Genomic DNA, 57,671 nt, shown 5'->3' with positions numbered 1-57,671 from the left:
TGAATTCACCCATAGGAGCTAATTTTGAAAGTGCAATAGAGGCTAAAAATGGATTTTTAAGTCAGCCGCAATTAGATTGGGAAAAGCTGTATGCAGCAAATACTAGTATAGGTCAGAACGGTGAGGCCGCATATGTTCTTTATGATGATGTAACCAAAGATGATCAATTAACAGCTAGAATGACTTCGAATTTGGAGTTGAACGCTCATTTTAAATTAGATATGGGCTTGACATACAGATCGCTCAATTCAAGAAATTATGCTCAAATTTTTGATTTGCTTGGAGCGGAATATCATAACGATATAGACGTATTCTCTGAGACTAAAAACGATTTGTTTTCAGCATTAAATAAGAATAATGGAGATATTTTCAACTACAACTATAATGTAAAGGGAAATGAAATAGATGGGTTTATACAGTTAAATACTGAATTCAAAAGTTTGAGGTCGTTTATTTCTGGCAGGTATACTATTGTTGACTATCAACGAGAAGGTCTGTTTAAAAATGAACGCTTTATTAATAACTCTTTAGGTAACAGTGATAAAATCAGATTTTCCAACTGGGCGTTTAAAAGTGGTGCGTCTTATAGTATAACCGGTAGGCACTGGGTAGCGGCAAATGCAGCATATATAAATAAGGCACCTGTACTTCAAAATGTCTTTATAAACCCTAGGGAAAGTAATGAATCGGTTCCTAATATTCAAAATGAAAAAATCACAAGTATAGATGCTAACTACTTTCTACGTTTACCAAAACTAACTGGCAGGTTAACAGGTTTTTATACCCGTTTTCAAAATACTACAGATGTTAATTTTTTCTTTGTTGATTCTGGCTTGGGATCAGATTTTGTGCAAGAGGTATTGACAGATTTGGATAAATTACATTTAGGTGTAGAATTAGGTCTAGAGTATCAATTATCAAGTGCGGTTAAACTATCATTGGTAGGATCTGTCGCTAAGCATTTGTATGCTAGTGACCCATTTGTAACTATAAATTTCGATACGGCCGGGGCAAGGGAAGACCTTATAGATATATCTGGTACAAAGTTCCTGGGGCAGTCAAAAATAAAAGGATATAAATTGGCTCAAGGTCCACAAAAAGCAATGGCTGCAGGTATTGAGTATAGAGATCCAAAATATTGGTGGGTGGCTATGACCGCTAATTACTTGGCTAACAATTATGCAAATATTTCTACGATTACCAGAACACAAAGTTTTCTAATAGACCCAGAAACACAGGTTAGGTTTCCTGATGCAGCAGACGAGAATGTACAACAGTTATTAAAACAAAAATCTTTAGATGATTTTTATTTGTTGAACTTGGTAGGTGGCAAGTCGTGGTTAAAAAATGGAAAATATGTAAGTGTTTTTGCCAGTGTGAACAATGTTTTTGACACCAGTTTTAGAACTGGTGGTTATGAACAAAGTAGAAATGGAAATTTTGGTCAGTTAAAGCAAGATAATTTAAGTGGTAGTCCGTCTTTTGCGCCAAAATATTGGTACGGATTCGGTAGAACTTATTTTTTAAATTTTGCTTTTAGTTTTTAATAAAGGGTTATAGATGATTATTAAACACCGATTTTTTATAATAATAAGTTGCAGTTGTTTGCTGGTAATTATGTCTTGTGTAAAAGATAGAAATTTTGAAATACTTGATACTAATTGTTTGGATACGCAAATTGAAACTATTGAAATAAGCGATCTAAAAAGTCTTTATGCCGGGGAAACTGTTCAAATTCATGAAGATTTGGCAATATATGGCTATGTAGTTTCTTCAGATAAAAAAGGTAATTTCTTTAATGTAATACATTTTCAAGATAAACCTGCCGAGCCTACAGAGGGGTTGCAAATTGAATTAGAATTAAGGGATTCACATTTGTTCTTTGATGTAGGGCAAAAAATAGTCATCAAATTAAAAAACCTGTATCTAGGTGAATCTAATGGTGTTTACAAAGTAGGTGGTGTATTTACTTCTTTTGGGAATAGAAGTGTAGGTAGATTACCTAAAAATCAAGTTTTTGAACACGTTCTAACTACATGTGATAATAATTTTGGTATTCAGCCTTTAAAAACAACGATACAAGATCTAAATATGACGATGATTAATACATTAATTATGATTGATGATGTTGAATTTGAAGAAAATGAATTAGGGAAGCCATTCGCTATTGAAGAAGAGGAAACCATAAGAACCCTAATTGATTGCAATGATAATGAATTGTCTTTGAACAATAGTGGTTATGCAGATTTTCAGCCCGAAATACTTTCAGATAGAATGGGATCGGTAACTGGGGTTTTAACTTATAATGACAATGAGTTTCAGCTTATAATTAGAGATTTAAATGATGTAAAATTCGACAAAGACCGTTGTGAAGATTTTGTTGATGAATTTACTTCAGAATTTTTACTTATATCGGAAATTGCCGATCCTGATAATAATTCTGGAGCCCGTTTTATTGAACTCTATAATTCCTCTAGTGAAAGTTTATCATTAAAAGGTTGGACTTTACAACGGTACACGAACAATAGTTTGGAGGTTAGCTCAACAACAGACTTGTCAGGTTTAACTATAGAAGGCAACAATTTTCTGGTTATCTCGCCAAACGCAGACGAGTTTGAAAACGTTTACGGTTTTGCTCCGGATCTTGCGGTAGGTACCAACTCTCCTGCAGATTCAAATGGTGATGATAATATGGTACTTGTGGATCCATTTGGAAGTATAATAGATATATTTGGTATTATAGGTGAAGATGGTAGTAATACCGATCATGAATTTGAAGACGGTAGAGCCCTAAGAAAAGAAGAAGTTATAATGGGTAATACGGTTTTTAATGTAAATGAGTGGATGATTTATAATGACACCGGTTTAAATGGCACAATAAATGAACCTCAAAATGCTCCAATGAATTTTACACCTGGTGCAAGATAAATTTAAACGTCATCATTAGAGGCTATGATTTTTTTAATAGCATCTTCTGTTAAGGGCTTAACTAGGTAATCTTTTACTAATTTATATTTCTTGGCCTTTTCCATAAAACTTGGGCTAATAAAAGAGCTGGTAATATATATTTTGATATGGCCGATTTTATCCATTGGTAGTGCCTCAAATTCTTCTAAAAACGACCAGCCGTCTCTATTTGGCATGTTTAAATCTAAAAAAATAACATCGGGCAAAGTTATATTTTCCACTAATAAGCCAACCAAACCATCAATAGCTTCTTGACCTTCTGAGTAGTATAAAATATTATCACAGAAATCATAGTGCTTTAAAGTAGTCTTTGTGCTTACGGAGAAAAACTCGTCGTCATCAATAATACAACAACTTGAAAATACGCTCATTTAAAATGGTTCAATAAAAAATCTAATATTAGATTTAAGGTTTTAAATATAAATAATTGTTAATGACTAAGTTATGTAAATAACTGGGTGAATTTTCTTTGGAGAAATTAAAGTTCACCCAACTTATTAACAATTAAATTTAAATAAAATAATTAGTACAAATTAGCTCTCCACTGTTGCACCTAAAATTTTAGAAAGATCATCTGGCGTAATTGGTTTTAATATGTATGTATCTACTTGTTCATAGTCTTTTACTCTTTCAAGGTCTCTAGGGTCTACTGATGAACTAATGATGTAAATCAAGATTTTCTTTGATCTTTTACTTTTACAGAGTTTAAACTCATCTAAAAATTCCCATCCATTCAAAACAGGCATATTTAAATCTAAAAAGATTACATCTGGCAAAGGTTCGTCTGCCAAACATGTTTTCTTTAAACCATCAAGAGCGTCTTGACCGTTGGAGTAGACTATTACGTTTTCTGCGAAATCTACTTCTTTTATGATTCTTTTAGTGCCGTATACAAATATAGGATCATCATCTATAATACAGCATAACTCAACTTTTTTCATAATATCTTAATTATCCTTGGTTCAGTTCAATGAACATGGTTGTACCTTTGTCTACAACACTTTCAATATTTATAGTACCGTTCATAGATTCAATTTGGTTTTTGGTAATGAACAAACCAATTCCTTTTGCATCTTTATGCTTATGAAAGGTTTTGTACATACCAAAAATTTTATCTCCATGTCTATTTAAATCTATTCCTTGACCGTTATCGGCAAAGGTAATGAGTACTTTGTCTTTTTTAATTCTTGATTTAATTTCAATAACAGGTGTGCGTTCCGCAGACCTGTATTTAAGGGCATTTGTAAGAATGTTTAAAAATATACTTTCTAGGTAGGCAGGTACGGCACTTACAAAATGGGTCTTTGAAACATCTATTTTTAATATAGCACTATGTTCTTCAAGTATACCGTTTATGCTTTTTGTAATTTGGTTAATGGTGTTGAGAACACTAATGCTTTGTAATTTTTCAAGCGCCCCGGTCTTCACCTGTACCACGTCGTTTAGATGGGCAATGGTTTCAGATAGGCTTTCTGTGGCGCTGGTAATCATTCTATTCAAGTTTTTACGCTCGTCTTCATCTTCTTCTTCATTTAAGAACTTGGTAAGCATGGTCATATTTGTTGAATGTGACCTTAAATTGTGTGAAACGATATGGGCAAAATTGGTAAGACTTTCGTTTTGACTTTTAGTAACTTCAACAAGGCTTTCAAGTTTCTTTTGCGATTCAATTCTTTTGGTAATATCCAAAAATTGGACTATGGCATGACTTGGTTTATCATCGTAGTCAAAAACAGGTGTAACACCTATAATGGCGTGTACTATATTTCCATTTTTGTGAAAATATCTTTTTTGTAGGTGTAGATTCTTATTAGATCCATTAAATACCTTGGTTTTGAACAGTTGGCTGTCAGTCAAATCTTCTGGGTGCGTAATATCTGTGGCTTTCATTTTTAAAAGCTCATTTTCAGAGTATCCTAAGCTATAAGATAAACTCTTATTTATTTTTAACCATCTAAGATCTGGGTTAACTAAAGCCATACCAATTGCAGAGTGTTCAAAGGTTTCTGAAAATGACTTAGTACTTCTGGCAAGTTTTAACTCTGCACTCCTTAGCTCTGAAATGTCCCAATTTGCACCAGTCATTTTAATAGGCTTTCCATTAATGTCTTTTATGGTTTTAGATAAGCCTTTTATATATCGTAACGAGCCATCATTAAGCTTAATTCTAAATTCTTCATCAAAGTCTTTAGTACCTTCTATGGCTTTTTGTGTGGCTATTAATATTCTTTTCTTATCTTCTAGGTGAATAGTATTGGACCAAGCTTCAAATACGCCAGAAAATTCATTCTCGTTGACATCAAAAATGCGGTACATCTCCTTGTCCCAGGTTAACTCATTATTTACTAAATCATAATCCCATATACCAATTTGGGCAGTTTCCGTTGTTATCTTAAGTCTTTCCGTTATTTCTTCATGTGCCAACTGCATTTTTTTACGCTCATCAATATCTTGAAATGTACCTACAAGTTTTACAGCCTTTCCATTTAGCATTTCCACCTCACCTTTTGCGCAGACCCAAACTTCTTTGCCGGTAGCTGTTACAATTATCAACTCTGTATCAAAAGATTTGCCTTCGGCTATAGCGGTGCTGACTAAATTGGTAATATTTTCTCTATGAATTCCTTTTTTGTAAAAGTTGATACCGTCTTCAAGGTTAGGTTCAAAATCTTCACTAACCTCATGAATATCTTTAGTTGCTTTGGTCCAATAAACCATACTGGTTTTAAGATCAAGCTCCCAACAACCAATACGGGCAACCTCTTCTGCTTTATGCAATAATTCTACTTCTTTCTTATAGATGGTTATATCATCTAGAAATATAACCACACAGTCAATCTTGCCCACATCATTCTCAATAGGCAGAATTTTCCATTTTAACCATTTAATTTCACCGTTGGGTAAAACAAATCTCTCTTCTTCATTGATATTTTCTTCCCCCTTTAAAGCGTTTTTAAGAGCTGCTTTAAAAGATTGGGGAGTTTCTAGGGTGACTTCAAAAATATGTTTATTGGTCAAATTGGATTCATGTAAACTAAAATCACTTAGCCATTGGTTAGAATAGCTAATATAGTTTAACTTAGTATCCACGATAGCAATTGCATTGGGGGACTCTTTTACAAGAAAGTCAACGGCTAATGTTTTCAAAAGATGTTAATTTAGATTTAAAGGTACGTATTTCCATTAAAGTAGGAAAAAATAGTTGTTCGGTAAGAAATTACATCAAATTTTGATGAACTATTGTTTTAATGAATTGAAAAAAATTAAAAGTTATGAACGAGTTTTTTTTTAAGGCCATAAGGGAAGGAAGTATTAATGAGGTGAGGTCAATGTTGGATAAAAACCCGGTGCTAGTAAATAGTAAAGATACAAGAGGTTCTACGCCTTTAATTTTGGCTACCTATTATGATGAAATGGAGATAGCTAAGTTGCTATTGGAAAAGGGAGCGAAAATAGATGCTGTAGATGCTTCTGGTAATACGGCATTAATGGGTGTTTGTTTTAAAGGTTTTACTGATATTGCAAAATTATTAATTGAAAAGAAAGCAGAATTGAATGGACGAAATGCAATGGGCGCAACATGTCTTATTTACGCTGCACAATTTAATAGGTTAGAGATTGCAAAACTGTTAATAGCCAATGGAGCAGATAAAACAATTAAGGACAATAGGGGTAATACTGCATTAGATCATGCTAAAACACAAGGATTGACCGCCTTTGTTGATATGCTGGAATAATTTATGGAGGATAAAAAAGATAGTTTGAAAATCGCATTGATTCAATCATTGCTACATTGGGAAAATCCTGCTGCAAATAGACAAATGTTCAGTGATAAATTAAAACAAATTACCGAGCAAGTAGATCTTATAGTCCTCCCAGAAATGTTTTCAACGGGCTTTACCATGTCTCCGGGTAATATTAGAAAAGAAGAAGGTTCAATAACAGTGCGTTGGATGCAAGAAATGGCATCAATTAAAAATAGCGCCATTGTAGGAAGTATTGTTTTTGAGGAAGATGGCAGCTATTACAACAGGCTTTTCTTTGTAAAACCAGAGGGTAATTTGGAGTCTTATGACAAAAGGCACACGTTTACATTGGCTGGTGAAAATGAAAAATATTCAGCGGGTACCGAAAGGTTGATTGTTGAGTACAAGGGTTTTTCCATTTGTCCATTAATATGTTATGATCTTCGTTTTCCTGTTTGGAGCAGAAATACCCAAAACTTTGATATGCTATTGTATACAGCAAATTGGCCGGGTAAACGAATTGCAGCTTGGGATGCACTATTAAAAGCAAGAGCTATAGAGAATATGGTGTATTGTATAGGGGTTAACCGTATTGGTACTGATAGTTTGGGGCACCAATACCCTGGTCACTCTAGTATTTATGATCCATTAGGTGAACTTCAAGTTTTTACTAAAGAAGAGGAAATCAAAATAGTAAAAGTTGAAAAATCCAAAGTTGATAGGATCAAGAATAAGCTAAGGTTTTTAGATGATAGAGATGAGTTTAGTCTATTAAATTAAAAGTCTCAATTTTCTCCCAATTTGCCCTTAGCTCAATTAATGCAGGGTAATAACTAATTTTTTCTGGCTGTATTTTTTTCAATAGATTTCCCGTATCCCATTTGCCATTACCGTTTAAATCGAAAATAACACGGGCTTGATATTTACCAGGGTTTAAGTTGTCAAAAGTATAAACTTGTGGTTCTGTAGCATAAATCTCTCGCTGTAATTCGCCCTTTTCATTGGTAAGCTGCACAATTATGGGGTAAACAATTGAATTGCCGTTTAAATTAAGGGTTAGATTACCATAATCGGCAGGACTCTTTGTTTTAAATGAAAATGCGACAGAGTCATTTGTGGTTTCAAAGAAATCTGTAACTGCCCCGGGTATCAATTCCATTCTATAGTTTTGATCTGGATCAATTTTAAAATCAAAGTTCAACAAATTTCTTAATGAGTCCAGTTTTACATTAACGGCAATTTCAATGGAGTCTTTATCCATTAATTTTATTTTGGTACTATCAAAACGTATTAATGGCGTATTGCTTAAAAGGTTAATAGGTTTGTCAAATTCTATATTACCATTCTGGCTCAAGGAAATTTTCAAAGAATCGAATGCTACTTTTCTACTCTTTACCTTAAAAGTGTCTCTAACCTTTAATTTTTCATTTGTTAAAGTAAAAATTAGGGAGTCCATCTCGTAAGGGGTAAACCAAAAATTTAAAGTGTCTTTATCCCTTTCTTTGGTTATTATGGTCTTAACGGTATCTGGTATTTCCGTTAAAGTGTTAATACTAATATCAGAGCCTTCACCATAATACCCGAAACTAATTTTATTACTTGCTTCCATTGTAGGTACTGCAACACTATAATCAGGTATTTCCTTAAATAACGTTAGTAAATAAATAGAATCTGTAGGTAAATTGATCGTATCCTTTACAAACGCTATTTTATCTGTTTTTTGATCAAATAGATTGTTGTTGGCAGCATCTTTTACTCCAAATAAGGCATACTTTCCTTCCTTTAAATTATTGAGCTTAAAAATAATAGCGCTATCAAGTGTATTGGTAATGTAGTTTGGAGGTCTCTTATAAATGGTAGAGTCAGTATAACTAGTGTCAATTTTGTATAGCATTACGCTAATAAAGTCATCAGGTTTTTTGTTGAAAGCGTCTTTTACTACTCCTTTAAGCTCTAATGAATCAATGTAGTCACCAGTTGAGAAAACATAGGTAAAAAAAGATTTAGGGTTTTCTTCGTTATTGTCCACAATACCTTGACCAAAATTTAACGTATAGGTGGTATTTGGGGCAAGGGTATCTTTTATGGTAATTTCTACATATTTATTCGCATTACCTATAGGGGAGAGTACTGGTGAGTTTTTTAACGGAGGCGATATAATAAGTTGTTTTTGAATATCTTTCAACTTCACCAATTCATTAAAATAAAGTCTAATTTTTTGACCCTTGAAATTGGTGGTCATGTTAGGCGGTTCTGCTCTAGTAAGTTCAGGGGCTGTAATATCTTTTGGTCCTCCGGTAGGGTTTCCGCGTTGCGCACATTGGTAGGACACCAATATGATGATGAAAACAAATATGAAACCTAAAATTTTTCTGCTCATTAGTGTATTTATCGACCGCAAAGAAACAACATATTTTATAGAAAACTAGTTCTAAGGAACAACTGCCATACTTGTGACATAAATGTTTACTCCTTCTATATCTTTAAACGTATTGGCACAAATTTCCATGGTTGCGCCCGTTGTAATTACATCGTCAACCAATAATATATTTTTATTGATTAAAAGCTCATGATTTTTTATCTCGTATAAAGATCTGTTGTCATACCATCTGCTTAATCTGTTTTTCTTTGTCTGTGTTTTAGTATTTGCCGTTTTTATCAGCATGTCGTCAGTATAATCAGCGCCAATATGAGTAGCAATTTGTTTGGCAAAAAGTGCTACTTGATTATAACCCCGTTTTTTTAGTTTTTTACGGTGCAACGGTACCGGAATTACATAATCTATTTGTAATAAATCTCCTTGTTCTTTTAAAATTTGGCCATGCCAATCACCTAAAAATCTGCCAATACCCTCTTGATTTTTATATTTCAACAGATGTATTAGGTTTTTAACAATTCCAATTTCGGTAAAGAATAAGAATGAATTTGCTTTTTTTATGTTAATTCGTCCATAAAAAATACGGTCAACGGCATTTTCTTCGTTAAAAGTATACTCGGTAAGCGGTAATTGATGTCGGCAAGATGTACAGAGAAGAACCTCTCCTCTATATAATCGTGCATTACATCCAAAACATGATGTGGGTAACAGTATGTTGGTAACATCCTTTAGTATATTTGAAATTCTGTTTTGCATCAAACCTTACAGATTACTTAACCTACAGCCCACTTTTTAAATGGACACTCAAGATAACAAATTCAATTATAAAATAATGCTTGCTGCATTTGCTGCCGTAATTATAGCATTGTTAATTGCATTCTACTATAGTTACGCCCAGTCTAACGCCCAAATAGACTTTTTAGAGCAGGAAAAAGCAATTTTGGTAAGAGATCTTACCATTATGAAAGCAGATGTGGATCGTTTGTCCGCAAAGAGTGAAATGAATGAAATAGAGTTGCAAGATTCTAAATTCAAGGTTCAAGAACTTTTAGATTCTGTGGGAAGATTAAATTTTACGGTGCAAAGATTAAGAGAATTCAAAACAGAGCTACGTAGACTAGAGTCTAAGAATGATAGTTTAATTTTAAAGAACAATTTTCTTCGTTACAATAACATGTTGCTTACAGATAAATATGATGAGTCTCGCAAGCAAATTGAAAACTTAAGGGCGAACAGTAATTCATTGGCAGAGGCAGAAGCTTTGCAAAGAAGAAAGATATTGGAGCTGAATCAAAAATTAAAAACCAAGAGTTACCTAAAAATGGCAAATGCTGAAGGTAGTGGTTTTAGATTGATAAGAGGTACAAGGCCAACCAAAACAAACAAGGCTTCGATCATAGAAAAATTAAGAGGTTGTGTTACTGTATTGGCAGATGAAAGCGAAGCTGGAAATGAAAAAATTATCTATTTACAATTTTTAGATCCTAATAAACAGATCATAGAAGACAATGCCAATACAATTACAGTAAACGGTAATGTATATAGTAAGAGGGTAGAGTTTGTTTTTCAAGGTATAGACCAGGCGTTATGTGAATCTATAACCATACCCGAAGGCTCTTTAATGGAGGGTAATTATACCTTAAATGTCTTCGAGGATGAACGATTGATCACTTCTTCAGAATTTCAATTGAAATAACTATTTTTTTTTTAGGTAATATTCTATTTTTACAGAATGGCAAAGCAAGAAGATGATTTTAAGCGTGTAATATCTCACGCAAAGGAATATGGTTATGTATTCCAATCTAGTGAAATTTATGATGGTTTAAGCGCTGTTTACGATTATGGTCAAAACGGTGTAGAGCTTAAGAAAAATATACGTGACTATTGGTGGAAAGCCATGGTACAGCTCAATGACAATATAGTTGGGCTAGATGCTGCGATTTTTATGCATCCGTTAACTTGGAAAGCATCTGGACATATAGATGCCTTTAATGATCCATTGATAGATAATAAAGATTCTAAAAAGAGATATAGAGCAGATGTTTTAGTTGAGGATTATGTAGCTAAAATTGATGCCAAAATTGAAAAAGAAGTCAAAAAAGCAGAAAAACGTTTTGGAGAATCTTTTGATAAAGATCAATTTTTAAAGACTAATCAGCGCGTTGTTGACTATCAAGAGCAAGGAAAAACAATTCTAAGTAGATTGGGTAGGTCTTTGCAGAACGAAGATTTAGCCGATGTTAAAGCTCTTATTGAAGAATTGGATATTGCTTGTCCAATGTCTGGGTCAAAGAACTGGACAGATGTAAAGCAATTCAATTTAATGTTCGGCACAAAGTTAGGAGCCAATGCAGAAAGTGCAATGGATCTATTTCTTAGACCGGAAACTGCCCAAGGTATCTTTGTTAATTTCTTGAATGTTCAAAAATCGGGTCGTATGAAATTGCCTTTTGGTATTGCTCAGACCGGTAAAGCGTTTAGAAATGAAATAGTCGCAAGACAATTCATTTTTAGAATGCGTGAATTTGAACAGATGGAAATGCAATTTTTCATTCAGCCAGGCACTCAGAAAGAATGGTATGAAACTTGGAAAGAAAAAAGAATGAAATGGCATTTATCTCTTGGTATGGGGCAAGATAATTACCGTTTTCATGATCATGAGAAATTGGCTCATTATGCAGATGCAGCTTCAGATATAGAGTTCCGTTTTCCTTTCGGATTTAAAGAGCTTGAGGGTATACACTCTAGAACAGATTTTGATTTAGGCAGTCATGAGAAATTCTCAGGCAAGAAATTGCAGTACTTTGATCATGAGGTTAATAAAAATTACGTTCCTTATGTGTTAGAAACTTCTATTGGTCTTGACAGAATGTTCTTGGCTGTATTTTCAAATTCATTACAGGAAGAAGAATTAGAAAATAATACTACTAGGACTGTTCTTAAATTACCTGCTGTTTTGGCACCTGTTAAAGCTGCAATTTTACCATTGGTCAAAAAAGATGGTTTGCCAGAAGTAGCACAAAAAATTGTAGATGACCTTAAATGGGACTTTAATGTAACCTATGATGAAAAAGATGCGGTAGGTAGACGTTATAGAAGACAAGATGCAAATGGTACTCCATTTTGTATAACAGTAGATCATCAAACTTTAGAAGATCAAACGGTTACCATTAGGCATAGAGATTCTATGGAACAAGAGCGTGTTGCCATATCTTCATTGAACGGTATTATTCATGATGCTGTAGACATGAAAACCTGGTTAAAAAAGATGGAATAGTCTATAAGGTGTAGTTTAATTTTAAACCACCAAAGTAATTGATATTGTTCCCAGGGTAGAAATACCTTGGGGCATTTCCTCCAAATCCACTAGCATTTATCAATACTGATTGTGCGTATTTAGTATCGGTTAAATTATTGATACCAAAATCTAAACCTATTCTCAGTTGTTCTGATATTTGATTTTTGTATCCTAGTTTTAAGTTCAATAAGTTAAAAGAATCGCTATACAAGGTATTTGCGTCCGTCAACGGAATTTCATCTACATATTGATGCGTGATATTAAAGAATAGTCCATTTCCAAAATTGGTTTGTATTCCTGAATTGATTTTGTTTTTTGGTACACCTGTTAAAGCATTATCTGAATAATCTTCATTTGCTTCTTCATCTATAAAGTCTAAGAATTTATGATTGCTGTAAGTGTAGCTGATAAATGGCGATATGGTTATTTTATTGGTGACATTAAATCTGTAACTCCAGTCAAGATCAATTCCTTGATGTTTGGTTTTCCCGGCATTTCTACCAATATATTGATTGTCGCCAACACGTTTGGCTACTAATAAATTGTTTATCGGCATTATATAAAAGGCAATTTCAAATCTATTCCTGTCATCTTCACTCTTGTGCTCTATGCCTAATTCATAGTTTGTGCCGGTTTCTTGTACGATGTCCGGATTGATTATTCCATCAGGTGTTAATGTTTCCTCTAAACTAGGATTGGAAAATCCGCGACTAATGTTACCATATAATTGGTAGGTAGGTGTAAATGCGTAGTTAACATCTATACTTGGTAGCAACAGAGCTTTAAAGTTTCTATTTGCGCTGGTATTTAGCTCTCCTGTATTGAACAAGTCCCTAAAATCATATTGGGTTTTGTTGATATTCAGCCCTAACTGTGTGGTAAGTTTGGGTGTAATCGAATAAGAGGCAGTTGCGAAAATGTTTATTTGGTTTCTGAATTCTTTATTTTTTGACTGTTGATCTCCTTGAAGGCTTCCATTGCCTTCATTTTCCTGATATAGATTTTCAAAAGTTTGCCAATTGTATTCGTCTTTGTAAAGCTCACCACCTAAAGTGTAAAAGAGAGCGTTTTTAGATATGTCCAAGTTCCCAGAAAATAATGTCCTAACACCATAACCGTTGGTGAATTCGTCTAAAATATTGAAGGGTGCAGGTTCGTAATGATCTAAGTATGTGTAAAATAAACTGGTTGTATTCTTAAGGTTAGGGCTAGCGTAGTAAGTATGCGATAATCCTATAAGACTATAATTGTTGTCTTCATAACCTTGTGAGGCTCTCCATGTAAATGCAGCTTGGGTAGGGTCTTCGTTAAAATCTTCTTGACTTATAGAGCTTGCTATTTGGGCAGAATAATCTATATGGTTAACTAATAATCCTAGTTCACTCTTTTTAGAAAGTTTAAAGATGGTGTTTAATAAATATCCGTCACGTTCAAATCTGTTATTTTCACGATATCCATCAACTTCCATATGTCCGTATTGAAATGTCATATAGAAATTATCTTCTGCATGGGTAAATCCTAAGCTGTTTTTAAAAAGTCCGTAAGAACCAATAGTTGTATTGTTTGTAAACTTTGTAGGTTGGTCGCTTAATTGTTTTGTGTTCAATATTATTGCGCCACCGAGGTTGGTTCCAAATCCCGTTCCTTTAGGTCCTTTAATAACTTCAACAGAGGTCAGGTTTTCTAAATCAAAAGCTTCTATTGTAGAAGATCCCGTACCATTTGTAATCGGGATATTGTTGTAGTATAATCTTAATTTATCTGTGCCGTATAAGGTTCTGGATCCAACTCCCCTTATGGTGATTCTATTGGTGTTTAAAGCACCTGAGAGGGCATATAGACCGGACACTTGATTTAAAGAACTTATAAAGTCAACAGGGCTGTAATTGGAAAATGTAGTTTCCCCTATAATTTGAGATGGCACAATGCCAATAGCATTTTTAGCTGTTAGGGTGTCAATTACAATAACTTCGTTTAAACGGGTAATACTATCATTTTCTGTTGTTACCTGTGCTAAAAGAACTGAGGAGGTTGTAAGAATAAATAGTAGGCTAAAAAGAGTTTTTTTCATAAAAAGATTAAAACTCAAAAGTACCCATTAAAACCTAAAACCTAAAGATAATCCTGCTCTAAACATAAAGTCATCTTGAAAATCTTCTGGGTTAATATTTCTGCCCAAACCTCCGTTTAATTCAATGGTAAATTTTTGACTTCTGGTAGCCCATTTATAACCACCACCCAGACCAAGTGCAATGGTAGAATAGTCATAATTTCTTGTGCCTATATTTTGAGTGTCTACATCGTCATCTCCTGTGTAATATAAACCAAAGACCTCTGCAAAGAGGCCACTTTTTGGTTCAAAACCAAAATAAGCTCTTAAGTTGGGTCCTATACCAAAGTTACCATTGTAATCAGTTGATTTTCCATCAAAATATATTGTTCCTCCTATACTGGTATCTTCATTAATATAATATTCATAGCCAAGTTCAACCGTAGTAGTAATTAAAAACTGACCAATATTCAGTTTAACCTCATGGCTATTATCGTCATTATAATATGTTTGTGCAAAAGAAGATGTTGTTGTAAATATTAGAAGCGTTGTAAAAATGAACTTGTTCATGAATAGATGATTATAATATAAAACAGACTTGTAAGGATACTTTTAAAAATGTGAAATTATGATTTTAAAAGAAAGTATACACCTTTAATCTACAACTCTTTTTTATTTTTAGGTCAAAATTTAGATACATGAAAATCATATCCTACAATGTAAATGGTATTAGGGCGGCAATAAGAAAAGGTTTTTTGGATTGGTTGGTTGCAGTTTCGCCAGATGTTGTTTGTCTGCAGGAAATAAAGGCAAATGAAGAGCAGTTGGATCTTTCATTGTTTGAAGAAGCGGGATATAAATACAATTATTGGTATAGTGCACAAAAAAAAGGGTATAGCGGAGTGGCAATTCTTTCGAAAACTAAACCAGATGCTGTAGTATTTGGTACCGGTATAGAGTATATGGATTTTGAGGGTAGAAATATTAGAGCGGATTTTGGTGAAGTATCAATTATGAGCATGTATTTACCTTCTGGTACCAACATTGAAAGATTGGAGCACAAGTTGATGTATATGGCAGATTTTAGACAGTATGTTGATGGACTTAAAAAAACCAATCCTAATCTTATTGTGTTGGGAGATTATAATATATGTCATGAAGCTAGGGATATACATAACCCTGTAGGACTTAAAAATGTTTCTGGTTTTTTACCAGTTGAGAGAGAATGGATAGGGGATTTTATAGACAGTGGTTTTGTAGATAGTTTTAGGGAGTTTAATTCTGAGCCAAATAATTATACATGGTGGAGTTATAGGGCAAATGCTAGAAACAACAATAAAGGTTGGCGTTTAGACTATGCCATGGTGGCTTCTACATTGAAAGAAAGGTTGTTGAGGTCCGTTATATTATCAGAAGCCAAACATAGTGATCACTGTCCAATTTTAATTGAGTTAGATAGTTGATCATATAGATGCGTTCACCCTTAATATATTTAGTAGTTTTGTAATTCTCGAAAGCAATTAAAAGAGTTGAATGATCTATACCAAATTACCGCACACTGAAATTGAAGTAAGTAAAATTTGTTTAGGTACAATGACCTGGGGAAACCAGAATACCGAAGAAGAAGGTCATGAGCAAATAAATTATGCACTGGATAAGGGAATTAATTTTTTGGATACTGCAGAGTTGTATCCCGTACCTGCACATAAAGATAGATATGCCGATACCGAGAGGGTCATAGGTAATTGGTTCAAAAAAAATGGTAACAGAGAAGACATTGTACTTGCGTCTAAAATTGCCGGAAAAGCAGAAATGACAAAGTTCATTCGTACTACAGGATTTACCAGAGAGGCCATAATTGAAGCTGTTGAAGGTAGTTTAACTAGATTGCAAACAGATTATATTGACCTATATCAATTACATTGGCCAGATAGAAATACCAATTACTTTGGACAAAGGGGTTACAAACATGATATTTCTGACCATTGGGAAGATAATATTCATCAGGTTTTGGAGACTATGCGCGATTTAATTCGTGAGGGAAAAATCAAGCACGTAGGTTTGTCAAATGAAACGCCATGGGGAACCATGCGTTTTTTAGAAGAAAGTAAGGTACATGTTACTTTGCCAAGAACTATAACGGTACAAAACCCTTATAGTTTGCTGAACAGATTGTTTGAAGTGGGAATGTCGGAAATAGCCATGAGAGAGCAAGTTGGGCTATTGGCGTACTCGCCAATGGGTTTCGGTGCTCTGAGTGGTAAATATTTGGGTGATAGAATGCCGGAAGGGTCAAGATTAAGCCTGTTTCCCCAGTACAATAGATATATTGGAGATACGGCTGTTGAGGCTACCAAAAAATATTATGAACTTGCCCAGGCCAACGGTTTAACTTTAGCCCAAATGGCATTGGCCTTTGTGAATACAAGACCATTTGTTGCCAGTACAATTATAGGCGCAACAAATTTAAGGCAGCTAGAAGAAAATATTGGCAGTATAGACGTTACTCTTTCTGATGATGTTCTTAAAGAAATAGAAGCCATACACGGTTCAATTCCAAATCCGGCTCCATAATATGAACAATGTAATATTCTTTAAAGTCGGCTTTGGGCAAATAGTGGTTATTGTTGCCGTTGTGATAATTATAATGGTCTTGGCTAGAATAATGAGAGATAAACGTTAACCAAATAAATTACCGGCAACTTCTTCAATTTTAGAAGCCAATAGAATTCTTATTTTGGTTGATTTAAGGCCTATTTTATTATTTTTTGAAATAATAATTGTTTCATAGCCTAGTTTTTCCGCTTCAAGAATTCGTTGTTCAACTCTTTGTACAGGTCTAATTTCACCTGCAAGCCCAACTTCTGCAGCAAAACAAATGCCTTTGTCAATAGGTATGTCTTCATTGCTCGATAAAATTGCGGCGATAACTGCCAAATCAATAGCGGGGTCGTCTACGGATATGCCACCGGTAATATTCAAGAAAACATCTTTTGCACCTAGTTTGAAGCCAGCACGTTTTTCTAAAACGGCCAAGAGCATGTTTAGTCTTTTAACATTATAGCCCGTAGTTGAACGTTGAGGTGTTCCATAAACCGCGGTACTTACCAAAGCTTGAATTTCTATAAGCAGTGGCCGCATGCCTTCAACGGTAGCTGCAATGACAGTACCACTTAAACCATCATCATTTTTGGATATTAATACCTCTGACGGATTGTTGACTTCTCTTAGGCCACTACCTTGCATTTCGTAAATACCAAGTTCCGCTGTGGATCCAAATCTATTTTTTAGTGACCTTAGAATTCTGTAAACATAATTACGGTCGCCTTCAAATTGAAGAACGGTATCAACCATATGCTCTAAAATCTTTGGTCCGGCAATAGAACCGTCTTTTGTAATATGCCCAATTAAAATGACAGGTGTATTGGTCTCTTTGGCAAATTTTATAAGTTCCGCAGTGCATTCCCTAATTTGAGAAATACTTCCGGCAGCAGATTCAATATAATCAGAGTGCAGCGTTTGTATAGAATCAATGACTACAATATCTGGTTCTGTAGCTTCAATTTGCTTAAATATATTTTGAGTTTTGGTTTCTGTAAGTATAAAACAGGTTTCACTATTCGGGTGAATTCTGTCAGCACGCATTTTAATTTGTTTTTGGCTTTCTTCGCCTGAAACATATAAGGTTTTATACGGTAGTTTTAAGGCAATTTGAAGCAGTAATGTACTCTTTCCTACACCAGGTTCCCCACCTAAGAGCACCAATGCTCCAGGTACTAATCCGCCACCAAGAACTCTATTGAATTCAAGATCAAAAGTATTTAAACGAACTTCTTTTTCAATACTAATTTCGTTGACCAAAAGAGGTTTTGAAACTCTTTTTGAGCTTAGTGAAGGGGTTTTCCAACTAGATTTTTCTTCTTTTTGTACAACCTCTTCAACAACAGTGTTCCATTGTTTGCAAGCGGAACATTGCCCGACCCATTTTGCATATTGGGTGCCGCAATTTTGACAAAAAAAGGCAGTTTTTGTTTTGGCCATCTTTAGTATTTAAAAAGTGGCTAAAGGTAGCAAGAAGTTTGAGATGAGTAAATTCTTAAATCAAATTTAGAATCAATTTTTACTCGACCTTTCTTTTTTAAAAGCGCTAAAAGCTAGAAAAAATGATGCCCATGCCATGAAAAGGGCAATTCCGTTGTACGCCAGATTAAATTCTCCTTTTAATCCAAAGTAAGTAAAGAGCACTCCGGAGAACACGAAGTACATTGCGTCAATTTTAATCATAATTAAGTAGGTTAGGCTAATTTGGGACTAGCCGTTTATTAATTCTGTTTAAAAACCAAAATCGGCTTTCAGTGCATCCATTTTCTCAAGGGCCATTTCTTTAGTTAAAAAATCTATTTCTTCCATTTGAAAAGATTTCTCAAATGTTCTTAATGCTTTCTTGGGTTCGCCCAGTTGTTCATAATACTCGGCCTCAAAATAAAATCCTAGCATAGTCTCTGGGTATTCTTTTTTGCAAAGATCAGATAATGGTTTTAACGATTCAAAATCTTCTTTTTTTCTAGAAGCGGCATAAATTGCCATGATGTCATTTAATTCTACAGGTTTGCTAAAGCCAAACATATCAACTATGCCTTGGTATTTGTTTTCAAGATAATTGTAAACAGGCTCTTCACTGGTAAGAATTTGTGTTTTGTATTCTTTTGGACTTATGGGTTTAAACATGCCAAAAATATTGTCAAATGCTTTCCCTATACCGTAGGTAGCTACAGAAATATGATCTGCGTTGGTATATTCATCAAAGAAATAATGTAGAGACTCTTTATCAATGGCTTTTATATCAGTGTTCATGCCCAAAATTCTTTGCCTGTCATTACTCTCTTCCCCTTCAACGATCAATTGGTAAAAAATCTGATTGTCAAAAGTGCCTAATCTCATAGGTAGCCTGCTTTCCATTTCTGGTGCTAGTGTTGGAGAAATACTAACATAACCGTCAAAAATAGAATTATCTTTAAATAACCAATAATTCATAAAATTTGCGGTGATATCATAACCTACTATCATTTTAAAGGGAGCGGTGCTATAGTTAAGGTCTAGATAGGGTATTAGCTCCATGCCTATGAATTCGTAGAAGCTTTTGCCTTTTTCAGATGGTAGTCCGTTTTCGGGGTCAAAAGCACAATCTTCATATCTTAGATCGTTTTTGCTTTGGTCAATACCTACAACAATACTTTGCGGCATACCATGAAATCTACTGTAAAATTTGGATGTTGCTACAACTTGTTCAAAAAGGTACTCGCCATCAAGTACAATGATTATAGGGTATTTTTTAGATTCATCTAAATTTTCTGGAAAGTAGTAATGTACATCTCTTCGCTCTTGCAGTTTAAAAGACTCAAAAATTTCTTGGGTCACTTGTGCATAAGAGGTGAAACCAAATAATAGTGCGAAAAAAAAGTATAGATAACGCATAAGGGGTAATTGATTAGATCTAAGTAAACTTACTTGCTTCTGTTCAATAACGGTAATAGAAGAAAAGATATTGCACCAAAAACAACTATCATTAAAGTCTGTGCGATCCAAATGATCCAACCAAAAGCATCTCCAGAGACAGAACTTATTCCAAAGATGGCCAAAGCACTACTTACTGCTATTGGATAAAGTCCTATACCACCGTTTGTTGTTGCCATTGCAAAGGCTCCTGCAACGAAGGCTACCAATAGTTGACTTAGTGACAGGGAAATGGTTTCTGGTACGGTAAATTTTATGATCCAAAGCATGCCGATATAACAGCCCCAAATAAAAAATGTATGCAGAATGAACAGCCATTTATTTTTCATTTTAAAAATGCTGAACACGCCATCAAGTAATCCTTTTACAAAGGTTTTAATTTTATTGGCTATTGTACTATTGGATTTTTTAATGAAAAATATAAACAGCAAGAACAGGGCTGCGCCAAGCAATGCCATAAGTATTAGGGTGGTTGCGTTAAAACCACGTTCTTGTAGAAGTCCTAAAATGATATCTGTTTGTAGAAAAAATGCTATAGTCACTACCAAAAGCAGCATTATTACGTCTATTACCCTTTCTGTAACGATAGTGCCAAAGCCTTTTTCAAAAGGAACATTTTCATAAGTGGTCAATGCGGTTGCCCTTAAGATTTCTCCTGTTCTGGGTATACCAAGGTTGGCAAAATAAGAGGTTAGAATTATTAGAATATTGTTTAAAAGCTTGGGCTTATACCCTAAAGGTTCTAAAAGGTAATTCCATCTGATAGCTCTGGAAACATGACCAAGAATGCCCAATAATACCGAAAGGAATACATAAAGCGGATTGGCTTCTTTAATATAAAATAGGATTTCCTTTCTGTTATCAGGTGTAGTAGAATTGTAAGAGTACCAAACCAAAAAAACTCCCAAGGCAATTGGGAGTATAATTTTAAGATTTTTTTTCAGAGTGTCGGTCAACTTCTAAGTTAATAGGTTGTTTTCTTCATTAGGAAAAACTAAAGAAGGGTTAAATTTCTTTGCATCTTCAATATCCATCCAAGTATAGGAAATTAAAATTAAAACATCACCAACGGCGACTTTTCTTGCGGCGGCACCATTTAACGTTATCTCACCGCTTTTTCGTGGACCGGGAATAATGTAAGTCTCTAATCTTTCGCCATTATTGTTATTGACAATCTGAACTTTTTCACCACGAATAAAATTAGCGGCATCCATTAAATCTTCATCAATTGTAATACTGCCAACATAATTAAGATCGGCACCGGTAACTTTTACACGGTGTATTTTAGATTTAACTACTTCTACTTGCATAACTTCAATTAATTTAGGGCTATGTTATCTATTAACCTTACGTTCTCTACGTAAACGGCAATAAAGGCCCTGTATTTTAAATTATTTGTTTTTTCAATTATGGGTGTTAGGGTTTCGACGTCGGTTATATCAAAATACTCAAGTTCAAAATCATTCGTTCTTTTAAACTCATTAACTACCCATTCTTTAATACTCAGTGCATTATCCGTGCCAAATTTGATTTTGGCAGCCTTTAAGGTTTCGTAAATGAATGCTGCTTTTAGTCGTGTTTCTTTGCTTAACCTTTCGTTTCTGGAACTCATGGCCAACCCATGATCTTCTCTAACAATTTCACAACCAATTATTTCAACCGGTATTTGTCTTATTTCGGTAAGTTTCTGTATAATACGTAGTTGTTGAAAATCCTTTTCTCCAAAGTACGCCCTAGTAGGGTGTACTACAATAAGCAATTCTTCTACAATGGTGCCTACACCGTTAAAATGATCATCTCTAAATTCTCCTTCCATGACTTTGTCCAAACCATCAAAATCGTAAATTTTTGGAACAACGGTTTTAGGATATATTTCAGTGACTTCCGGCGTAAATACAATAATGTCTTCAGATATTTCGGAAATTAAAAGTAAATCAGCATCTAAGGTCTTAGGGTACTTGTTTAAATCTTCTAAATTATTGAACTGTGTAGGATTTACAAAAATACTGACTACGACTTTATCGTTCTCTTCAACGGCTTTCCTTATTAAAGATGCATGCCCTTGATGTAGCGCTCCCATGGTAGGTACAAGACCTAAATTTAGGCTGCTGCCAAGTTTATTAAGTTTTTCCGTAAGTACTTTTTTCGTCTTTATTACCTGCATTGAAAATTGCATTAGCGAGCAAACTTACTATAATTACTGCTAATCTCTATATTTTTTGTAATTTTGCGGTTACGTTCCAGTGAAAAATAAAATATAACCTTTATGAATGGTAAAAAGATATTGTTTGTATCTTCTGAATTAGTTCCTTACTTACCCGAAAACGAAGTTTCCTTAATGTCTTATGAAGCACCTAGAATGGTCAACAGCAATGGTGGCCAGATTAGAATATTCATGCCTAGATATGGAAACATCAATGAAAGAAGACATCAGTTACATGAAGTAATTAGACTTTCTGGAATGAATTTGGTCATTAATGATATGGATATGCCATTGATCATTAAAGTGGCATCAATTCCAAAAGAAAGAATTCAGGTTTACTTTATTGATAATGAAGAGTACTTTAAGCGGAAAGCAACCTTTACGGATAAACAAGGAAACTTATTTCCGGATAATGACCAACGTGCAATATTTTTTGCAAAAGGTGTTATGGAAACCGTGAAAAAATTGAATTGGTCACCAGATATTATACATGTTCACGGTTGGATGGCGAGTTTATTGCCGTTGTACTTGAAAAAGTATTATGCTGATGAGCCACTTTTTGCTGACAGTAAAATTGTATTGTCGGTATACGGTAAAACATTTGAAGGTGCCTTGGATAAGGATATGATTAAAAGAATTTCTTTTGATGGTATACCTGAAGAGGAAATTGCTTCATTAGGTGAGCCTACCTATAATAATTTGTTAAAGGTGGCTGTTGATTACTCCGATGCTGTTATTTTAGCTTCGGAAGATATTCCAGATGAATTGGAAAGTCACATTACCAACCAAGAAAAACCAGTGTTGCCATATGTCCCTGTTCAAGAATTTGAAGAGGCTTATGCAAATTTTTATAACACCGAAGTTTTAAAATAATCTGAATGAATTTTATTGCTAAGTCCGCTTTCCCTAAGTTTTTGGGATTGTTTTTGATATTGGGTCTATTGGTGTCTTGCGAGCAAGATTTAACTACTATAGGCTCTGGAGTAGTTGGTAATGAGCCATTTGCTACGGGTAAAGAGGTTTATGATGTTTTTGCTTATAATAAAAATATAGAAGCGGTACAGACCAATAAATTGGCAGTTTATCAATTGGGTACATATAACGATCCGGTTTATGGTAGAACAGAAGCTTCTGTAACATCGCAAATATTTCTAAGTACGGCGAATCCTTCCTTCGGTAGTTTTTCTCAAGATAAAGAAGATAGGGCGGGTACTGCAGATGAAGCAATAACTACGGTTCAGGAAAATGAGACCGTTGAAGAAGTTTATTTATATATACCTTTTTTAACAAATTCATTGGATACTGATGGAGATGGTGTTGCCGATGAGTATGATGCCGAGCCAGAAAATAGTGATAATGATAATGATGGTGATGGGGTTTCCAATATTATAGAAACTGCATCGAATACAGATCCCTTAGATGACACAAGTGTAGATGCTGATCGAGATGGTCTTAATGATCCGGACGGCGCCACTATATTTGCTGACAATTTTGCGGAGAAGGTAGAGCTAGATAGTATTTATATTAATGGAGTAAATTATGATGATGTAGCAAAGTCTCCATTACCAAAATTTAATCTAAAGGTAGAGCGTTCAACCTTCTTTTTAAGAGATCTAGATCCAAATGCCAGTTTTCAGGAAGCACAACAGTATTATTCTAATCAGGTGTTTTCACCGGATTTTGTTACAGGCGATCCTTTATTCCAAGGCGATGTAGAAATTATTGATGAGGAGATTTTAATTCCGAATGAAGATGATGAATCTACTGAAGATGTGGATGAGTCACAAACTTTTACAAAATTGCCACCGGGAATAAGGGTAGCATTGGACAATGATTTTTTTCAGGAAAATATTTTGGATAAAGAGGGTAGTTCAGAATTGATCAGTCAATCAAATTTTACTGAATTTATTCGTGGGCTTCATTTTTCAATTGTTGATAGTGATGGTAATGATGTTCTTTTTATGTTCGATTTAAGAAGCTCAAATATTACTATGACGTATAGTTATACAAACTATGATACCAATGGTACAACTGATGATACAAGTGATGATAACCCAAATAATATTTTAGAAAGAGATTTTACCTTTTCATTTTTAACACAGAATACATCTACAGGTGTTATCTCTGGAAATGCGGTGAACACTATAATTACAGAGAATTATGGTCCTCAAATATTAGAGAGTTTAGATACCGGTGAAAATGCATCAAGAATATATTTAAAAGGAGGTCCCGGTACTTATGCTGAAATTAATTTATTTGAAGAGGATGGTGGTGAAAATATTTTAGAGCAAATTAGAAGTGAGAATTGGGTGATAAATGAAGCAAATTTGGTTTTTTATATTGATAGAGATCAATTAGATGCTGTGGGTAGTACTTTAGAGCCTCCAAGACTTTATCTGTACAATGCCGAAAATAAATTTCCCTTAATTGATACGTCAAGTGATCAGGCTTTAGCTGTAGCTGGTACTCCAAATTTATTTAGTTTTTACCCGAATTATGATGGAGTAATTCAAAAAACGAACGGGAAAGGGGTCCTTTATTCTGTGAAAATTACCGATCATATCAACGATATGGTAGTGAGAGATTCAACAAATGCTACACTTGGTTTAACATTGTCAACCAATATTCAGAATTGGAATATATCCGATGCAAAGGTTGCCAATGGTGAAGAAGAATTACCTATTACTTCTACGGTTACATCTTTGGGTACAATTTTGTATGGCGGTAATTTAGAGACTACCGATCCAAATTTTGATAAGCGTTTAAAATTAGAAATCATCTACACCAAGGCAAATTAATACGTTGTTCTAGTTATTTTTGTCATTATTTTGGATGTTGACATACCACTTATACATTATTTACGTTGTCAACACTAAATGGTTTAAGTCTATTGGCGCAATTATTTAATTTTATTGCCCTAGGATTTAAACTTAATACTCAAATAGAAATTAATATGTGCGGAATTGTTGGTTACATAGGACATAGGGAAGCGTTTCCTATAATAATAAAAGGACTTCAAAGATTAGAATATCGTGGCTATGATAGTGCTGGTATTGCATTATATGATGGCAGTCAAATTAACCTTTCAAAAACGAAAGGTAAAGTAGAAGATTTACAGAATAAGGCAAAGGAAATTTCTCAAGCTGGAAAAATAGGTATAGGTCATACACGTTGGGCAACACATGGTGTTCCTAATGATGTAAACTCGCACCCGCATTATTCCAATTCCGGAGATTTGGTCATTATACATAATGGTATCATAGAAAATTATGAGGCTATTAAACAAGAGTTGACCAAACGTGGGTATACCTTTCAATCGGATACTGATACCGAAGTACTTGTTAATTTAATAGAGGAGGTTAAAAAAACCGAAGATGTTAAATTAGGGAAAGCTGTGCAAATAGCACTTAATCAAGTAGTGGGAGCATATGCTATTGCTGTATTTGATAAAAGAAAACCAGACGAAATAGTTGTAGCTAAATTGGGAAGTCCATTAGCGATAGGTATTGGTGAAGATGAATTTTTTATTGCTTCAGATGCTTCACCATTTATAGAATTTACTAATAATGCTGTTTATCTTGAAGATGAAGAAATGGCTATTATTAGACTTGGGAAAGAAATAAAACTTAGAAAAATTAAGGATGATGCCGTTGCTTATCCTAGAATTTTAGAACTTCAAATGAATCTCGAAGAAATAGAGAAAGGTGGTTATGATCACTTTATGCTAAAAGAGATTTATGAGCAGCCAAGAGCTATAAAGGATACATACAGAGGGCGTTTGTTAGCGGACCAAGGTCTGATTAGAATGGCAGGAATTGATCTTAATATGGAAAAATTCTTAAATGCTAACAGAATTATAATAGTTGCGTGTGGTACTTCTTGGCACGCTGGTTTAGTGGCGGAATATATATTTGAGGATTTAGCAAGAATTCCTGTTGAAGTGGAATATGCTTCAGAATTTAGGTATAGAAATCCGGTAATTACCGATAAGGATGTTCTAATTGCAATTTCGCAATCTGGAGAAACAGCAGATACCCTAGCGGCCATTAAATTGGCGAAGGAACGTGGTGCTTTTGTATTTGGTGTATGTAATGTAGTAGGGTCCTCTATCGCAAGAGAGACAGATGCTGGTGCTTATACTCATGCCGGACCAGAGATAGGAGTTGCTTCTACCAAGGCTTTTACCACTCAAATTACGGTATTGACACTCATGGCCCTAAAGTTGGCAAAAGCTAAGGGCGTTTTTTCGGAGTCTAAATACCACGAATATTTAACTGAGTTGGAAACAATTCCTACAAAGGTTGAAAAATCCTTAGAATCAAATACATTGATCGAAATAATATCCGATGTTTATAAAGACTCAACTAATTGTCTTTATTTAGGAAGGGGATATAACTTTCCAGTGGCTTTAGAAGGTGCGTTAAAATTAAAGGAAATCAGTTACATTCATGCGGAGGGTTATCCAGCAGCTGAAATGAAACATGGTCCAATAGCCTTAATAGATGAGCATATGCCAGTTTTTGTAATTGCGACCAAAAAAGGTCACTATGAAAAGGTGGTTAGTAATATCCAGGAAATAAAATCTAGAAAAGGTAAAATAATAGCTATTGTTACTGAAGGTGACGAGCAGGTAAAAGAGTTGGCGGATCATGTAATTGAAGTGCCAGAAACTTTAGAGAGCTTAACACCATTATTGACTACGATACCTTTGCAATTGCTTTCGTATCATATTGCAGTAATGAGAGGTTGTAATGTTGATCAACCAAGAAACCTTGCCAAATCTGTAACGGTGGAATAAAAGAAAATTATAATAATTTAAAAAAGGGGTGTGATTGCGATCACACCCCTTTTTTTGTTCAGTCAAATAATGAATTTGGTAGATTAAGTTGATTTTTAGTTGATTGCAAAAGAAAAGTTAATTACGTTTTTACTAGTAAAACAGCTATATAATTATTAAAATAATACTATGCATGCATAATTTTTTTCAAATTACTATTATTGGTATAAAATAATCTGTATCTTAACCCACAACTAATTTTAAACTATAATTAAGAATGAGAGCAATACTACTTTTAGCATTGATGATTATGGGAACCTTTACGTATTCCCAAACTAATATCAGTGGTAATGTTGTTGACCAGGACAACGTGCCTATCCCCGGGGCCAATATTGTTATTGTTGGCAAAACCATTGGGACTGTAACAGATTTTGATGGTAATTTTAATTTGGCTACATCAGAAGTGCCACCTTTCAAAATAGAAATATCAAGTATTGGTTATACGAGTAGTACAGAAGATATTACTAGTGCGAACCAAACTATTAACGTGGTATTAAATGAATCTCAAACCTTTTTGGATGAGGTAGTCATATCTGCTTCAAGAACTCCTGAGCGTATTTTTGAATCTCCGGTAACCGTTGAGAGAATTGGTATTTCGGAAATAAAGAATACCACGGCTGCCGATTTTTATGGTGGTCTTGAAAATCTTAAAGGTGTAGACGTTAACACAAACAGTTTAACATTTAAATCGGTTAACACCAGGGGTTTCGCATCTTTTGCCAATACACGTTTTATGCAACTTGTAGATGGTATGGACAACTCTACACCTGCATTGAATTTCCCTATTGGTAATTTAGTTGGTCTTATAGAACCAGATGTGTTAAGTGTTGAATTGTTGCCTGGGGCATCATCTGCACTATATGGGGCAAATGCATTTAATGGAATTTTGTTTATGCGAAGTAAAAGCCCTTTTGACTATGAAGGTATCAGTGTATCTATTAAACAAGGTATTACTTCTCAACAAGCTTCTGGAGATAATTCTTATACTGATTTTGGTATTAGGGCTGCACATAAGTTCAGCGATAAGTTTGCGGCTAAGGTTAATTTTGGTTACTTAAAAGGTACGGACTGGGCTGCTAATAATACAGATGATAGAAATACAGTTGGTGGTACGCGTGATAACCTAAACTATGACGGTATTAACGTTTATGGTGATGAGGTTGCTACCAATATTAAAGAGGTTGCACTTACGCTAGAGGGCTTAGGTGTTTTACCTTCTGGGGCAAATGCTTTGGTGCCTTCTGAAATTGTTAGTAGAACCGGGTATAATGAAAGTGATCTAACCAATTACAATGCAGAAAGTATTAAAGCGGATTGGGGCTTGTATTATAGACCCATTGAAGATAATAGTTTAGAAATTTCTTATGTAGGTAAAGTGGGTACAGGTAATACTATTTATCAAGGTACTAATAGATATAATATTGCTGGTTTCTTTCAAGAACAACATAAATTGGAAATCAAAAATGATAACTTTTTTGTAAGGGGTTATGTAGTTGGTGATAAAGCTGGTGATTCTTATGATATGGTTTTTACCGGAATTAATATTAACAGAGCATGGAAAGATGATAATACATGGTTTGGTGAATATACGGGTGCATATGTACAGGCAACATTGGCAGGTGCTACTGACCAGCAGGCACATGCTGCTGCAAGGGCACAAGCTGAATCTGGTAGACTATTGCCAGGTACGCCAGAGTTCGAAGCTGCATTTAATAGGGTAATAAAAGATCCGGATTTAAGTGTAGGGTCACAATTCTATGATCAATCTAAATACTACCATGCTGACGCTAATTATAACTTTAGTCATTTAATTGATTGGGCGGAAATACAAGTTGGTGGCTCTTTTAGAGAATATAGTTTAAATTCTTTAGGTACTATTTATACAGATTCAGAGGAAGACGGACCTATTGATTATTCAGAATTCGGAATTTATTCACAGGTTCAAAAGACTTTACCTATGGCAGGAGAAAAAAGTTTAAAACTAACGGGGTCTATCAGGTATGATAAATCTGAGTTTTTTGATGGTTTTTATTCTCCAAGATTGTCTGCAGGTTATACATTGAACAGAAATCATAATATAAGAGCGTCTGCTCAAACAGGATTTAGAAATCCTACTACTCAGGATCTGTTTATTGGTTTGGATGCCGGTAGAGCAATTTTAGTTGGTTCTGCACCTGATAATTTAGAGCAATATTCAAGAGATTTTGATGTTAGTGCAACAGGTCAGTTGTTAGGTCAACCTTCGTCGGTTACACAAACTGGTGCAGCTGCATATAATAATTCTTACTCCGCAGCTTCTGCCACCGCTTTGGCTGAGACAGGTGACCCTTCGGTTCTTGAAGTTGCAAATCCAGATTTAGTGAAGCCAGAAAAAGTAACTTCTTTTGAAATCGGGTATAGAGGTAAGGTCGATAAATTAGTTATTGATTTTAGTACCTACTATAACAGCTATCAAGATTTCATCTCTCAAGAGGTAGTTGTTGCTCCTTACTATGGAGAAGTTGGTGATGGCGGACTTTCAGTTGCGGCAATAGCTAATGGAGATTTCCAGGCATATAGTACATACACCAATACTGATGCTAATGTTAATTCTTATGGAGCATCTATTGGTCTTGATGTTAAGGTGTTGGGTAATTTTGATTTAGGTGGTAGTTATACATTTACAAAACTGGATTTTGATCGTGAAGCCAATCCAGATGTAATGCTGAACTTCAATACTCCAGAACACAAGTTTAAAGCTTCTTTTGGTAATAAGGAACTTTTTGAAAATTTCGGGTTTAATGTGTCCTTTAGATTTAGCGATGATTATTTCTGGGAAGCTACTTTTGGTAATGGTGTAATCCCTGAATTTCATGTAGTTGATGCGCAAATTAACTATGAAGTTCCAAGTATAAAATCTTCTTTCAAATTAGGGGGTACAAACCTAACGGGTAAAGAATATAACACTGCGTTCGGTACGGGTCTTATTGGGTCTATGTACTATGTTTCTTGGACAATTAACAACTAATTAAAATCAAAAGTTGAAATGAAAAACTTAAAATATTTATATATTTCTTTAGGTGTCTTGGCTTTTACGGCTTGTAACGACCCAGAAGATGTTGATTTAGAACCAGAGGTCATTGTAGAGGAATTGCCCGCGTTAACTGCTGGTTCTGCAGATTTCTCTAATTATGTTTCATTAGGTAACTCTTTAACGGCAGGTTTTACAGATGGAGCTTTATTTCAAGCTAGTCAGACATTGTCTATGCCCAATCTGTTATCGCAAAAATTTAGCCTTGCAGGTGGGGGTAGTTTTAGTCAACCTTTAACCAATGATAATATTGGTGGTCTTGCACTTGCGGGTACTAGAATACAAGATCCTAGACTAGTATTTGGTGGAGCGGGTCCCGTTTCTTTAGAATCTTTAATTGGGGATGTAACCGTTACCACGGATATTGCTTTAAATAACCCAACAGGACCTTTTAATAACCTAGGGGTGCCTGGTGCAAAAAGTTTTCATTTGTTAGCACCGGGATATGGTAATATAGCTAACGTACAATTAGGTCTTGCTAATCCTTATTTTGTAAGAATGACCGGTGCCACGCCAGATATTAGCGTTTTAGAAATGGCAGTTGGTCAGTCCCCTAGTTTTTTCTCTTTATGGATAGGTAATAATGATGTGTTAGGATATGCCACTACGGGAGGTGACGGAACAGATCCTATTACGCCTATTTCCGGTGCGCCAGGTCAAGGTTTTGATGGTAGTTATGGAGCTTTGATCGCAACGTTAACTGCAGGTGGCGCTCAAGGGGTCGTTGCCAACATTCCTAATGTTACAGATGTGCCTCATTTTACAACAGTGCCACATAACCCGTTAGATCCTACCAATCCAGATTTTGGTGATCAAATTGCTACTTTAAATGGCATTTTTGGGCAATTGAATCAAGTGTATGCTTTCTTGGGTGTGCCAGAGCGCTCCATAGAATTTTCCACAACCGCGGCAAGTGAAGTCGTAATAAGAGATGAAACGTTGACCGATTTGTCAGCTCAAATAGCTGGTGTACTTAGTGCAAGTCCTACATTTCCGGCTTTTGTACAATCTTTTGGACTGCCGGTAGAAGCTGCGCCTTTAGTGGCGGGGTTATTGGGTAGTACTTATGGGCAAACCAGAGAAGCAACTGCAAATGATTTGTTCGTATTACCAAGTTCTTCTATTATAGGAACGGTAAATATAGAATCTGTTACTGCTCTTATGGCTGCAGGTTTACCACAGACATTGGCAGGACAGTTTTCAGTGGAAGGTATATCATTGCCATTAGAAGATAAATGGGTGTTAATTCCTAGTGAGCAAGAAGAAATTGCCGTGGCTACAGCGGCTTTCAATCAAATTATAGAAGCTACGGCTAATCAAGCAGGTTTAGCTCTAGTTGATGCAAATGGACTATTGAACCAATTGGCGAATGGAGGAATAACAAGTGGTGATTTTACATTAACCTCAAATTTGGTAACTGGTAGCGCATTCTCTTTAGATGGTATACATCCAACTGCAAGAGGATATGCATTGTTGGCTAATGAATTCATGAAGGCAATAGATGCAACGTATGGTTCTAATTTTGAAGAATCCGGTAATTTGTTGAACGTAGGAGATTATCCTACGAATTACCCGGCATCACTACAATAATTGTGTGTAAAATATGAATTTAGGAAAGGTGCTCTTAGGGCACCTTTTTACTTTTGTAAAAAAGAAAAAAAACAGTTTTTCTTTAAAATTGAAAACTATATCTTTGCAGCCTGAAAATGAGAGCATATTTTTCAGGTTTTATTAAACGTAATATATAAACATATAAGTAATGTCAAAAGTTACAGGTAAAGTTTCGCAAATCATTGGCCCCGTAGTTGATGTAGAATTTCAATCAGGTGCAGATCTTCCTAAAATCTATGATTCTTTGGAAATTGTCAATAAGGACAAATCAAAATTGGTTTTGGAAGTTCAATCTCATGTTGGCGAGAATACGGTAAGAACTATTTCTATGGATTCTACCGATGGTCTTAGTAGAGGGGTTGAAGTAGTGGCTACAGGTAGTGCGATTCAAATGCCGGTAGGTGATGACGTATATGGTCGTTTGTTCAATGTAATCGGTGATGCTATCGATGGTCTTGGTAATTTGCCTAAAGCAGGTGAAGCCGGACTTCCAATACATAGAGAAGCTCCAAAATTCGAAGATCTTTCTACATCTACGGAAGTTTTGTTCACTGGTATTAAGGTTATCGATTTGATCGAACCTTATGCAAAAGGTGGTAAAATTGGATTATTTGGCGGTGCCGGAGTAGGTAAAACGGTATTGATCCAAGAATTGATCAACAACATTGCTAAAGGTCATGGTGGTCTTTCAGTATTTGCAGGAGTAGGAGAAAGAACTCGTGAAGGAAATGATTTGCTTCGTGAGATGTTGGAATCTGGTATTATTAAGTACGGTGATGATTTCATGCACTCTATGGAAGATGGCGGATGGGATTTGACCAAAGTTGATAAAGAAGCTATGAAAGGTTCAAAAGCGACATTCGTTTTTGGTCAAATGAACGAGCCACCTGGAGCACGTGCTAGAGTTGCACTTTCAGGGTTGACAATTGCTGAATATTTCCGTGATGGAGCAGGTGATGGTCAAGGTAAAGATGTACTTTTCTTCGTAGATAACATTTTCCGTTTTACCCAAGCAGGTTCTGAGGTATCGGCGTTATTAGGTCGTATGCCATCTGCGGTAGGTTACCAACCTACGTTGGCTACGGAAATGGGTGCTATGCAAGAGCGTATTACGTCAACTAAAAGAGGTTCTATTACTTCGGTACAAGCGGTTTACGTGCCTGCGGATGATTTAACGGATCCAGCACCGGCAACAACTTTTGCTCACTTAGATGCAACAACTGTATTGTCTCGTAAAATTGCCGAGCTTGGTATTTACCCTGCGGTAGATCCTTTAGATTCGACGTCAAGAATTCTAACAGCTGAAATTTTAGGGAAAGAGCATTACGCATGTGCGCAAAGAGTAAAAGAGCTTTTACAACGTTATAAAGAACTTCAGGATATTATCGCCATTTTAGGTATGGAAGAATTATCTGAAGAAGATAAGTCTGCGGTAGGTAGAGCAAGACGTGTACAACGTTTCTTATCTCAACCATTCCACGTAGCAGAGCAGTTTACAGGTATACCGGGTGTTTTAGTTGATATCAAAGAGACTATCAAAGGATTTAATATGATTATGGATGGTGAATTAGATCACTTGCCAGAATCAGCTTTTAACCTTAAAGGTACAATCGAAGAAGCGATTGAGGCTGGTGAAAAAATGTTGACTGAAGCGTAATTAAGTTCAGAGTTTAGAGTTCAGAATTGAAACTCATAGCTCATAACTCATAAGTAAAAGAGATATGTATTTAGAAATTGTATCACCAGAAGCAACCTTATTTGCTGGCGAAGTAACATCAGTTACGGTACCTGGTATAAATGGTGAGTTTCAGATGTTAAAAGATCACGCTCCAATTGTTTCTTTATTACAAGAGGGTAAGGTGAAAGTTGCGGGCAATATAACTCTAGATAAAGAGTATGCGTCTAAGTTCACTAAAGATGCTGCCGGGAATACGGTCTTAGAAATTTCTAGTGGTACTATTGAACTTAAGAATAATAAGGTAATTGTACTAGCGGATTAAGTCACTAGTTATATTAGTTATAGAGAAAAAGCCATACGATAAGTATGGCTTTTTTCGTTATTTAATATAAGTGGTTAAGAAGAATATAATTATATCAGAAGGAAATCGTCCTCTATGGCAACTTGTCATTGCAGCTATACATTATACGGCAATAACTACATTGTTATTTTTTTATTTTATTGATTTTGAATTTTCTTTTGAAACAGAAGTACTAAAGAAAGGAATACGGACTATTGAATTAGTTATTTTTCTTCTACCTAGCGCACTGGCTTTTTCTGTAGTAAAGGATGTACTATTTGATTTGAATAATAAAAAGTACAAAATTCAGTATTGCGTAGGACCAATAAAATTTGGTAAATGGAAAAAACTACCTGAAATTGAGTATGTTTCTGTTTTTAAACAACCTTTGGCTAATGGTAATTTTGTATTCGAAGCAAACTTATGGTATAGCACAAATAAGCATTTTAATATATTTGAAAGTGAATTAAAGAATCCGGTATTTTTATTGGGTAAAAACGTTGCAAAAGCTCTAAATGTAGATTTATTGGATGCAACTGTTCCTAATGATTATAAATGGATAGAAATTGAGATAGAGAATTAATCAACTCGTCTTCAAAGAAATCAATTCCCAGTCTTGACCCAAAGAATGATAAGTGCAAATTTTCTCAAAACCAACGGCGTAATGTGCACCTAATGACCTGCTGTTTGTAGCATCAACTTCGGTAATTATGGCATCATATTTTGGGTAAGAGGCTTTTTTCATGGCGTTATAGAGTCCACGGAAAACACCCATTTTTCTATGGGTCTTGGCAACACAGATTTGCCCCATGGTAATAAAATTTTTAATGTTTACATTTTCCAATTCGGTAAACATTGGTCTTAGAACTGAAATTTCATCTTTAAAATCATCAGTCATTGAAAGTGCGTAACCTACTACCTTATCACCATCTTTTGCGATAATATGGGGGCAGGCGTTGTTCATTCTAGTTAGCACATCTAAATTGTGATGTACGGTTACAAATCCTTCTTGTTGCATTTCTAGATCGGAAACAGCTGATTTTAAATTCATCTGTTGTAAAGAAAGAATTTGTATTAATTCTTCTTTGGTTGTGGCGGTGGTATATATTAAGCTCATTTATTCAACTTTTAGCCAAGCTTGGCGGGCTTTTAATACTTTTTTTGTAGGAGCTTTGTCATTTTTCTCCACTAAGTTAATGGCATAGTCTGGTTCAGAGGTTAAAATGACCTCAGTTTTTCTTTCCATACCATCTCTTAAAAAGGTTATTGAAAGAGTGTCTTCTGGTTTGAATCCTTCATTGATAAACGTATTAAATTGAATTCCATTAGGGAATGATTCTCCGTTTATTGAAGTAATGATATCGTCTTTATCTAATCCGGCAAGGTAAGCCGGACTCCCAATTTTGGTATTGCTTCCAATTTTACCGTTTAAATCATCTGTTATAGATACAGCGGCACCAAAATAGGCTATTTCTGCATTTTGAGACATACTTATGCCAACTGTTTTAAATAGTTCGTTATACTGCGGCATTTCGCTTTTATAAACAAAACTATTAAAGAAGTTATTGCCGAATGTTTTACCGGCGTACGTGTTCAATAGTTCGTTCAAATTTTCAATGGTATAAGGTTTTTCGGTTTTACCGTAGGTTGACCAAACCAGCTTCATAAAATCATCTAAATTAAGACCTTCATTACGTAGTTGTAAATCTAAAGCTAACCCAAGAACACTGCCGTAAGAGTAATATGAAATAAAGGTATTTTCTCTATTAACGGGGTCTACGGAAGTTGCCGCATCTACAAAAGGAGCTTGGTAACTCATTTCTATAGGGTTAAAGAATTGTCTTGCAGGTGAATTCCACACATAGTTAAAAGTGCCTGTTAATCCTTCTACATATTTTTCAGGTGTAATTAAGCCTGCCCTGCATAAAATAAGGTTGGTATAATAACTTGTAAAGCCCTCTGCAAACCATAATTCACCACTCATGTTCGCTTCTTCAAAATTAAACGGTTCCAAAGATTTTGGTCTAATACGTTCCACATTCCAGCTATGAAAAAACTCATGTGAAACGGTCCCTATATTTCTATCCATGCCACCATTTGATAATGTTCTGGTGCTGGTCAAAATTGTAGAATTTCTATGCTCCATGCCATCACCGGAAGCATTTGGTACATAGCAAGCAATAAAAGTATAAGAACCATAATCAAATGCGGGTAGCTCTCCGAATATTTCTTTTTCGGCAAGAACCACTTTTTTTACTTTCTCAAAATATGTGGATGCTTCTTCTTCGGTACATGGACCATGTAACGCTAATTTTATGGTTTGCCCGTCTATATTGAATTCCCTTAGTTTGTGATTGCTTAATTCGGTTGGGCTATCCATAAAATATTGCAGATTTGGAGCGCTATAGGTGTTGTTTTTTATTAAAGGTAATTGTGTAGCTATCTTCCAATTTAAATCATCTCTGGTTTTAAAATCTACAGTGATTTTTCTTGTGCTTAGGGATGGGGCGTACATAAAGGTTGCCGGTATATTCAAATGGGCGTGTGTCTCATCAATTTGAGAATACGTTCCGTCCGCTCTATTGGCATAAAGTGTATAGGTGATTTTTACAGTGCCATCATGTTTAGGAACAAGCCATTCATATGGGTTGTTTTTTGAAATGGGTAGTGCATCTCCCTTACTGTCAAATGCCTTTAAGTTATATAAGTTTTTAGCGAATTCATGAAGTGCATACCTACCTGGTGATGTGCGACTCATCCTAAGTGATAAAGTGTCTTCAACTATTTCGTTGAAGGTTGCTGAAATATCGGCTTCGTGATGTACCGCATTATCAAATGATATTACATAGGTACTAGATTGTGCGGTAATACTTGAAATATGTAATCCTAAAAAAAGTAAAAGGGTGAGATAGCGCATATCTTAGATTTTTAGCTAAGATAATGAAGCTGGTAAATGAATGTTGGAAAAATGGATTCTAAAATGAAAATATGGGGTGATAAGTAGGTGGGACTTATACAATTCCGTTTTTTTCGAATTTTTCTATAATGTTATCTTTAATACCTTTTAAATGAAATTCTGTAATTGGTTTGGTTACAAAATCCGATACCAAGGACTTTTTCTTTAAACGTTCAATATCATCTCTATATGCAGAAGAAGTAAGCACAAATACCATACAATTATCTGTAGTTGCAATAGATTCTAATTTATCCATAAACTCCCAGCCGTTCATTATCGGCATATTTAAATCAAGAAAAATAATGTAATTATGGGATTTCGAATAGGAATTGCTGAGATGTTCTATTGCAGGCTTTCCATTTGAGAAATTTAATATTTCACCCTGTAGTTCGGCATGATCAATTCCTTTTTCCAGTAAAAATGTAAAAATGGGATCGTCCTCAATTATTATAAGTTTATAATTCATTTATTTTCGTCTAAATCGATGGCATTTATGGTATTGTCTACAATATCTTTAATAACATTGTCAATTTCATCTGCCGATGTAATTATATAATTGAGAATTTGCTCTCTTTCTTCAAGCTTTAATTTTTCTTTATCGTCTCTTAATAAGTCTACCAAGCCCATTAATCTTGCTACTGGAGCTCTAACGATATGTGATTGGGTCCATGCAATTTTTTTCAATTGGGCATTTTGTTCCTCAATGGCATTTAAATGTTGAACCTTGGTGGTAACATCTTTAGAATTTACCACAATTCCTTTTAATGAGGGCTCGTCTATTTTGTTGGTAACAATAGTTTCTAACCAAATCCAGTGTCCGTCCCCATGTTTAAATCTAAATGGCTTAATGGCTACCTGGTTAACTTTTAGAATTTTAATAAACTCATTAAACACTATATTGTAATCATCTGGGTGCACATAATCGAACGCATTAGTACCCATAAATTGTTCTGGTGTAATATTCAAGATTTTTGTGGAAGTAGGACTTGCATATGTGAAGTTGGCATTTTCATCCATAATACAGATCATATCGCTGCCTTCTTGCACTAAGGTTTTATATCTGCGTTCACTTTGCTCTAGTTGTTCTTTTGCAATTCTGGTGTCATTAATATCTCTAGAGGTTATAATAACCCCTTGAATTGAAGGTTCGTGTATTTGGTTGGATACATTGGCAACAAACCATCGCCATTCACCCAGTTTATTTTTAAATCTAAACGGTTCTATCTTTATAGAACTATTTTGGGTTATTTTGTTGAACTGTTTTTTTACACGCTCTAAATCATCTGGATGTATGTAATCGAAAGCGTTTTGTCCTTCAAATTCTTCTGGACTAATTTGGATAACCCTAGTAGCACTTGGACTTACATATTTGAAATTACCTTCGGCATCTAGTATAGTTATGATATCACTACTCTCTTGTACCAAAGTCTTAAATCTACGTTCGCTATTTTCTAATTGAAGTTCCGCTTTTTTCTTTTCGGTATTATCTCTGGCTATGCAATAATATACACGATCTTTTTCATCCCAGTTAGAGGACCAAAGCATAGGTACGGCATGACCATCTCTATGAACGTATCTATTTTCAAAATTGACTACTTTATTTCCGGACAAAACAAATTCGGCATTTTTTTCTGTTGAAATTATATCTTCTTCGTGTATCAGTTCATTATATCTAGTACCAATAATATCTTTTGGTGCATAGCCCCAAATATCGTTTACTGCTCTGTTAATACTTAAAAAGTATCCTTCCTCATCAAGGGTGCATATGATATCTAAAGAAGTGTCCATTATTTTTTGCATCTCCTCTTTTGCACTTAATAAAACTTGCTGAGATAAGATTTCTGAGGTAATGTCTTTTGAGAAACAGGTAATCCCTATTTTTCCCCCCTCTTTGTTATACATTAAATCAAAGGAGGTTAATCCATATGTCGTCCAAAATTTACTGGGGTCTTGTATTTTCTGTTTGACCGAAAAACTACCAGTTTTAATTGCCTTGGTATAATAAGATTTCCATTTTTCCGTAATACTACTAGGTACGCTTGTAGAAAAAACAGAGTCTCCTTCATTGAAAGGTTCACCTTGGATTTTTTTAACCAGTTCGTGAAATGCAGTATTGGCTGTAATTAGTTTAAAATCCAAATCTATAGACCACATGAGGTCCCTAGTGCTATTGATCATAGCCTCTTGGTTGTTCTTGACCCTACGAAGCTCGGTTGTAAAGCTTTTTTTCTCTGTTATATCTTGTAAAGTACCGTACATAACTAACGGTTCTTTAGCTTCGTTCCATTTTAATACCTTACCTTTTTCAAGTATCCATTTAAATTCCCCATTTTTTTGTAAGAATCTGTATTGTACGCTACAATCTTTAGATGGGTATTGTAAGCATTGTAGCATTTTTTTCTCAACTTCAGCTACATCCTCAGGGTTAATTAGTTTAAACCAGTCATCGGTTGTAAAATTTTTTACGGTATTGGGATCTATGCCCAAAATGTCAATACCTTGTGGATTTAAAGTAAAGGTATCGTTTGCGAAATTGCGTTCCCAAAAGCCTATGCCGGTGGCAGAAACAATGTTGTCTAAAAGTCGACCCTTTTTCTCAAGTTCAATTTTTTGGTCTTGTTCAATTTTTTTCGCCTTACGTAATTCTAAAAGATGAACAACTTGTTTGGCTAAGGTTTGTAGTCCGTCTATTTGAGTTTCATTAAGTTGCCTTGATTCATAATCGATAACACATAATGTACCAAGTCGGTGTCCATCGGCTGTGGTTAATGAGGCACCGGCATAAAAACCTACATTGGGGTCTTCTGTAACAAGTTTATTGTCTTGAAATCGTTTGTCTGCATGAGTGTCCTCTACTACTAGTACATCTAAATCGTCGGTAATAACATGCTTGCAAAAAGATTCTTTTAAAGGAGTACCATTACCTTCAAATCCGAAGTGTGATTTAAAAAACTGCCTTTTATCATCAACTAATGAAATTAAGCTTACAGGGGTATTACAAATAGAAGCGGCTAAAGATGTAATTTCGTCATAGATAGCTTCTGGATTAGTATCCATAACATCAAAAGAAATCAATGCTTTTAATCTATTAGTATCTAAAATATTTCTCCCTTTCATGGTTATCTTGGTAAGAAGATAGTTACTTATTCTAATATTCTAAAATAATAGTAAGAAATTTCTTTAAAAAAAGAGGCAAAAATAGTATTTAAGTTTGTTTATCAATGCATTTAATTGATTTTTTCTTCAATACAACTAAATTTTATGATCATCTAAGTGGTTATCTATCAGATTGATAAATGAATATTTGCAACGTTTTCAATCAAAACCTTAAAGGATTGTCAGTGATATTGATAAGATGGTAGAAAAATTTCATGAAATTTTCAATTTGGTTATAATCCTTTCATAGAAAAGTTATTTTTGTGCTATGAGCCAATTGCCTAATAGATTAAAGCGAGTTTTAGAAACGCGTAAAAAAGAAGGTACTTTACGTACACTTAATACCACAGAAGGTTTAATTGATTTTTTATCTAATGATTATTTAGGTTTTGCTACTAACGAGACCTTATTTTCTAAAACTTTTCAATTATTATTGACTGAAAGTGTTGCCTCAAATGGTTCTGGAGGGTCAAGATTATTATCTGGAAATCATAAATTATTTACTAGGTTAGAATCTCAATTGGCCACCTTTTACAAATCTAATGCGGCATTGGTTTTTAACTCTGGGTATGATGCCAATATAGGGCTATTTAGTACTCTTCCCCGGAAAGGCGACCTGGTATTTTATGATGAGTATATACACGCTAGTATACGAGAAGGGTTACGTTTAAATAACGCCAAATCCTATAGTTTTTCACATAACGACCTTGCTGGTTTAAAAGAAAAAATAGCTTTGAATGTAGCTAGAAATGAACATGAAACATACACGGTTTTTATTGTAACGGAAAGCATTTTTTCCATGGACGGAGATTCTCCTGATTTGAAAGCCTTTGCTAAATATGCGAAATCAAATGAGTATTGTCTAATAGTGGATGAAGCTCATGCGGTTGGGGTATTGGGTAATAATGGTGAAGGAATGGTGCCATTGTTGAAATTGGAAAAAGATGTTTTTGCTAGAACGGTAACTTTTGGTAAAGGATTTGGTTGCCATGGTGCAGCAATACTTGGCTCTGAAGATTTGAAAGATTATCTAGTTAATTTTGCAAAATCATTTATATATACTACTGGTCTAACACCACATTCATTGGCTACAATTATAACTGCTCATGAATTTTTAGATGAACTTGGTAAAGCACCTAGAACATTACTATTTGAAAACATTGAGTACTTTAAAAAACAAGTAGCATCACATAAATTAGAAGCTTGTTTTTTGCCAAGTGATTCTGCTATTCAAGGTTGTATTATACCTGGTTCTAAAAACGCAAAAGAAGTAGCGAATAAGATGCTGGATAAAGGTTTTAATTTAAAAGCTGTTCTATCGCCAACGGTGCCAGTAGGACAAGAACGGTTAAGAATTTGTTTACATAGTTATAATTCAAAGGAAGAGATTGGGCTTTTGGTAAAATTATTGGCTAGTTATATGTAGTGGTCTATGGAGAATAAATTCTATCAATTGGCATCTTTTGAATATGTTGCCGATGTGCAAATTGTTAAAGGTAAACTAGAATCTGAGGGTATCCCCGTTTTTCTTAGGGATGAGAACACCTTGAACTCAGATCCATTGATCAGTAATGCCATTGGTGGGGTAAAGTTACAAGTGTATTCTAAAGATAAAGAAAGGGCAATTGCTATCTATAACAGTATTAGAACGTACGCCTTGGATAATAATGGAAAACCCATTGTTTGTCCTAATTGCAAAGCCCAGAGATCAGAGCCATATTATAACAGTAAGGGTATATTTTATAAACTTTTTCCATTTTTCGAGAAAAGAAAATATAAGTGCCTAAATTGTAACATGATCACTAATTCAAAGTAAGAAAATATGCAAAAGATTTTTGTGACAGGAATTTCTACCGAGGTAGGTAAAACTATTGCATCAGCAATTTTTGTTGAAGCATTGAAAGCCGATTATTGGAAACCGGTACAGGCAGGAGATTTAGAGAATACGGATACGGATAAGGTAAAACGTTTAATATCTAATGATAGGTCTAAGTTTCACTCAAGCAGCTATAATCTTAAATTTCCCATGAGTCCGCATGCTGCTGCCGAGATTGAAGGTGTCACTATAGATAGGTTTCACATTAACGAGCCAGAAACGGATAATAATTTGATCATAGAAGGGTCTGGTGGTATATTGGTACCGCTTAATGATGAAGATACTATGTTCGACATTATAATGCCAGATTATAAAGTGGTTGTGGTATCTAGAAATTATTTGGGCAGTATCAACCATTCTTTATTGACAATACAATGGTTGTTACATAAAGGATATGAAGTTTCGGTATTGTTCAGTGGAGAAGCAAATCCGCACACGGAGAATATCATACTGCATAAAACCGGTGTGTCGTTAATTGGTAGAATAGACGAAGAAAAAGAATTCACAAAAGAGGTTATTAAAAAATATGCCGACAAATTTCAAGGAATATTACAAACCTTATAATCGCTGTAAAATTGTAGCATTATCTACCGTTGCGAATTAAGCATAGTGTTTTGCAAGGTAGTCGTCTATATATTGGTTTTCCTCAACCTCTTTTTTGTCAAAAATTCGTTTTCCTGTCCTTATAACGATGGTTTTAGGTTGTAGTTCTTCCATGATAAACTTTAGTTCTTCAATAGACTTTTTTCTCGGATTTTTGAAAAAGGTAAAAAGTTCATCCCTACAAATATTACTAGGATGTGTAGAGGCTGTAGTTGGTGGTAAGGTTCCTAAGTTCCAATAACCAATATGATATTCAAAGAATAGTACGTTCTTGGTTTCTAGTTGGTTTTCTAAAATGAATTGTGAGGTAGAAAAACCTTCTCCATTGAAAATAGTGCCTTTTTCAATCTTATTATTTATAACATTTACATACTCCAGATAACTTTCTGCTGGAATCAATAGACCAATTACGGCTAGGTAAGCCGGTATTTTTGGTTTATGAACTGTAATAAGGTTGTTAACAACAACACCTACTAAAATTAAAAGCATTGGGTGTAGCTGAATTAGGTAATGGCCATTGATTCTTCCTCCTTTTGCAAAAGAAAATAATACACCTATAATGGTAATTAATAACAGCTGTATATTTCTATTCTTAAAGTCTAGATTTTTACTTTTATGGGCATAAAACAAAAATACAGCTGTAATAACGAAGATGGGTGCTAGTTTAAAAACAGAATAACGTCTAGCTTCTGTATATTCTAAAGGAGCAAGAATTACGGACTCCCACCAGGTATACGTTATATCGTTCAAAAAATATGGGGTTACCGTGGCCAGAATAACGGTTAGGGCTCCGGTACCAAATAAGACAACCTGTACAAAGCTTGTTTTTCTGTTAGTGAAAATGGACTCATAGCATAAGAAAAATCTTAAGAACAGAATTGGGAAAGCCATGTTCAGCTTAACCATCACTGTTGCGCCCACTAGTATGCCAGATAAAAATTTAAAAAGCTAGAGTTTTTTGAAAGCAAAAGATAGATAGACGGTACAAAGAAAGCCATACAAATATGTTCTGACATTACCCCTTGTAAGCTGCCAAATAGGCTTAGCAGAACAACGCAGATTATCCCTATAAATACGGACACCTTTTTAGAGACTAGGGACAATGCTATTTTATATGTAAAGAATGCGGTTATAGCTACTAAAACTACACCGGCAAAGCGTATGGCAACAAAACTTTTGCCAAATATGGATATGATAGCCGTAAAAAAGCAAAAGTTAAAGGTGGTTTTAGGTCCCACAAATGGGTATAAGGTAAAAATCCGTCAACCCAAGATTGACCTAGAAGAATAAAGGTACTTTCGTCACGATCTACATAGTCTCTAAAGAAAAAGGGAAATCGAATAAACAGTGTAATTAATGAGAGTAATAAGAACACCGTAGTATCCTTCATTTGGGAAAAAGCTAAAAGTGCATTTCTGTTTCTTTCTAAGGGCATCTGATTATTGCAGTTTATTTCCCGATCTTTGCAAGATAGATAAAATGGCGAATTATAAATTCTATGACTGTAGAAAATCTATCCAATAGAGATAAAAAACATTTATGGCATCCGCTTACACAACATAAGTTGGGAAAACCCCAGCTGCCTATTGTAAAGGCTAAAGGAGCTGTCTTGTTCGATGAAGATGGAAATGAATATATAGATGCGATCGCTTCTTGGTATACGGTAATGTACGGCCACGCCAATGAACAGATTGTTTCTGCGATTACACAACAGATGCAAACCTTAGACTTTGTAATGTTTAGCGGATTAACGCATGAACCTGCAATTGAATTGTCTGAAAAATTAATGGAAATATTGCCTAACAATCAGGCTAAGATTTTCTTTAACGATAATGGTTCAACGGCCGTTGAGGCAGCAATAAAAATGGCATTTCAATTTTTTCATAATAAAGGAGAGAAAAGAGATACATTAATTGCTTTTGAGGATGGATTTCATGGCGATACGTTTGGTGCAATGAGTGCATCGGGACTATCATCATATAACGGTCCGTTTGAAGATTTTTTGTTAAAAGTAGAACGTATTCCCGTTCCAACAGAAGACAATTTAGAAGAGATTAAACAGCTGCTCTCTCAAATACTAAAGATCAATAAATGCGCCGCTTTCGTATTTGAACCATTGGTACAAGGTGCGGCCGGCATGAAATTCCATTCGGCTAAAGGTTTAAATGAATTAATAGAAATTTGTCAAGAAGAACATATTTTATGTATCGCCGATGAAATAATGACCGGTTTCGGTAAAACGGGTAAAAATTTTGCCTCTGATTATTTGGAAAACAAGCCAGATATCATGTGTTTGAGCAAGGCTTTGACGGCAGGTATGTTCCCGTTAAGTATTACCAGTTGTTCTCAAGCGGTGTATAACGGATTTTTAAGTGATGAGGTACATAAAGGTTTTTTCCACGCTCATACGTTCAGTGCTCACCCATTAGGTTGCGCAGCAGCTTTGGCAGGTATTAAATTATTGAACTCTCCAGAAATTGTGAAGAAAAGGTTAGCTATTCATATGGCTCACAATACCTATGTACAAGAAATTAAATCACACCCAAAAGTTGCGGAAGTAAGGGTTAAGGGCGTAATTTTGGCCATTGACTTAAATATAGAAACAGAACGTTACGGTAATTTAAGAGATAAGCTATATGGCTTCTTTTTAGAAAGAGGTGTTTTATTAAGACCTTTAGGGAATACCGTTTATGTATTGCCGCCCTATGTAATTAAAAAAGGAGAGCTTCAGAAGGTTTATGAGGCCATAACGGAAGCATTGAACACTTTTTAGAATAGACATTGAAAGAGAAAATATCAATAACGTCCATAGCTTCAATTTCACCTCTGGGATCTAGTCTAGATGAAATTTGGAAAGCCTATCAAAATAACCAACATTATTTTTCACTTGAAAATATCAATGAAGCCAAAACCTGGGTTGCACCTTTAGCAACATCTGCTCAGGTAATGGTAGCATCATTACGAGGGTCTGATAGTAAATATAAAAAGTTAGATAATAGTGTGTTATTTGCTATGATAGCCTCTAGGATGGCTTTTGAACAATCTGGTTGGAGCAATACTTCTGATTTTGGAATCAATATGGGTTCATCAAGAGGGGCAACCAAGTTGTTTGAAGAATATCATTCTGAATTTTTAAATACAGGTATTTCATCCACACTCAGCTCACCAACAACCACGCTAGGTAACATATCTTCATGGGTGTCTCATGATTTAGGGGCTAAGGGACCGGACATTTCACATTCCATTACCTGTTCAACAGGATTACATTCAGTGCTGAACGGGGTAGCTTGGTTAAATAGCGGAATGTCTAGTAGGTTTTTGGTAGGAGCTAGTGAAGCACCTTTGACCAATTTTACCATTGCCCAAATGAAAGCGTTAAAAATATACGCAAAAGCACCAACGTTAAACTCGAATTCGGTAGTCGATAAGGCAACAGTAATTGAGCGTAGCCAAAATTATCCTTGCCAAGCGTTAAACTTTGAAAAGGAATACAATAGTATGATTTTAGGCGAAGCGGCATCAGTTGCGTGTTTGGAAACTGGGATTGTTGACAATGCTCTGGCTGTTATTGAAGGAGTGGGGTTTGCAACGGAAATTTTAAAACATAATACATCAATTTCCGCAAATGCCGTTTGCTTTCAAAAATCTATGAAAAAGGCTTTGAATGGGATAAATCCTGCTGAGGTAGATGCCATTGTAATGCATGCACCAGGAACCATTAAAGGAGATTCATCAGAATATAATGCGATCAAAGAAGTATTTGGTGATGATATGCCGCAATTGACTACGAATAAATGGAAAATTGGTCATACGTTTGCCACATCGGGTATGTTAAATTTAGAATTGGCAATACTCATGTTACAGAATAATGAAATGGTCTCAATACCTTATTCGAATCAGAAAACGCATGAAAAAGACCTGAAAAAAGTGCTTGTAAATGCGGTTGGATTTGGTGGTAATGCAGTAAGTATTTTGGTTTCTAAGAAAGAATAGAAGGTGTAAATCATTAATTTAAAAACCAACAATTATTTTTTCAATTTAAATTCAGTTATTTTTGAACCCTGGTAACAACCTAAGATTATATGAGCGAATCAAGACATAATTGGTCAAAAGAAGAAATTTTAGAAATTTACAACAAGCCTTTAATGGAGCTACTTTACGAAGCTGCAACGGTACATAGAAAAAATCACGACCCTAATACGGTACAGGTTTCTACATTACTTTCCATTAAAACTGGTGGTTGTCCAGAAGATTGCGGGTATTGCCCTCAGGCGGCGCGCTATCATACAGACATTGAAGGTAATGATTTAATGGCCGTATCTCAAGTAAAAGCTCAGGCGTTACGTGCAAAAGCATCTGGTAGTTCAAGGGTGTGTATGGGTGCCGCATGGAGAAATGTTAAGGATGGTCCTGAATTTGAACAAGTATTAGAAATGGTAAGAACCATCAATAAGCTTGACATGGAAGTTTGCTGTACTTTGGGCATGATCACAGAAAATCAGGCAAAGCGTTTGGCAGAAGCTGGTTTGTACGCTTACAATCATAATTTAGATACATCAGAGGATTATTATAAAGATGTAATTTCCACTCGTGCTTTTGAAGACCGTTTAGATACTATAGAAAATGTACGTAAGAGTAATGTAACCGTTTGTAGTGGTGGTATTATAGGAATGGGAGAGGCATTGGAAGATAGAGCAGGCATGTTGGTGGCGTTGACATCATTAAATCCACAGCCAGAATCAGTTCCAATTAATGCATTGGTTGCCGTAGAAGGAACGCCAATGGAAGATATTGAGCCCGTATCTATTTGGGATATGATTCGAATGGTGGCTACAACCAGAATTGTTATGCCAGAGACTCAGGTTCGTTTATCCGCTGGTAGAACAGAAATGAGTAGAGAAGGGCAAGCAATGTGTTTCTTTGCCGGAGCAAACTCTATTTTTGCGGGAGATAAGTTGTTGACTACTCCTAACCCAGATGTAAACGAGGATATGGAAATGTTCAAAATGTTAGGCTTAAATCCACAAAAGCCGTTTACAAAAGTATCACAGCCAAAAACTGTTGAAGCAAAGGATTCTCAATTAAAACCAATGGGCGAAAAACCGAAATGGTCAAGACCGGGTCATTCAATTGAGCGTAATGAAAATGCCAAGCAAAAGGCTAAAATTGTTGAATAATACTACATTAATACATTTTTAAGAAAATATTTTCTTAACGTTAATTACCTTTGGCATCCCTAAAAAAAACCAAGAGTAATTGAAGTTAGCAGACATTCCTAGGGTAAGAAATATTACTAAGGACGACTTTATAGAGAACTACTTTAAGCCTCAAAAGCCTGTTGTGTTAGAACAGGCTATTGCAGACTGGCCAGCATTTACCAAATGGAATTTAGATTACATGAAAGAGGTTGCAGGAGATATTACTGTGCCCTTATATGATAATAGACCAGTTCAGCATAAAGACGGTTTTAACGAGCCACATGCTAAAATGAAAATGGCGGACTATGTTGATCTTTTAAAAAAAGAGCCAACCAAATACAGGATTTTTCTTTGGAATATTTTAAAGGAAGTACCTGACTTACAGAAAGACTATACCTTTCCGGATTTTGGATTAAGGCTTTTAAAAGGGCTGCCAATGTTGTTTTTTGGCGGAAGAGATTCATACACCTTTATGCATTATGATATTGATTTAGCCAATATTTTTCATTTTCATTTTGATGGAGAGAAAGAAGTAGTGTTGTTCCCTCAATCTGAAACAAAGAAGCTTTATAAAGTACCACATTCTTTAATAACACATGAAAGCATTGATTTCTCAAGTCCTGATTATCAAAAGTGGCCTGCACTAAGACATGCTAACGGTTTTAAAACAACATTAAAACATGGAGAAGTACTGTATATGCCAGAAGGGTTTTGGCATTATATGAAGTATATAACCCCGGGTTTTTCTATGAGTTTGCGTGCTTTGGCACGTAATCCCAAAAATTTAGGTAAGGCATTTTATAACATTTTGATTATGCGCCATTATGATGTGTTAATGCGAAAACTCAAAGGTCAAGATTGGATAGATGCCAAGAACAGCAGGGCGATTACTGACACCAATAAAAATGTTGAGGCATTAGATGAAAACTAAAGGTTCTTAGGGAATTAACTCTTGCAGTTTTTCATAGACCAAGTGACTTTCCCAGCCTCTGTATAGGAGGTAATCTGCTAATTTTTTTCTTCTTTTCTGGGTATTTGTTTCAGTAATTTGATCTAGTCTTTTTTTAGCGAGATGATCTAGGGTGGTTGAGTATGCTTCGGGTTCGATCTCTTTTAAAGCTGTAGTTATATTATATTTAGAAATATCTCTAAACTTGAGTTCACGTACAATTCTATTTTTGCCCCATTTTTTAATATTGAATTTTCCTCTCGCAAAACTTTTGGCAAAGCGCTCTTCATTTAAAAACCTGTCTTCAATAAGTTGGGCTATAATGGTATCTATAGCTATCGGTATCATACCCATATCCTTTAATTTAGAAACCACCTCTTTGTGACAACGATCTTGGTAGGTACAATAGCTTTCTATTTTTTTAGTGGCTTCTTGAACGGTGTAGCTTTTTGATTGTTGGTTCAATGGTGATATTTAAATAAAATTTAAAATTAGGAAGATACTTAGGCAAAGATATAAGCAAAAGCAAAACTGAGTAAAAGTATTAAAATGCCAACAGCTATTCCTACTCCAACTGTTATTAGTAAAAATAAAATAACCTTTAATATTGATTGACCAATGGTAAGTTTGTATAGTTTTCCATAAACATAAGTATAATATAATATCAATAGAGGGTATATTAATAGAAACAAGCTAGGGTGAATCCAAATAGCTATAAAAAATATTAGAGAAGTAGTTAAAAAACTAAAACCTTGAATATAGCAATTGGCTACAATATGTTCCGCATAATTGTATGGCTTTCTGTATACTAAAAATGCTATCAATGTGTATATTGGAAGTAAAAGGATAACCATTAAGTTAAAGTACTTAAGTGCAAATTTTGAGCTTTCAGCTGATTTGGCCAACTGTTCTGCCTTAAATTGTGGATCAGCAAATGGTCCGCCCAGTGTTTCTGCATACCAATTAATTTGAGATTCATTAAAATCATTCATTACTGAAATGTATTCTTCATCAAAAGAATTAAATACAAACAAGTTAATAGCCATGCCTATAGTTAGAAATGCAAAAGGATTTAAGAATTTTTTACGTGTGCCGCTATAATATTCCCTAAGAAGCACTCCAGGTCTTAAAATCAAGTATTTAATGGTAACAAGGTACTTATTGTCCCACCCAATATAATTTTGAAAAGCATCTTCTAGAATACGTTTAATCGTTATTCTTTCAGAGACTATTTTAGCACCACATTGGTTACAGTAAAATGATTGATGAACTAGAGCGGAAGAGCAATTTTTGCAGGACATTTGTAATGGTTGGTTAGGAATTTAATTGTTAAAATACATAAAAAACCAAAAACAAAACAAGCAACTCTGTTAGAGTCGCTTGTTTATTAATATTAGTATAATACAAATCTGATTTAAACTATCACCCCTTATAAAAAGTTGTATCCTAATACTACAGAAAGTACTTTGTAGCTTGATGATATTGCCGCGTAATTGCTTAATAATTCTCGTCTAGGATTATAATTTATCTTTATGCTAGAGTTGTTATGGGAAAAACCTATTCCAAAATTAAAGGAAGTTCGTGGTGAAATTTCAAAGTCACTACTTGTTTCAAAATCAATATTTGAATCTAAAGCGGTATCTATTTGGAACGCAGAATTTATAAATATTTTAGAATCATTACTTAGAAAAAAATAATGTCTTACCCCTAATGATGTTTCGATTGATTTGTAGTCTACGGATACTGTTTGGAATTCAAGCTGTTCTTCTCCCTTAAAACTTTGATACATTGGTTGTATAAACAAAGACCATTTGTTCTTATTAAAAGGCAATATAGCTTCTAGTTCAATTCCAAACCTTAGAGTAGTTTTATTTTCCAGACTGAAATTTGTACTTTCTTGAGGTGAAGAATAGTCCAATGATGCAGAGTTTAATCCAGCTCTTATACCTAAGTTGAAAACATTTTTGTTTTCAATTTTAGATGCTTTGCTGTCTACATATTTTGGGTTCTTGCACAGATTGTATAAATTAAAAAAAGTAACTAATTCAGTTTTTTTGTAATCTATAGACTTAACATCGTTTAGCGTTATATTACCGCATTGTAGGTTGTCCCATAATTGTTTTTTGTAGTTGGTGTTTTCTCCTACCTTATTATCTGCAGTCAGGTACTTTTTGTAAATTAATTGTTCTGTAGAAGTATTGGTGGTATTAAAAAAGAATCTTATCAGATTGCTATCTTCATAATAGAACAAGTTTGCGTCACCACTGACTATTTCTTCAAGAAATAATTTTTCAGAATTTAAGACCGCTTCTTTTGATTTACTCAGTCTTTTGAGTAGGGTTTTCGATCGATCAATTTTGACCTCTTGTCTTATATATTTCTTTCCATTATTTAATGAAAATTCGGCTATATTATTAATATATCCATTCTTAATTTCTGAATCGAAATTGGTCCTATATTCAAATGAAGTGGGATTGTTTTTCCAGCCTACATTTTTTATAAAACATTCAATTTTATTTCCTGAATTATCAACTATATAACCAGGTTCGAATGTTACTTGGGAATAAGAGGTGGTACTTAAAAGAGTGATTAATAATAAGGAGAGTGTAAATTTTAATCTAAAGAGCATAGTTGAATTTTATTACAATGATTGTAGTTATGAGAAACAAAAAAAGCGACTCCATAAGGAAATCGCTTTTTTAATTAATATATTGTTTTACCGTCTTTATTTTTAAAACGATATTCTAGATACGTATACGCATCGCGCGGTTGAATTTTAATCCATTTCTTATATTCCAAGAACCATTTTGTTCTCATTGATGGAAAACCTTTAGTAATATAGGCTGCTATAAAAGGGTGTATATTTAAAGTTATACTGCTATCCTTTTTAGGTCCTTTAAGAAGTTTTTCAAGGTCCGCTGTAATTTTATCTATTAAAACAATAGGTGCTTCCACCTGTTTCCCAGAATTATTTGGGTCCTCTTCAGTTGTTTTAATATTCATTTCAGGTCGTACCCTTTGTCGGGTAATCTGAATTAAACCAAATTTACTAGGAGGTAGTATTTTATGTTTGGCACGATCATCTTTCATCTCATCTCTAAGATGTTCAAAAAGCTTTTTTCTATGTTGTGGCTTTACCATATCAATAAAATCCACTACAATAATTCCGCCCATATCACGTAAGCGTAATTGCCTTGCGATTTCTGATGCAGACAAGAGATTTACCTCTAAGGCCGTATCTTCTTGATTTTTAGCTTTGTTTGATCTGTTGCCACTGTTTACGTCTATTACATGAAGTGCTTCGGTATGCTCTATTATTAAATAGGCGCCTTTGCTCATAGCGGCAGTGCGGCCAAAAGACGTTTTGATCTGTCTTTCGATTCCAAATTTTTCAAAAATAGGAACATTGGTGTTATAGTGCTTAACAATGCTTTCCTTTTCAGGAGCAATTTCGGCTACATATTCTTTTATTTCACTGAATAATGTAGCGTCATCAACATGTATTCCTGTGAAACTATCATTGAATACATCTCTTAAAATAGAAGATGCTCTATTAAGTTCAACAAATACTTTTGATGGTGTTTGGGCACGATGTAATTTTTTACACATTGCTGACCATTTGTTCAGCAAGTTTTCTAGATCTTTGTCCAGCTCTGCGACTTTTTGTCCTTCTGCGACCGTTCTTATGATAACACCAAACCCCTTGGGTTTAATGCTTCTAACAAGTCTTTTTAACCTATCTTTCTCTTCTTTGCTACCTATCTTTTGAGATACGGATACACGATCAGAGAAAGGAACCATTACCAAATAACGTCCGGCAATTGAAAGCTCGGAACTAATTCTTGGTCCTTTAGTGGATATAGGCTCTTTTACAATTTGAACCAATAAAGATTGGTTTGCTTTTATGACATCGGTGATAACACCATTTTTGTCAATATCGGTCTCGAACGGAAAATTACCTAAGGAGTAATCTTTTAATTTTCCTGTGCTCACTTGTTTAATGAACTTAAGCATTGAAGATAATTGAGGACCAAGGTCGTGGTAATGCAAAAATGCATCTTTCTCATAACCAACGTTTACGAACGCTGCGTTAAGACCGGTCACGGGCTTTCTTATTTTGGCAAGAAATATATCTCCAACAGAGAAATCATTACTGTTTTCCTCTTTGTGCAGTTCAGTGAGTTTTCCGTCCTTTAACAAGGCAAAGTCAACAGATTGCGAACTAGATCTTACGATTAATTCTCTATTCACCTGAATATATTTTTAGTTGTTCCAACTATTGTATAGGGAACAAACTGATTAAACAATACCATAGACAAATACTAGTGTATTTGCCGAAATCCAAATATTGGATCTCTATGTCAATGAACGTTTTTTAAAAAGAAAAAGTAGTTTTTAAAACTACTTTTTCTTGTGTCGGTTAGCTCTTCTACGCTTCTTGCGCTTGTGTGTAGCTACCTTATGTCTCTTTCTTTTCTTACCGCTTGGCATAAAGTTCTTTTTTTAAGATTAATTATTTTACGTGTACGTTGCTCTTTACTCCTTCAACGAAAACCTTTGCAGGCTTAAATGCAGGAATGTTGTGAGCGGGTATTTTAATAGTTGTGTTCTTGGAAATATTTCTACCGGTTTTTTCAGCTCTTGTCTTAATGATAAAACTACCAAAACCTCTTAGGTAAACATTGTCACCACTTTCTAATGATGTTTTTACCTCTTCCATAAAGGATTCAACAGTTGCCTGTACATCTCCTTTTTCAATTCCCAGTTTATCTGAGATCTTCGATACAATTTCCGCTTTCGTCATCTTTCAATATTAGATTTTCTGTATGTTTTTTCGGGTTGCAAATATATAAATTAAATTCAATCTTTCTTTCTAATGGGTTAATTTTAAGTGTATAAACTGCTACTTTTATAACTTAGTATTGAAGAGCATGTCATTTTCGGGTAAAATTTTAGATTGGTATCATAAAAATAAACGTGTTTTACCATGGCGTAAAACCACTGATCCGTACAAAATATGGCTTTCTGAAATCATTCTTCAGCAAACACGTGTAGCCCAGGGAACCCCGTATTACTTAAGGTTTGTGGAAACTTTCCCTACCGTTGGTGATCTTGCCAACGCAAAAGAAGAGCAGGTTCTTAAACTCTGGCAAGGACTTGGGTATTATTCTAGGGCCAGAAACCTACATGCTGCCGCAAAAATGGTTATGGGCGAATATAAAGGTAAGTTTCCAGATAATTATAAGAAACTTTTAACACTGAAAGGGGTAGGTGATTACACTGCTAGTGCTATTTCCTCTATTTGTTTTAATGAACCACATGCAGTTGTAGATGGTAATGTGTACAGAGTATTGTCTCGGTATTATGGTATAGATATCCCTATAAATAGTACAGAGGGCATTAAATATTTTAAGTCTTTGGCCCAAAAAGTCATGGACCCTGAAAATATAAGGGACTACAACCAAGCTATAATGGAGTTTGGTGCAATGCAATGCTCGCCCAAAAAACCATTGTGTTTACTTTGCCCATTGAGTGAAAGTTGCGTTGCTTTGGAAAAAGGCCTGGTTGATCAATTGCCGGTCAAACTTAAAAAGACAAAAGTTAGTAATAGGTACTTCAATTATCTTGTACCTATATATAAGGATGCAAAAGATAATAAGTTTACCATATTGCAACAGAGAAAGGGTAAAGGTATTTGGCAAAATCTATGGGAGTTTCCATTAATAGAGTCAAAAGCATCTTTGGAGCTCAATGATGTTGTTACAAGAAGTATTGCTGTTTTTGATGGGGCGGTTGTAAAAGATATACATATATATAATGATATGGATATAGTGCATAAATTGTCCCATCAACATTTACATACCAAATTTTGGATAGTTGATATTGAGGCAAATTTAACCAATAAAATTCCTGTTGAAAAAGTAACTGAATTTCCTGTGCCGGTTTTGATCGCAGATTTTATAAAAGCATTTAAATTTTAGTACTTTTGATTTTTATATCTTTAAGTTATGAGCGGTACATTAAATAAGGTAATGTTAATAGGGCATTTAGGCGACGAAGTTAAAATGCATTATTTTGAAGGAGGCGGTAGTATTGGTAGGTTTCCAATTGCTACGAATGAGACGTATACCAATAAATCTACCGGGGAAAGGGTTACCAATACAGATTGGCACAATATAGTGGTGAGAAACAAAGCTGCTGAAATCTGCGAAAAATATCTAAGTAAAGGTGATAAGGTATATGTTGAAGGAAGGTTGAAAAACCGTCAATGGCAAGGTGAAGATGGTAATACTAGATATTCAACAGAAGTACACGTGCAAGATTTTACGTTTTTGACTACCAAAAAAGAAGGTATGCAAAATAACGGTGGAGCTGCACCTAGTCAGCAAAAACCCGTAAGTACTGAAAATAGAACGCCATCTAAATCTTCAGCACCTGTAAGTCAAGAGGATGATGATGATTTGCCATTCTAACAATATAAAATAGCAGCTATTGGATCCAGACCCCATACCGTTTTTAATGACAACATTGGTTGTAAACGGTGTTTTTGCAATGAATATAATTGTACTATGTGTACTTCTTCTTTGCTCTGCACTAATTTCAGGAGCAGAGGTGGCCATGTTTGGTTTATCCACAACCGAAATTAAAGAATTGCAAGATGAGAAAACGGCAAAAAGTGCTATTCTCATTAAACTATTGGAGCGCCCTAAAAAACTATTGGCGACCATTTTAATAGCTAACAATGCTATTAATATTGGTGTTGTTTTGTTGTTCAGTGTAATTGGTGACACGTTATTTGAAAATGTTAATCAGATATTGTTCGGGGTGGTGTCCGTTCGTTTTTTATTAGAAGTTGTGGTAGCAACATTTTTAATATTGATGTTCGGTGAAATACTGCCAAAGGTGTATGCCAATAGAAATAGAATGAGTTTTTCACACTTAATGGCTTTCCCTTTAAGGATATTGGACTTTATATTTTCACCCTTAAGTTTGCCAATGCGCTCCGGTACCTTGTTCTTATATAATAAGCTAGGTAAACAGAAATCTAATTTAAGTATCGATCATTTATCCCAAGCCTTAGATTTAACTTCACAAGGAGATACTACAAAAGAAGAAAAGAAGATTTTAGAAGGTATTGTAACTTTTGGTAATACGGACACCAAGCAAGTAATGCGTCCCCGTATAGATATTTTCGCTTTAAATGAGCAAATGAAATTTCCTGAAGTTTTGGGAGAAATTAAAAAGCACGGTTATTCTAGAATTCCTGTTTTTGGTGAGAATATAGATACTGTGAAAGGGGTTCTTTACGTAAAAGATTTACTTCCGTACTTAGACAGAAAGACCTTTAATTGGATGACCCTTATAAGAGAGCCATACTTTGTGCCCGAGAATAAGAAATTAGATGATCTCTTATCCGAATTTCAAGAAAAGAAAAATCACTTGGCAATTGTTGTTGACGAGTATGGGGGCACATCAGGTTTAGTGTCCTTAGAAGATATTATTGAGGAAATAGTTGGTGATATTAGTGATGAATTTGATGATGAAGACCTTATTTATTCCAAATTGGATGATTTCAACTATGTTTTTGAAGGAAAAACACCTTTAAAAGATTTTTACAGGGTTATCAAATTAGAGGATACGGATAACTTTGAGGAAAACAAAGGAGAGTCAGAGACCTTGGCCGGATTTGTTTTGGAAAAAGCTGGCAGTTTTCCTAGACGTGGAGAAAAGATATTGTTTGGGTCATACACTTTTGTAGTAGAGGCCATGGATAAAAAACGATTGAAACAAATAAAAGTAACCTTACCACATGAAGAGTAAGTCATTAGTAGGATTTTTTATAGTATTTCTTTTAATGCTCAGTTGTAAAGATGAGCCGGTAATTCCAAAGCCGAAAGCTAAAATGAGATTAGAGTATCCACAAGGTAAATTGGCGGATTTAGAAACAGAGAACTTCAGTTTTAAGTACAATCAATTGGCAGAAGCAGAACCTAATGGCGATCAGGCATATACCATTTCGTACCCTGAAATGAAAGGAGCCATTTTTTTAAGTTATAAGAAAGTTGATGGTAATTTATCTCAGTTGATTCACGATTCTAAAAGGTTAAGTTATGAACATGCTGCGAAAGCTGACAATATTGTAGAGCAGCCATATGTAAACCCAAATGAGAAAGTGTATGGTGCCTTGTTTGAGGTGCAGGGCAATGCGGCTTCTCAATCCCAGTTTTTTGTAACGGATAGTACTGAACATTTTTTAACGGGCTCTGTATATTTTTATTCACGGCCTAATTATGACTCCATTCTTCCTGCCGCTTCATATCTTCAAAATGATATAAGAAGTATCATTGAGACCTTAAGGTGGAAAAATAAGTAACTGATATGACCCGCCAAGACCTTTTAGATTGCCATAAAAGAATTACTCCGTTTGTTCACAATACATCCGTATTAACATCTAGATTAATTGATAAGGAAGTTAATGCCCAAGTGTTTTTTAAATGTGAAAATTTTCAAAGAGCTGGGGCTTATAAAATGCGAGGTGCTACCAATGCTATTCTGCAGTTATCCGAAGAACAAAAGAAAAGCGGAGTGGTAACCCATTCATCAGGTAATTTTGCCCAGGCTTTATCTCTTGCAGCCCAAAGTGTTGGTGTTACTGCCCATATTGTAATGCCCAATACGGCTCCAGAAGTAAAAAAGGTTGGGGTTAGGGAGTATGGTGGTAAAATCTATGAATGTGAACCCACAGTAGAAGCAAGGCAGTCTTTGGCAGATGAAATAGGATTAAAAATGGGAGCAACTTTCGTGCATCCGTCCAACGATAATAATGTTATTTTAGGTCAAGGTACCGCTGCATTGGAGTTACTGGAAAAACAACCCGATTTAGATTATATATTTTGCCCGGTAGGTGGCGGTGGTCTTATTGCGGGTTCTGCTTTGGCGGTAAAATATTTTGGTAACAACTGTAAGGTCTTTGGAGCGGAACCATTTGAGGCTGATGATGCCTACCGTTCATTACAAAGTGGCAAAATTGAGAGTAACGAAACTACCAATACCATTGCGGACGGATTAAAAACGATGTTGGGAGATAAGAATTTCCCGATAATAAAAGAGCTCGTTAGCGGTATTGTTAGAATTACTGAAGATGAAATTGTAACCGCTATGAAATTGGTCTGGGAACGTATGAAAATTATCATAGAACCCTCTAGTGCCGTTACGGTAGCTGCGGTTGTGAAACAATCAAT

Annotated in this window: 52 protein-coding genes (2 of these 52 cut by a window edge); 28 read left to right on the top strand and 24 right to left on the bottom strand. The window is 34.9% G+C overall.

All coding sequences use genetic code 11. From position 1 onward, the window contains the following. Both VBZ51_RS07120 and VBZ51_RS07115 read left to right on the top strand, forming a co-directional pair. A protein-coding gene (locus VBZ51_RS07120; RefSeq protein WP_416576494.1) for a carboxypeptidase-like regulatory domain-containing protein crosses the window boundary here: on the top strand, positions 1-1,547 show its 3' portion. Its footprint begins 1,195 nt before the window's first position; 1,547 of the gene's 2,742 nt are visible here — the last part of the coding sequence; the start codon falls outside the window, past its left edge; its stop codon occupies positions 1,545-1,547. A gap of 118 nt (positions 1,548-1,665) precedes the next feature. After that, positions 1,666-2,928 (top strand): DUF5689 domain-containing protein, encoded by a 1,263-nt coding sequence (locus VBZ51_RS07115; protein WP_416576493.1) that lies wholly within the window; start codon positions 1,666-1,668, stop codon positions 2,926-2,928. Positions 2,929-2,930: 2 nt separating this feature from the next. On the opposite strand, the gene VBZ51_RS07110 is transcribed toward VBZ51_RS07115, so the two are convergent. From VBZ51_RS07110 to VBZ51_RS07100, 3 genes are all read right to left on the bottom strand, one after another. Continuing rightward, positions 2,931-3,338 carry a response regulator gene (locus VBZ51_RS07110; RefSeq protein WP_071340587.1) on the bottom strand — a complete coding sequence of 136 codons (408 nt, stop codon included), beginning with the start codon at positions 3,336-3,338 and terminating at the stop codon, positions 2,931-2,933. Positions 3,339-3,500: 162 nt separating this feature from the next. Then, complete coding sequence (locus VBZ51_RS07105) at positions 3,501-3,908, bottom strand: response regulator (RefSeq protein ID WP_074670421.1); 408 nt, start codon at positions 3,906-3,908, stop codon at positions 3,501-3,503. 10 nt (positions 3,909-3,918) lie between these two features. Then, on the bottom strand, positions 3,919-6,114 hold the full coding sequence (locus VBZ51_RS07100) for a PAS domain-containing protein (protein ID WP_416576492.1): 2,196 nt from the start codon (positions 6,112-6,114) through the stop codon (positions 3,919-3,921). 125 nt (positions 6,115-6,239) lie between these two features. On the opposite strand from VBZ51_RS07100, the gene VBZ51_RS07095 reads away from it, so the two are divergent. Both VBZ51_RS07095 and VBZ51_RS07090 read left to right on the top strand, forming a co-directional pair. Next, positions 6,240-6,704, top strand: coding sequence for an ankyrin repeat domain-containing protein (locus VBZ51_RS07095; RefSeq protein ID WP_071340584.1), 465 nt, complete (start codon positions 6,240-6,242; stop codon positions 6,702-6,704). Positions 6,705-6,707: 3 nt separating this feature from the next. Beyond that, positions 6,708-7,493 (top strand): amidohydrolase, encoded by a 786-nt coding sequence (locus VBZ51_RS07090; RefSeq protein ID WP_416576491.1) that lies wholly within the window; start codon positions 6,708-6,710, stop codon positions 7,491-7,493. Here the strand turns inward: VBZ51_RS07090 and VBZ51_RS07085 are convergent. Then, positions 7,477-9,093, bottom strand: a complete 1,617-nt coding sequence (locus VBZ51_RS07085) for an Ig-like domain-containing protein (protein WP_416576490.1) — start codon at positions 9,091-9,093, stop codon at positions 7,477-7,479. The two genes, VBZ51_RS07090 and VBZ51_RS07085, sit on opposite strands and share 17 nt — an antisense overlap. Before the next feature lie 51 nt (positions 9,094-9,144). Further along, positions 9,145-9,846: a ComF family protein gene (locus VBZ51_RS07080; RefSeq protein ID WP_416576489.1), complete on the bottom strand. Its 702-nt coding sequence runs from the start codon at positions 9,844-9,846 to the stop codon at positions 9,145-9,147. Between the two features lie 40 nt (positions 9,847-9,886). Here VBZ51_RS07080 and VBZ51_RS07075 point away from each other — a divergent pair, with 40 nt between their 5' ends. Both VBZ51_RS07075 and VBZ51_RS07070 read left to right on the top strand, forming a co-directional pair. After that, on the top strand, positions 9,887-10,786 hold the full coding sequence (locus VBZ51_RS07075) for a hypothetical protein (RefSeq protein ID WP_058104835.1): 900 nt from the start codon (positions 9,887-9,889) through the stop codon (positions 10,784-10,786). 36 nt (positions 10,787-10,822) lie between these two features. Continuing rightward, a complete protein-coding gene (locus tag VBZ51_RS07070; RefSeq protein WP_074670407.1) occupies positions 10,823-12,367 on the top strand; it encodes a glycine--tRNA ligase in 1,545 nt (514 codons plus the stop codon). A gap of 1 nt (position 12,368) precedes the next feature. Here the strand turns inward: VBZ51_RS07070 and VBZ51_RS07065 are convergent, their stop codons facing one another. Continuing rightward, complete coding sequence (locus tag VBZ51_RS07065; protein ID WP_416576488.1) at positions 12,369-14,459, bottom strand: TonB-dependent receptor family protein; 2,091 nt, start codon at positions 14,457-14,459, stop codon at positions 12,369-12,371. A gap of 27 nt (positions 14,460-14,486) precedes the next feature. After that, positions 14,487-15,008, bottom strand: coding sequence for a DUF3575 domain-containing protein (locus VBZ51_RS07060; protein WP_416576487.1), 522 nt, complete (start codon positions 15,006-15,008; stop codon positions 14,487-14,489). A 128-nt stretch (positions 15,009-15,136) separates the two neighbouring features. Here VBZ51_RS07060 and VBZ51_RS07055 point away from each other — a divergent pair, with 128 nt between their 5' ends. Further along, the gene (locus VBZ51_RS07055; RefSeq protein ID WP_416576486.1) at positions 15,137-15,901 is read left to right on the top strand and encodes an exodeoxyribonuclease III; all 765 of its coding nucleotides are present in this window, start codon (positions 15,137-15,139) and stop codon (positions 15,899-15,901) included. 70 nt (positions 15,902-15,971) lie between these two features. Continuing rightward, entirely contained in the window at positions 15,972-17,012 is a 1,041-nt protein-coding gene (locus VBZ51_RS07050; protein WP_416576485.1) for an aldo/keto reductase, read from the top strand. Between the two features lie 105 nt (positions 17,013-17,117). Here VBZ51_RS07050 and radA read toward each other — a convergent pair whose 3' ends face one another. The 6 genes from radA to panC form a co-directional block, all read right to left on the bottom strand. Further along, on the bottom strand, positions 17,118-18,479 hold the full coding sequence (gene radA, locus VBZ51_RS07045) for a DNA repair protein RadA (protein WP_416576484.1): 1,362 nt from the start codon (positions 18,477-18,479) through the stop codon (positions 17,118-17,120). A gap of 72 nt (positions 18,480-18,551) precedes the next feature. Then, on the bottom strand, positions 18,552-18,722 hold the full coding sequence (locus VBZ51_RS07040) for a hypothetical protein (protein ID WP_157490896.1): 171 nt from the start codon (positions 18,720-18,722) through the stop codon (positions 18,552-18,554). A gap of 48 nt (positions 18,723-18,770) precedes the next feature. Continuing rightward, complete coding sequence (locus VBZ51_RS07035) at positions 18,771-19,913, bottom strand: alpha/beta hydrolase (protein ID WP_416576483.1); 1,143 nt, start codon at positions 19,911-19,913, stop codon at positions 18,771-18,773. Between the two features lie 29 nt (positions 19,914-19,942). Then, complete coding sequence (locus VBZ51_RS07030) at positions 19,943-20,908, bottom strand: lysylphosphatidylglycerol synthase transmembrane domain-containing protein (RefSeq protein WP_416576482.1); 966 nt, start codon at positions 20,906-20,908, stop codon at positions 19,943-19,945. Between the two features lie 3 nt (positions 20,909-20,911). Then, positions 20,912-21,262 carry an aspartate 1-decarboxylase gene (gene panD / locus VBZ51_RS07025; RefSeq protein WP_058104844.1) on the bottom strand — a complete coding sequence of 117 codons (351 nt, stop codon included), beginning with the start codon at positions 21,260-21,262 and terminating at the stop codon, positions 20,912-20,914. 8 nt (positions 21,263-21,270) lie between these two features. Beyond that, positions 21,271-22,116 (bottom strand): pantoate--beta-alanine ligase, encoded by an 846-nt coding sequence (panC, locus tag VBZ51_RS07020; protein ID WP_416576481.1) that lies wholly within the window; start codon positions 22,114-22,116, stop codon positions 21,271-21,273. A gap of 102 nt (positions 22,117-22,218) precedes the next feature. On the opposite strand from panC, the gene VBZ51_RS07015 reads away from it, so the two are divergent. The 8 genes from VBZ51_RS07015 to VBZ51_RS06980 all read left to right on the top strand — a co-directional run bounded on the left by VBZ51_RS07015 (position 22,219) and on the right by VBZ51_RS06980 (position 34,274). Then, entirely contained in the window at positions 22,219-23,028 is an 810-nt protein-coding gene (locus VBZ51_RS07015; RefSeq protein ID WP_058104846.1) for a glycogen/starch synthase, read from the top strand. A 5-nt stretch (positions 23,029-23,033) separates the two neighbouring features. Beyond that, positions 23,034-24,953: a DUF4270 family protein gene (locus tag VBZ51_RS07010; protein ID WP_416576480.1), complete on the top strand. Its 1,920-nt coding sequence runs from the start codon at positions 23,034-23,036 to the stop codon at positions 24,951-24,953. A gap of 155 nt (positions 24,954-25,108) precedes the next feature. Further along, positions 25,109-26,953, top strand: coding sequence for a glutamine--fructose-6-phosphate transaminase (isomerizing) (gene glmS, locus VBZ51_RS07005; protein WP_058104848.1), 1,845 nt, complete (start codon positions 25,109-25,111; stop codon positions 26,951-26,953). A 256-nt stretch (positions 26,954-27,209) separates the two neighbouring features. Further along, a complete protein-coding gene (locus VBZ51_RS07000; protein ID WP_416576479.1) occupies positions 27,210-29,999 on the top strand; it encodes a TonB-dependent receptor in 2,790 nt (929 codons plus the stop codon). Positions 30,000-30,017: 18 nt separating this feature from the next. Beyond that, positions 30,018-31,652 carry a G-D-S-L family lipolytic protein gene (locus VBZ51_RS06995; protein WP_416576478.1) on the top strand — a complete coding sequence of 545 codons (1,635 nt, stop codon included), beginning with the start codon at positions 30,018-30,020 and terminating at the stop codon, positions 31,650-31,652. A 169-nt stretch (positions 31,653-31,821) separates the two neighbouring features. Then, positions 31,822-33,330 carry a F0F1 ATP synthase subunit beta gene (gene atpD, locus VBZ51_RS06990; RefSeq protein ID WP_058104851.1) on the top strand — a complete coding sequence of 503 codons (1,509 nt, stop codon included), beginning with the start codon at positions 31,822-31,824 and terminating at the stop codon, positions 33,328-33,330. Positions 33,331-33,394: 64 nt separating this feature from the next. Further along, positions 33,395-33,673 (top strand): F0F1 ATP synthase subunit epsilon, encoded by a 279-nt coding sequence (locus VBZ51_RS06985; protein WP_321825851.1) that lies wholly within the window; start codon positions 33,395-33,397, stop codon positions 33,671-33,673. A gap of 70 nt (positions 33,674-33,743) precedes the next feature. After that, positions 33,744-34,274 carry a hypothetical protein gene (locus VBZ51_RS06980; protein WP_416576477.1) on the top strand — a complete coding sequence of 177 codons (531 nt, stop codon included), beginning with the start codon at positions 33,744-33,746 and terminating at the stop codon, positions 34,272-34,274. Here VBZ51_RS06980 and VBZ51_RS06975 read toward each other — a convergent pair whose 3' ends face one another. The 4 genes from VBZ51_RS06975 to VBZ51_RS06960 form a co-directional block, all read right to left on the bottom strand. Beyond that, entirely contained in the window at positions 34,275-34,808 is a 534-nt protein-coding gene (locus VBZ51_RS06975; RefSeq protein WP_416576476.1) for a GNAT family N-acetyltransferase, read from the bottom strand. Beyond that, a complete protein-coding gene (locus tag VBZ51_RS06970) occupies positions 34,809-36,608 on the bottom strand; it encodes a M61 family metallopeptidase (protein ID WP_416576475.1) in 1,800 nt (599 codons plus the stop codon). 94 nt (positions 36,609-36,702) lie between these two features. Then, positions 36,703-37,113 (bottom strand): response regulator, encoded by a 411-nt coding sequence (locus VBZ51_RS06965; RefSeq protein ID WP_416576474.1) that lies wholly within the window; start codon positions 37,111-37,113, stop codon positions 36,703-36,705. Further along, positions 37,110-39,764 carry a PAS domain S-box protein gene (locus VBZ51_RS06960; protein ID WP_416576473.1) on the bottom strand — a complete coding sequence of 885 codons (2,655 nt, stop codon included), beginning with the start codon at positions 39,762-39,764 and terminating at the stop codon, positions 37,110-37,112. Before VBZ51_RS06960 ends, VBZ51_RS06965 begins: the two co-directional genes overlap by 4 nt. A 307-nt stretch (positions 39,765-40,071) precedes the next feature. Here VBZ51_RS06960 and VBZ51_RS06955 point away from each other — a divergent pair, with 307 nt between their 5' ends. From VBZ51_RS06955 to bioD, 3 genes are read left to right on the top strand one after another with little or no spacing between them, the layout of a single operon-like run. After that, on the top strand, positions 40,072-41,229 hold the full coding sequence (locus tag VBZ51_RS06955) for an aminotransferase class I/II-fold pyridoxal phosphate-dependent enzyme (RefSeq protein WP_416576472.1): 1,158 nt from the start codon (positions 40,072-40,074) through the stop codon (positions 41,227-41,229). Positions 41,230-41,235: 6 nt separating this feature from the next. After that, positions 41,236-41,619: a DUF2007 domain-containing protein gene (locus VBZ51_RS06950; RefSeq protein WP_099190890.1), complete on the top strand. Its 384-nt coding sequence runs from the start codon at positions 41,236-41,238 to the stop codon at positions 41,617-41,619. Between the two features lie 6 nt (positions 41,620-41,625). Beyond that, positions 41,626-42,243: a dethiobiotin synthase gene (gene bioD, locus VBZ51_RS06945; protein ID WP_416576471.1), complete on the top strand. Its 618-nt coding sequence runs from the start codon at positions 41,626-41,628 to the stop codon at positions 42,241-42,243. A 36-nt stretch (positions 42,244-42,279) separates the two neighbouring features. On the opposite strand, the gene VBZ51_RS06940 is transcribed toward bioD, so the two are convergent. Next, positions 42,280-43,203 (bottom strand): hypothetical protein, encoded by a 924-nt coding sequence (locus VBZ51_RS06940; RefSeq protein WP_416576470.1) that lies wholly within the window; start codon positions 43,201-43,203, stop codon positions 42,280-42,282. Positions 43,204-43,426: 223 nt separating this feature from the next. Beyond that, on the bottom strand, positions 43,427-43,717 hold the full coding sequence (locus VBZ51_RS06935; protein WP_416576469.1) for a hypothetical protein: 291 nt from the start codon (positions 43,715-43,717) through the stop codon (positions 43,427-43,429). A gap of 63 nt (positions 43,718-43,780) precedes the next feature. Between VBZ51_RS06935 and bioA the strand changes: the two genes are divergently transcribed. The 4 genes from bioA to VBZ51_RS06915 all read left to right on the top strand — a co-directional run bounded on the left by bioA (position 43,781) and on the right by VBZ51_RS06915 (position 48,411). After that, complete coding sequence (gene bioA, locus VBZ51_RS06930) at positions 43,781-45,055, top strand: adenosylmethionine--8-amino-7-oxononanoate transaminase (protein ID WP_416576468.1); 1,275 nt, start codon at positions 43,781-43,783, stop codon at positions 45,053-45,055. 8 nt (positions 45,056-45,063) lie between these two features. Further along, positions 45,064-46,275 (top strand): beta-ketoacyl synthase N-terminal-like domain-containing protein, encoded by a 1,212-nt coding sequence (locus VBZ51_RS06925; protein WP_416576467.1) that lies wholly within the window; start codon positions 45,064-45,066, stop codon positions 46,273-46,275. Between the two features lie 89 nt (positions 46,276-46,364). Further along, positions 46,365-47,459: a biotin synthase BioB gene (gene bioB, locus VBZ51_RS06920; RefSeq protein ID WP_416576466.1), complete on the top strand. Its 1,095-nt coding sequence runs from the start codon at positions 46,365-46,367 to the stop codon at positions 47,457-47,459. Between the two features lie 79 nt (positions 47,460-47,538). Next, the gene (locus tag VBZ51_RS06915) at positions 47,539-48,411 is read left to right on the top strand and encodes a cupin-like domain-containing protein (RefSeq protein WP_416576465.1); all 873 of its coding nucleotides are present in this window, start codon (positions 47,539-47,541) and stop codon (positions 48,409-48,411) included. A gap of 6 nt (positions 48,412-48,417) precedes the next feature. On the opposite strand, the gene VBZ51_RS06910 is transcribed toward VBZ51_RS06915, so the two are convergent. The 5 genes from VBZ51_RS06910 to VBZ51_RS06890 form a co-directional block, all read right to left on the bottom strand. After that, entirely contained in the window at positions 48,418-48,894 is a 477-nt protein-coding gene (locus tag VBZ51_RS06910; protein WP_416576464.1) for a regulatory protein RecX, read from the bottom strand. A 38-nt stretch (positions 48,895-48,932) separates the two neighbouring features. Further along, positions 48,933-49,730: a DUF3667 domain-containing protein gene (locus VBZ51_RS06905; RefSeq protein ID WP_416576463.1), complete on the bottom strand. Its 798-nt coding sequence runs from the start codon at positions 49,728-49,730 to the stop codon at positions 48,933-48,935. 128 nt (positions 49,731-49,858) lie between these two features. Further along, entirely contained in the window at positions 49,859-51,058 is a 1,200-nt protein-coding gene (locus VBZ51_RS06900; protein WP_286814844.1) for a tRNA modification GTPase, read from the bottom strand. 74 nt (positions 51,059-51,132) lie between these two features. Then, complete coding sequence (locus VBZ51_RS06895; RefSeq protein ID WP_071340549.1) at positions 51,133-52,680, bottom strand: Rne/Rng family ribonuclease; 1,548 nt, start codon at positions 52,678-52,680, stop codon at positions 51,133-51,135. 262 nt (positions 52,681-52,942) lie between these two features. After that, positions 52,943-53,233 (bottom strand): HU family DNA-binding protein, encoded by a 291-nt coding sequence (locus VBZ51_RS06890; protein WP_027065813.1) that lies wholly within the window; start codon positions 53,231-53,233, stop codon positions 52,943-52,945. A gap of 127 nt (positions 53,234-53,360) precedes the next feature. On the opposite strand from VBZ51_RS06890, the gene mutY reads away from it, so the two are divergent. The 5 genes in view from mutY to VBZ51_RS06865 are tightly spaced (at most 27 nt apart) and all read left to right on the top strand, a layout consistent with a single transcriptional unit that may run on beyond the window. Next, a complete protein-coding gene (mutY, locus tag VBZ51_RS06885; RefSeq protein WP_416576462.1) occupies positions 53,361-54,410 on the top strand; it encodes an A/G-specific adenine glycosylase in 1,050 nt (349 codons plus the stop codon). Between the two features lie 27 nt (positions 54,411-54,437). Then, complete coding sequence (locus tag VBZ51_RS06880; protein WP_058104872.1) at positions 54,438-54,902, top strand: single-stranded DNA-binding protein; 465 nt, start codon at positions 54,438-54,440, stop codon at positions 54,900-54,902. A 19-nt stretch (positions 54,903-54,921) separates the two neighbouring features. Continuing rightward, positions 54,922-56,250, top strand: a complete 1,329-nt coding sequence (locus VBZ51_RS06875; RefSeq protein WP_058104873.1) for a gliding motility-associated protein GldE — start codon at positions 54,922-54,924, stop codon at positions 56,248-56,250. Continuing rightward, positions 56,240-56,803: a gliding motility lipoprotein GldD gene (gene gldD / locus VBZ51_RS06870; protein ID WP_058104874.1), complete on the top strand. Its 564-nt coding sequence runs from the start codon at positions 56,240-56,242 to the stop codon at positions 56,801-56,803. Before VBZ51_RS06875 ends, gldD begins: the two co-directional genes overlap by 11 nt. 5 nt (positions 56,804-56,808) lie before the next feature. Continuing rightward, positions 56,809-57,671 carry the 5' portion of a pyridoxal-phosphate dependent enzyme gene (locus tag VBZ51_RS06865; RefSeq protein WP_091608474.1) on the top strand. Its footprint extends 85 nt past the window's final position, so the window shows 863 of its 948 coding nt (coding positions 1-863); it begins with the start codon at positions 56,809-56,811; the stop codon falls past the right edge of the window.

Source organism: Maribacter sp. HS, assembly GCF_048059195.1.
GTDB lineage: Bacteria > Bacteroidota > Bacteroidia > Flavobacteriales > Flavobacteriaceae > Maribacter > Maribacter dokdonensis.
This window is presented reverse-complemented; position numbering and strand designations above follow the sequence as displayed.

Coding starts and splice junctions, on each gene's coding strand:
- VBZ51_RS07110 (WP_071340587.1), bottom strand. CDS start 3,338: ATGAGCGTATTTTCAAGTTGTTGTATTATTGATGACGACGAGTTTTTC.
- VBZ51_RS07105 (WP_074670421.1), bottom strand. CDS start 3,908: ATGAAAAAAGTTGAGTTATGCTGTATTATAGATGATGATCCTATATTT.
- VBZ51_RS07095 (WP_071340584.1), top strand. CDS start 6,240: ATGAACGAGTTTTTTTTTAAGGCCATAAGGGAAGGAAGTATTAATGAG.
- VBZ51_RS07090 (WP_416576491.1), top strand. CDS start 6,708: ATGGAGGATAAAAAAGATAGTTTGAAAATCGCATTGATTCAATCATTG.
- VBZ51_RS07085 (WP_416576490.1), bottom strand. CDS start 9,093: ATGAGCAGAAAAATTTTAGGTTTCATATTTGTTTTCATCATCATATTG.
- VBZ51_RS07080 (WP_416576489.1), bottom strand. CDS start 9,846: ATGCAAAACAGAATTTCAAATATACTAAAGGATGTTACCAACATACTG.
- VBZ51_RS07075 (WP_058104835.1), top strand. CDS start 9,887: ATGGACACTCAAGATAACAAATTCAATTATAAAATAATGCTTGCTGCA.
- VBZ51_RS07070 (WP_074670407.1), top strand. CDS start 10,823: ATGGCAAAGCAAGAAGATGATTTTAAGCGTGTAATATCTCACGCAAAG.
- VBZ51_RS07065 (WP_416576488.1), bottom strand. CDS start 14,459: ATGAAAAAAACTCTTTTTAGCCTACTATTTATTCTTACAACCTCCTCA.
- VBZ51_RS07060 (WP_416576487.1), bottom strand. CDS start 15,008: ATGAACAAGTTCATTTTTACAACGCTTCTAATATTTACAACAACATCT.
- VBZ51_RS07055 (WP_416576486.1), top strand. CDS start 15,137: ATGAAAATCATATCCTACAATGTAAATGGTATTAGGGCGGCAATAAGA.
- VBZ51_RS07050 (WP_416576485.1), top strand. CDS start 15,972: ATGATCTATACCAAATTACCGCACACTGAAATTGAAGTAAGTAAAATT.
- radA (WP_416576484.1), bottom strand. CDS start 18,479: ATGGCCAAAACAAAAACTGCCTTTTTTTGTCAAAATTGCGGCACCCAA.
- VBZ51_RS07040 (WP_157490896.1), bottom strand. CDS start 18,722: ATGATTAAAATTGACGCAATGTACTTCGTGTTCTCCGGAGTGCTCTTT.
- VBZ51_RS07035 (WP_416576483.1), bottom strand. CDS start 19,913: ATGCGTTATCTATACTTTTTTTTCGCACTATTATTTGGTTTCACCTCT.
- panD (WP_058104844.1), bottom strand. CDS start 21,262: ATGCAAGTAGAAGTAGTTAAATCTAAAATACACCGTGTAAAAGTTACC.
- panC (WP_416576481.1), bottom strand. CDS start 22,116: ATGCAGGTAATAAAGACGAAAAAAGTACTTACGGAAAAACTTAATAAA.
- VBZ51_RS07015 (WP_058104846.1), top strand. CDS start 22,219: ATGAATGGTAAAAAGATATTGTTTGTATCTTCTGAATTAGTTCCTTAC.
- VBZ51_RS07010 (WP_416576480.1), top strand. CDS start 23,034: ATGAATTTTATTGCTAAGTCCGCTTTCCCTAAGTTTTTGGGATTGTTT.
- glmS (WP_058104848.1), top strand. CDS start 25,109: ATGTGCGGAATTGTTGGTTACATAGGACATAGGGAAGCGTTTCCTATA.
- VBZ51_RS07000 (WP_416576479.1), top strand. CDS start 27,210: ATGAGAGCAATACTACTTTTAGCATTGATGATTATGGGAACCTTTACG.
- VBZ51_RS06995 (WP_416576478.1), top strand. CDS start 30,018: ATGAAAAACTTAAAATATTTATATATTTCTTTAGGTGTCTTGGCTTTT.
- atpD (WP_058104851.1), top strand. CDS start 31,822: ATGTCAAAAGTTACAGGTAAAGTTTCGCAAATCATTGGCCCCGTAGTT.
- VBZ51_RS06985 (WP_321825851.1), top strand. CDS start 33,395: ATGTATTTAGAAATTGTATCACCAGAAGCAACCTTATTTGCTGGCGAA.
- VBZ51_RS06975 (WP_416576476.1), bottom strand. CDS start 34,808: ATGAGCTTAATATATACCACCGCCACAACCAAAGAAGAATTAATACAA.
- VBZ51_RS06970 (WP_416576475.1), bottom strand. CDS start 36,608: ATGCGCTATCTCACCCTTTTACTTTTTTTAGGATTACATATTTCAAGT.
- VBZ51_RS06965 (WP_416576474.1), bottom strand. CDS start 37,113: ATGAATTATAAACTTATAATAATTGAGGACGATCCCATTTTTACATTT.
- VBZ51_RS06960 (WP_416576473.1), bottom strand. CDS start 39,764: ATGAAAGGGAGAAATATTTTAGATACTAATAGATTAAAAGCATTGATT.
- VBZ51_RS06955 (WP_416576472.1), top strand. CDS start 40,072: ATGAGCCAATTGCCTAATAGATTAAAGCGAGTTTTAGAAACGCGTAAA.
- VBZ51_RS06950 (WP_099190890.1), top strand. CDS start 41,236: ATGGAGAATAAATTCTATCAATTGGCATCTTTTGAATATGTTGCCGAT.
- bioD (WP_416576471.1), top strand. CDS start 41,626: ATGCAAAAGATTTTTGTGACAGGAATTTCTACCGAGGTAGGTAAAACT.
- VBZ51_RS06935 (WP_416576469.1), bottom strand. CDS start 43,717: ATGCCCTTAGAAAGAAACAGAAATGCACTTTTAGCTTTTTCCCAAATG.
- bioA (WP_416576468.1), top strand. CDS start 43,781: ATGACTGTAGAAAATCTATCCAATAGAGATAAAAAACATTTATGGCAT.
- bioB (WP_416576466.1), top strand. CDS start 46,365: ATGAGCGAATCAAGACATAATTGGTCAAAAGAAGAAATTTTAGAAATT.
- VBZ51_RS06905 (WP_416576463.1), bottom strand. CDS start 49,730: ATGTCCTGCAAAAATTGCTCTTCCGCTCTAGTTCATCAATCATTTTAC.
- VBZ51_RS06900 (WP_286814844.1), bottom strand. CDS start 51,058: ATGCTCTTTAGATTAAAATTTACACTCTCCTTATTATTAATCACTCTT.
- VBZ51_RS06890 (WP_027065813.1), bottom strand. CDS start 53,233: ATGACGAAAGCGGAAATTGTATCGAAGATCTCAGATAAACTGGGAATT.
- mutY (WP_416576462.1), top strand. CDS start 53,361: ATGTCATTTTCGGGTAAAATTTTAGATTGGTATCATAAAAATAAACGT.
- VBZ51_RS06880 (WP_058104872.1), top strand. CDS start 54,438: ATGAGCGGTACATTAAATAAGGTAATGTTAATAGGGCATTTAGGCGAC.
- gldD (WP_058104874.1), top strand. CDS start 56,240: ATGAAGAGTAAGTCATTAGTAGGATTTTTTATAGTATTTCTTTTAATG.